This window comes from Bradyrhizobium sp. 26S5 (assembly GCF_036923295.1).
Classification (GTDB): domain Bacteria; phylum Pseudomonadota; class Alphaproteobacteria; order Rhizobiales; family Xanthobacteraceae; genus Bradyrhizobium; species Bradyrhizobium septentrionale.
Genome location: NZ_CP145948.1, coordinates 341,941 through 398,349 on the forward strand (window position 1 = coordinate 341,941; position 56,409 = coordinate 398,349).

Sequence of the window (56,409 nt, forward strand, 5' to 3'; positions counted from 1 at the left end):
TGGCCGGGACGAGCCCGGCCATCGCGAAAGCATGTGAAGCAACCGCTTAGCGCGGTGCGCGCTTGGCGAGGATCCGCTGCAGCGTCCGGCGGTGCATGTTGAGGCGGCGTGCGGTCTCCGAGACGTTGCGGTTGCACATCTCGTAGATGCGCTGGATGTGTTCCCAGCGCACCCGGTCCGCCGACATCGGATTGGCCGGCAGCTCGGATTTCTCGGTGCCGGTGGCGAGCAGGGCTGCGACGACGTCATCGGCGTCGGCGGGCTTCGACAGATAATCGACGGCGCCCATCTTCACCGCGGTGACGGCGGTGGCGATGTTGCCGTAGCCGGTCAGCACGATCGCGCGCGCGTCCGGCCGCTTGCGCTTCAACGCCGAGACGACGTCGAGGCCGTTGCCGTCGCCAAGCCTGAGGTCGACGACCGCGAAAGCGGGCGCGGCGCGGCCGATCTCGGCGAGACCATCAGACACCGTGTCGCATGACTTCACCGCAAAGCCGCGCGTCTCCATCGCGCGCGACAGGCGCTCCAGGAACGGCTTGTCGTCCTCGACGATGAGGAGCGAGCGGTCAGCATGGTCATTCAGTTCAGTGATGGCGTTCACGGTCCATTTTTCCCTGTGGCAGACCCCCAATATATGGGCTCCTACTGCGGCGCTGCCAAGGCAGCCGAAAGTCGCGTCGGCTGCATCCGGTATGCCAGAGTTGCGGTTAAGAATCGTTCTTAAGCTGCGTCTTCGTCACCAGGCGCGGCTTCCTCGAAGCGCTCGCGGGGCCAGACGATCTGCACCACGGCGCCGTGATCGGGGAAGGTGCGATTGGTAAACGACACCTTGGCGCCGGTCCGTTCCAGCAGCGTCCTTGCGATGAAAACGCCCAGACCCAAGCCTCCACGGGCGTTTTGGGCCTCATCTGCGCCCCGGCGGCGTGACAAATACGGCTCGCCGATCCGCTTCAGCATATCAGGCGCGATGCCGGGGCCGTCGTCGGAAACGACGATCTCGATGGTTTCAGCGTTCCACCACGCGTTCACCTCGACGGTCTGGTGCGCGAAATCGACCGCATTTTCGAGAATGTTTCCGACGCCATAGAGGATCGCGGGATTGCGTGCCGCGACCGGTTCACTCGTTGCTGCGACAGCAAGCCGCACCTTGATGTTGATGCCAAAATCGCGATGCGGTGCCACCGCCTCCTCGATCAGGGTCGACAGCTTCATGGTGTCGAACGGCGCGCCGCTCGAGGAGAGTTGCGCGATCTTGCTCAGGATGTCGCGGCAGCGCTGCGCCTGTTCCCGCACCGTCTTCAGGTCGCCGGTGATGGCCGGGTCATGCACCGTCTTCTCGAGCTCGCGCGAGATCAGGAAGATCGTCGACAGCGGCGTACCGAGCTCGTGGGCTGCTGCTGCGGCGAGGCCGTCGAGCTGGGTCAGATGCTGCTCGCGCGTCAGCACCAGTTCGGTCGCGGCGAGCGCATCGGAGAGCTGGCGCGCTTCCTCGGTCACCTGGAACGCGTAAAGGCTGGTGACGCCGATCGCGAGCAGGATCGAGAGCCAGACGCCGATCAGATAGATCGGCGGCAGCACCAGCGGATCGTCGCCATCCCAGGGCAATGGCAGATGGTAGAAGAACAGCGCCGAGGCACAGGCGACCGCAAGGCAGCCGAGCGCGATCGTCAGCCGGATCGGCAGCACCGTGGCCGAGATCAGGACCGGGGCCAGGAACAGGAACGAGAACGGGTTCTGCAGCCCGCCGGTGAAGTACAGGAGCCCACCGAGCTCGACGATGTTGAAGGCGAGCAGGGCCGCGGCATAGGCCGGCTCCAGCCGCTGCATCGGGTTGAACGCGATCTGCAGCGCCAGATTGAGCAGCGCCGAGAATGTCACGATGGTGACGCAGGGGACGATCGGAACGTCGAATTCCAGTCCCTGCGCCACGATGAAGATCGCAACCAGCTGGCCGAGCGCGGCGAGCCAGCGCAGCCGCAGGATCGTATCGAGGCGGACATAGCGGCGGGGCTGGCGGAAATCGGAAGCGACGTCGGTCATCTCGGGACCTTAGCTGTGCCGTGGGCGGCGCACAAATTCGCGACTTAGCGCAACGGTGCGGAGCAAGCCTTGCGCTTATTGTCGCAATGGCTCAATGAACGGCCAGATGCAACAGAGCGAGACAAGTCAGGGGCAACAGCCCACGGCTCATGAAGCGCCCGCGGCTGAACAGGGCAGATCGGCCGCGATCGAGGTCGCGCATCTGGTCAAGGTCTACAAGACCACCCGCGCGGTCGACGGCATTTCCTTCCGCATCGCGCGTGGCAGCATCACCGGACTGCTCGGCGGCAACGGCGCCGGCAAGACCACGACGATCGCGATGATCATGGGCCTGGTGCTGCCAACCTCAGGCAGCGTCGAAGTGCTCGGCGCGAAAATTCCCGAGCAGCGCTATGACGTGCTGGGCCGGATGAATTTCGAGAGCCCCTATGTCGACATGCCGATGCGGCTCACGGTGCGGCAGAACCTGACCATCTTCGGGCGCCTCTATGCCGTGAAGCATTTGCGCGAGCGGATCGACCAGCTCGCCGCCGATCTCGATCTCACCGAATTCCTCGACCGTTCCAACGGCAAGCTCTCCGCCGGGCAGAAGACCCGCGTCGCGCTGGCCAAGGCGCTGATCAACGAGCCGGACCTCTTGCTGCTCGACGAGCCGACCGCGTCGCTCGACCCGGATACCGCCGACTGGGTGCGGCAGCATCTCGAGACTTACCGCAAGACCCATAACGCGACCATCCTGCTGGCGTCGCACAACATGCTGGAGGTCGAGCGGCTCTGCGACCGCGTCATCATCATGAAACGCGGCAAGGTCCAGGACGACGACAGCCCCGACAGGATCATGGCGCGCTACAACCGCGACACGCTGGAAGAGGTGTTTCTCGACGTCGCGCGCGGCCGCATCCGGGAGGGCGCGCCATGAGCGAACTCGTCAGCCATCACCAGCGCGGGATTTCATTGCAACGCATCAATGCGATGGTGCTGCGCTACTGGTATCTGTTGATGTCGTCATGGCCGCGGCTGCTGGAGCTGGTCTACTGGCCGGCATTGCAGATCATCACCTGGGGCTTCCTGCAGAATTACATCTCGCAGTCATCCGGCTTCTTCGCCAAAGCCGGCGGCACGCTGATCGGCGCCGTGATCCTGTGGGACATTCTGTTCCGCGGCCAGCTCGGTTTCTCCATCTCGTTCCTGGAGGAGATGTGGGCGCGCAATCTCGGCAACCTGATGATGAGCCCGCTGAAGCCGATCGAATTCCTGCTCTCGCTGATGATCATGAGCCTGATCCGGCTCGCCATCGGCGTGATCCCGATGACGCTGCTGGCGCTGTTCTTCTTCGGCTTCAACTTCTACGCCATCGGGCTGCCGCTGATCGCGTTCTTCTGCAACCTGATCTTCACCAGCTGGTCGGTCGGCGTGTTCGCCTCCGGCCTCGTGCTGCGCAATGGGCTCGGCGCGGAAAGCATCGTCTGGACGCTGATGTTCGCGGTGATGCCGCTGGCCTGCATCTACTATCCGGTCGAGGTGCTGCCGGGCTGGCTGCAAGTCGTCGCCTGGACGTTGCCGCCGACCTATGTGTTCGAAGGCATGCGCTCGCTCTTGATCGATCACGTCTTCCGCGCCGACCTGATGGCGTGGGCGCTGGTCATCAACGCGATGCTGTTCGCTGCCTCTTTTGCGACCTTCCTTGCCCTTTTGCAGAGCGCCAAGCACAACGGATCGCTGCTGTCAGGTGGTGAATAAATGTCACTTTCCCGAGGAATCTCGGTGTATTAGCCGGATAGTGCCCCTAAATTCAGTGAGCGGCGGATTGACGCATTGTTACGCATTCGTCAGGATGCTGCGGCGCAAAACAGGGGTCTGGAAATATTATGCCCATCGGTGAATTTGGCGGTGCCCCGCCACTAGTGGCGGAAGGCGGTCCGGCTCTCACGACGCCGCTGTACTGGATGTACGAAATGGCACAGGCGTCGCTCAATCCGGCGCGCGCGGTGACCGACGCCACCAAAATCCTGTTTCAGAACCCGCTCAATCCGTGGACCCACACCCAGCTCGGCAAATCGATCGCGGCCAGCTGTGAGTTGTTCGAGCGCACCACGCGCCGCTACGGCAAGCCCGACTGGAACCTGCCGACGACCGAGGTCAACGGCATCCGCACGCCGGTCGAGGTCCGTTCGATCTGGGAGAAGCCGTTCTGCCGCCTGCTGCATTTCGATCGCAAGCTGACGCGTCCGCTGCGCTCGCCGCAGCCGCGCGTGCTGATCGTGGCGCCGATGTCGGGCCATTATGCGACGTTGCTGCGTGGCACGGTCGAGGCATTCCTGCCGACGCATGAAGTCTACATCACCGACTGGGCCGATGCGCGCATGGTGCCGCTTGCGGCTGGCCGGTTCGATCTCGACGACTACGTCGATTACCTGATCGAGATGCTGCACGCGCTGGGCGGCAACATGCACGTGATTGCGGTGTGCCAGCCCTCGGTGCCGGTCGTTGCGGCCGTCTCCGTCATGGAAGCCAACCACGATCCGTTCGTGCCGTTGTCGATGACACTGATGGGCGGCCCGATCGACACCAGGCGCAATCCGACCGCGGTCAACAACCTCGCCGAAGAGCGCGGCATCGAATGGTTCCGCAACAATGTCATCACCAAGGTGCCGTTCCCGCATCCCGGCGTGATGCGCGACGTCTATCCGGGCTTCCTGCAGCTCAACGGCTTCATCAGCATGAATCTGGATCGGCACATGGACGCGCACAAGGCGCTGTTCGCCAATCTGGTGAAGGGTGACGGCGATCTCGTCGACAAGCACCGCGAATTTTATGACGAATATCTCGCCGTGATGGACCTCACCGCGGAGTATTACCTGCAGACCGTCGACCTCGTGTTCGTCAAGCACGCGCTGCCGAAGGGCGAGATGACCCATCGTGGCAAGCCGGTCGATCCCTCGAAGATCCGCCGCGTCGCGCTGATGACGGTGGAAGGCGAGAAGGACGACATCTCCGGCCTCGGCCAGACCGAAGCGACGCACGCGCTCTGCACCGCGATCCCGAACCATCGCCGCGTGCACTATGTGCAGAAGGGCGTCGGGCACTACGGCGTGTTCAACGGCTCGCGTTTCCGCTCCGAAATCGTGCCGCGGATCTCCGATTTCATGGTTTCGGCGGCCAATACGCGGCTTTCTTTGGTCGCCGCGGCCGAATAGGTATCGCCCCGGCCGCGATTTTCGCAGTCGCGCAAGTCACTGATTTAACTAAAAGAATCTCAAATCAGGCGCGGCTCAAGGGATGAATATGGTTTCATCCTATGGGCCTTGCTTGCGAGCCTGATTCATCAGAAAAATTCCGGTTCCGACCCCTGCCGGTAGAGGTCAATTAACGGCCAGCCCCTGTATATTGGGCAAATGATTTGTTTTTGCGCCGAGCGCTTTCCCTGGCGGCGGATATGGCAAAGTTCGGGCGAACTCCTGCTCCCCGGACTTTCAGAAATGGCTACTCGCGCGCTCCTTTATCGGCGGCCTGCCGAACCCGCGACCGTATTGGTCAGACACGGCTCCCAGTTCTTCACCGTCAGGCTGCGACGGCACAGGCGCGCGCGCCGCTATACGCTCAGGATACATCCGACCGATCGTGAAGCGATCCTGACGATGCCGCCGCGCGGCACGATTGTCGAAGCCAAGGAGTTCGCCAATCTCCATGGCGGCTGGATCGCCGCCCGTCTCGGCCGCTTGCCGAAGGCCGCACCGTTCCAGCCCGGCACGGTGGTGCCGCTGCGCGGCGTGCCGCATCGGCTGGTGCATCGCTCGGGCGAGCGCGGCACGGTGTGGACCGAGACGCGCGACAGCGGAGAGAAGATCCTGTGCGTCGCCGGCGGCGTCGAGCACATGGATCGCCGGGTGCATGACTTCCTCAAGCGCGAGGCGCGCAAGGATCTGCAGAAGTCAGCGCAGCTGCACGCCGCGGAACTCGGCGTGCGGGTCCGCCGGATCTCGATCCGCGATCAGTCCAGCCGCTGGGGCTCGTGCACCTCGGCCGGTTCGCTGTCGTTCTCGTGGCGGCTGATTCTGGCACCGCCCTTCGTGCTCGATTACCTCGCCGCGCACGAGGTCGCCCATCTCGTCGAGATGAACCACTCGGCGCGGTTCTGGCGGGTGGTCGACAAAGTCTGCGCCTCGGTCACGCGCGCCAAGAACTGGCTCGACACCCACGGCAACGACCTGCACCGCTACGGGATTCAGGAGTAGGCGACGCTGTCTCCGCCACCTTTGCTGTCATCGCCCGCGAGCGGGCGATCCAGTATTCCAGAGGCATTTGTCATTGAGCCGATAGGCCGCGGCGTACTGGATCCCCGCATTCGCGGGGATGACAGTTGAAGTTGGGGGCGGCCGGCCCGTTACCCCATCTACGCGGCAATGACGTGGTTGCACCTATCGAAACAACCGATCGGCCAGCCAGCCATCCAGTCCCGCCGCAGCCTCCGGCCGCGCGTTCGGGTTGGGTGGCACTGACGCGCGTGCCGGCGTCGGCGGGGGCGGGCGATAATAGCCGCCGCCGGATGGGACCGGCGCGGGCGGCGGTGCCTGCGTCTGCGGTTGGATCTGCATCGGTCCCGACGGCGCGGTGATCTGCGACGAAATCTGCATCAGGTTCGCCGGCGCCCAACTGCCTTGCGAGTTCGGGATTGCCGCGACCGGCACGCCCTGAAGCGCTGATTTCATGAAGCGGGTCCACACTTCGACCGGCAGGCCGCCGCCGGTTGCCTTCTTGGTCGGCGAATTGTCGTCATTGCCGAGCCAGACGCCGGTGACGAGCTTGGCGGTGTAGCCGATGAACCAGGCGTCGCGGTAATCTTGGCTGGTGCCGGTCTTGCCGGCGGCGGTCCAGCCGGGGATCTCCGCCTTGCGCGCAGTGCCTGAGATCAGCGTCTCACGCATCATGCTGTTCATCATTGCATCATAGCGCGGCTCGATCACCTGGTTGGGCGGATCGGCCGGGCGGTCATAGAGCAGCTTGCCCGTGCTGGTGCGGATCTTGGTCACCACATGCGGCGAGACGCTGTAGCCGCCATTGGCGAACGGCGCATAGGCGCCGACCAGTTCGATCACGGACACTTCCGAGGTGCCGAGCGCGATCGAGACGTTGGGCTCGAGCTTCGAGGAGATGCCGAGCCGGTGCGCGGTGCGCACCACGTTCTTGGCGCCGACCTCGACGCCGAGCCGCACTGCGACCGTGTTCAGCGACATCGCCAGCGCCTGGGTCAAGGTCACCGAGCCGAAATATTCGTGGGTGTAATTCTCTGGCTTCCAGCCCTTGATGTCGAGCGGCGCGTCGGTGCGGATCGTGTCCGGCGTCAGCCCCGCCTCGACCGCGGTGAGATAGACGAACGGCTTGAACGCCGAGCCGGGCTGCCGCTTCGCGGTGACGGCGCGATTGTACTGGCTTTCGGCATAGTTCCGGCCGCCGACCATGGCGCGCACCGCGCCGTCGGGCGTCATCGCCACCAGCGCACCCTGGCTGACATTGAACTTCACGCTCTTGGCGGCGAGTTCGTCGATGACGGCGGCTTCCGCGACGTTCTGCAGCTTCGGATCGATCGTGGTCTGCACCACGATGTCCTGGTCGATCTGGCCGACCAGATCGTCGAGCACTTCGCCGATCCAGTCGGCGACGTAGTTCACGGTGCCGGCGCCGGCCGGCTTCACCGCGATCGAGGGCTGCCCAATCGAGGCCTTGGCTTGCGCCTCGGTGATGAACTTGGCGTCGGCCATCGCCGCGAGCACGATTTGCGCGCGCTGCTCCGCGCCCTCAGGGTTGCGGTTCGGCGCCAGCCGCGACGGCGACTTGACGAGGCCCGCGAGCATCGCGGCTTCCGGCAGCGTCACGTTCTTCGCCGACTTGCCGAAATAGCGCTGCGCGGCGGCCTCGACACCATAGGCGCCGGAACCGAAATAGACGCGGTTGAGGTAGAGCTCGAGGATCTCGTTCTTGGAATGCTTGCGTTCCAGCCACAGCGCGAGCTCGGCCTCCTGCAGCTTGCGCTGCATGGTGCGCTCCTGGGTCAGGAACAGGTTCTTGGCGAGCTGCTGCGTCAAGGTCGAGCCGCCCTGCGAGACGCCGCGATGCAGGATGTTGGTCACCGCGGCGCGCAGGATGCCGACCGGGTCCACGCCGTAATGCGAATAGAAGCGGCGATCTTCAATGGCGATGAACGCCTTCGGCAGATAGGGCGGCAGATCCTTCAACGCGATATTGGCGCCGGCCATTTCGCCGCGCTGCGCCAGCACGCTGCCGTCGATGCCGACGATCTGGATGGTCGGCGGGCGCTTGGGAATTTCCAGGGACTGGATCGGCGGCAGATGCGCGCCGACCCACACCACGACACCGATCACCGCAATGCCGGCCCACAAGCCGAGCACCGCGGTCCAATAGAACAGCCTGCCGATGCCGAAGCCGCGCGACTTGCTCCGCCGCTTGCTGCCGCTGCGCGACGGGCGCGGCTTCTCGCTACCGGAATCGCCGCTCTTGTCACCGCTCTTGGACTTGGATTTGGCGGGTTTGTCGTCGTCGCCGCCAGGAATGCGATCGGACGGCGACAGTCTGAGGTCGGCAAGCGCGGCCGGAAGCCCGAACAGCGGCTCCTTGCGCGCACCGCCTTTTTTACGTCCCCACGCCATCCGCAACGCTCACACCCTGACCGCGGGCACGCTAGCGTTCCCGGTTTAAGGGGCGGTTACGCAAAGCTTAACGGGGGATTAGGAGGTGAGGCGGCGCGTTGCTAAATAAGGACGGAACAAAGAAACGAAGGAGCACCGCATGGGCCATATCGATCCGACCAAAGAAGTGTTTGCGCAATTCCGGGACAACAACCGGCCGGGCCCGATCCACATGCTCAATCTGGTGCGCCTGCGTGAATGGGCCGCCTATCCCGACGGCCGCAAGGCGACCGGCGCCGAAGCCTATGCCGCCTATGGTCGCGAGAGCGGCCCGGTGTTCGAACGGCTCGGCGGCCGCATCGTCTGGCAGGGCCGCTTCGAGCTGATGCTGATCGGTCCGCAGGAGGAGCGCTGGGATCATTGCTTCATCGCCGAATACCCAAGCGTCGAAGCCTTCGTCGAAATGATCCGTGACCCCGTCTATCGCGAGGCGGTGAAGCACCGCCAGGCCGGCGTCGAGGATTCGCGGCTGATCCGCCACGCGGTGCTGCCGGTGGGGAAGACGTTTGGCGAGATTCCGAAGTAGCGCAGCGAAGCGCAATGGAAGCCCCGTCATCCTGAGGTGCGAGCCTTGCGGTGCGCTTGCACCGCGGGGCGAGCCTCGAAGGATGCACGGCCTCACTGGTGGCCGTCGACCCTTCGAGACGCGCGCAAGAGCGCGCTCCTCAGGGTGACGGGGAGAGATGGTGCGGAACCAAAAACAAAATCGGCGGCCAGGAGGCCGCCGATTGCATCTCAAACCTGCGCGAAGCGCTATCCCGTTGGACCGGCGTCCTCGAGGATCGGGCCGAACAGCTCCCAGCGCTCGCCGTTGAACTTCATCATCTGCAGCTGCTTGTTGACGCGGTAGTCGTCTGGCGTGGTGTTGCCCTTGATACCGGGCAGCGCGAGGTCGAGCTCGACATTCTTCAGGTTGGTCGCCTGCTTCAGCACGTTCTCGCGGGTCAGGTCGTCGCCGCACTGCTTGAGCACGTGAACCAACAGCTGCGCAGTGGAATAGCCGTAGCCGTTGAAGCTCGAATCCTTATCGCCGTCCGGATAGTATTTCGCCATCATGTCGAAGTAGCGCTTCATGCCCGGATCGTCCTTCCAGGTCGGATCGAGCGGGTCCTTGCCGTAGCTGACGCTGATCACGCCCTTGGAGGCCTCGAGTCCGGCCGGCTTCATCACCGCGCCGACCGATGTGGCGTTGATGTCGAGAATGTGCACCGGCTTCCAGCCGAGTTCGGCGATCTTCTTGATCGCCTGCGCCGCCTGCTTCGGCGTCGAGGCCGAGAAGAACAGGTCCGCGCCGGCATCCTTGATCTTGAGGATCTGCGAATCGATGGTCGGGTCGGAGACCTCATAGGAGGCTTCGGCCACGATCATCTTCGCCGCCTTGTCGCCGAGGCCGGCCTTGATGCCGTTCAGATAGTCCTTGCCGAGGTCGTCGTTCTGATAGAGCACGCCGATCTTGGCGTTCGGATACTCCTTCAGGATGTACTGGCCGTAGATGCGGCCTTCGCTGAAATAGTTCGGGTTGAAGCCGAGCGTCCAGGGGAAGTTCTTCGGGTCGGTGAACTTCGAGGCGCCGGTGGCGGCGAACAGCTGCGGCACCTTCTTGCCGTTGAGATATTTCTGTACGGCGGCGTTCGACGGCGTGCCGATGATCTGGAAGGTCAGCAGCACCTCGTCGCTCTCGACGAGCTTGCGCACCTGCTCGACCGCTTTCGGCGGCGAATAGGCGTCGTCATACTGGATCAGGTTGATCTTGCGGCCGTTCACGCCGCCCTGATCGTTGATCATCTTGATGTAGGCGGCCTGGGCCTTGCCGATGGTGGCGTAGGCAGAGGCCGGGCCACTGAAGGGTACGGTCTGGCCGACCTTGATCTCGGCATCGCTCGCGCCGGTGTCGTATTTCTTCTGCGCGGAGGCCGACGTTACAGACAGCGCGACTGCGAGCGCCGTTCCCGTGACCAGACGTAAAATCCCGTTCCTCATCATGCTGTTTCCCTCACGTGACTGATGGTTGGCCGATGATCTTGTCCGCAGGTTCAAGTCCCGCGGTCGCCATCGCTTGGACCGGATACTGGCGGAACGCTTGCTGCAACGCAAGACGAGCGGCGCCGAAAAGGTGAGCGATTTCAGTCAACGAAAGTAGGGGGCGATGCGGAAAGGCGGGTGGGCCGCGGAGAAGCGCTGCGCCGGCTTTTGTCCGGTCTCTTGCTTACCTCTCCCGCTTGCGGGGGAGGTCGGATTGCATCGAAGATGCAATCCGGGTGGGGGCTCTCTCCGCCACGTGACTCGTGTGTTCAACCGGCATGATTCCCGACATTTTGGACCGGCATGATCCCCGACAGTTTGGGTTAAGCGGTCTGTTCGCCCGGTTCGCGCAGCCCCTCACGAGGCGGAGCGAACCGGGTGAACAGGCCGCGGCGGTCGATGAGACCGACGTCGAGGTCGCAGAAGCGGACGACGTGGTCACCGGTATCGAGTTCGGCGATGCCGACAAGTTCGTTCACCAGCGCCTGACCGATAAAGACGAACTTGCCTTTCCATTTAATCTCCCCATTGCCGCGAACACGGCGGGCCTGGTGATCGGCGTCATACCAGGGGTCTTGCTCGCGATCCGGCATGGTGCGTTGAGATGCTCGATAGGCGTCCTCCGGCGGCCGTTGGCCCAGCGCTTCGTGAGGACGTTCCTTATTGTAATGCTCTCGGAAGGCGTCAAAGCGGGCCTGTTGCTCGGACGCATTATCTGCCGGTGGGCTCGATGTTTGCGCCTTCAAGGTGCGATGCATGCGCTCATGGCGACCGTTCTCCTGCGGCGAGGCCGGACGGATGAAGTGCGGCGTAATGCCGAGCTTCAGCCACCAGACCGACAATGTGGTGAGACCGCCGGCGCCGCGCGAGCCGAACGGCGAACCATTGTCGCAGCGGATTGCCCGCGGCAGGCCATGCTCGCGGAAAGCCCTCTCGAAGCGGGGGCGGACGCCCTCGGTCGTCGGTGCGACGATCTGCAGTTCGATCAGGAAGCGACTGTGGCTGTCAGCCACCGTCAACGGATCAATCCGGCACTGGTCGCGGGTGCGGAACCAACCCTTGAAGTCCACGCTCCACTCGTCGTTCGGCTCCTGCACCGGCGTGCAGGGACGCCGCTGGTCGAGCGGACGGCGGCGGCGCTTCACCGGCGAGATCAGCCCCGCGCGCTTGAGAATGCTCCCAATCGTCGACGCCGCCGGCCAATCGATCTCCGGCGCCTGGCGGTCAAGCAGGGCGAGCAGCTTGCGCGGTCCCAGATAGGGAAAGCGCTGCCGAGCCGCGATCACCTTCTCTGCAATCGCCGCATCGGTCGTTTGTCGGCATTGCTGCGGCGCGTGCGAACGGTCCCTGAACCACTCCGGATCGCCGCTCTGCTTCCGCTGGCGCCATGCGTAAAACGTGTCGCGGCAGATACCGTGACGGCGGCACAACTCCGACACGCTCCAGTTCCCGCTCTCGTACTCCATAAGCATCCGGATACGCTCTTCCATCCGACTGGTCTCTCTGAACGGCATCGTCGGGCCCTCCCGCCGATGCTTCTAGAAACCTGTCGGCAATCATGCCGGTCTAAACTGTCGGGTATCTATCCGGTCTGTACCGTGGAGAGACCCCCACCCCAACCCTCCCCCGCAAGCGGGAGAGGGAGTGGAGCCTCGATGCGGCGCGACCTAACCCGCCGGTCCGGTGTCCTCGATGATCGGGCCGAACAGCTCCCAGCGCTCGCCGTTGAACTTCATCATCTGCATCTGCTTGTTGATGCGATAGTCGTTCGGCCCCGTCGTGATCGACATGCCCGGCAGCGCGAGGCTCGGCACGAACTTCTTCAGGCTGGTCACCTGCTTCATCAGGTTGTCGCGGGTGAGGTCGTCGCCGCACTGTTTCAGCACCTGGATCAACAGCTCGGCCGTCGAGTAGCCGTAGGTGTTGACGGTGTTGAGCTTGTCGCCTTCCGGATAATACTTGTCCATGAAGCCGAAATAGGCCTTCACGCCGGGATCGTCCTTCCACTGCGGATCGGCGGGGTCCTTGCCGTAGTTGGTCGAGATGATGCCCTTGGAGATGTCGAGACCGGCCGGCTTCAGCGTCGCCGACACCGGGCTCGCATTGATGTCGAGGATGTGCACCGGGGTCCAGTTGAGGTCGGCGATCTTGCGGATCGCTTGCGCGGCGAATTTCGGCGTCGAGGCGTCATAGATCAGGTCGGCGCCGGAGGCCCTCAGCTTGACGATCTGGGAATCCACCGTCGGGTCGGTCAGCTCATAGGAGACCTCCGCGACGATCATGCTGGCGGCCTTGTCGCCGAGCCCGCTCTTCAGGCCGGTGATGTAGTCGCGGCCGAGATCGTCGTTCTGGTAGAAGATGCCGATCTTGGCGTTGGGGTGATTGGCCAGGATGTATTTGGCGTAGATGCGTCCCTCGGACTGGTAGTTCGGGTTGAACGCGATGGTCCACGGCGCGTTCTGCGGATCGGAGAAGCGCGAGGCGCCGGTGGAGGCGAGCAGCTGCGGCACCTTCTTGGTATTCAGATATTTCTGCACGGCGGCATTTGAGGGCGTGCCGATGATCTGGAAGGTGAACAGCACCTCGTCGCCCTCGACCAGCTTGCGCACCTGCTCGACCGCCTTCGGCGGCGAATAGGCATCGTCATACTGGATCAGGTTGAGCTTGCGGCCGTTGATGCCGCCCTGATCGTTGATCATCTTGAGGTAGGCCGCCTGGGTCTTGCCGATGCCGGCATAGGCGGATGCGGGGCCCGAGAACGGCACGGTCTGGCCGATCTTGATCTCGGTGTCGGTCGCGCCGATGTCGTATTTCTTCTGCGCGGCGGCCGATGTAACCGACAACGCGATGGCAAGCGCTGTCGCAGCGAGCAATTGCACGCTCCTCATGTCCGTGACCTCCCATGTTGCCGGTGATCTTGTCCGCAAGCCTCGAGCCGGCGGATGTCACCGTTATCAGGGATGATGGAGGAAGCGTGGTTGCATTGCAAGGCGATGCGCCCTGCGCGCAGTGTCGCGTTTGAGCATGATCCGGAAAAGCGTGAAGCGGTTTTCCGAGGGGATCATGCTCAAGAAAACAAAAGCGCGCCCGCGCCTTAAGCGAGCCAGAGCTGGATCAGCGCCAGCGCCGCAGGTGTCGCCTGCACATAAAGGATACGCCGGCTCACGGTGGCGGCGCCGTAGACGCCGGCGACGATCACGCAGAGCAGGAAGAATGTCTTGATCTGGAACGCGAAGGCCGGATTGCCGTGCACCAGGCCCCAGATCAGTCCGGCGGCGAGGAAGCCGTTATAGAGCCCCTGATTGGCGGCGAGCACGGCCGAGTCGGTCGCCTTCTCGATCGAGTTGCGAAAGGTCTTCAAGCCCACCGGCTTGGTCCACAGGAACATCTCGAGCACAAGGAAATAGATGTGCAGCATGGCCACCACCGCGACCAGAACATTGCCAAGCCAAAGCATGATGCGGTCCCCCTTAACCGGAATTCGGGTGGACGCTAGCACGCGGGCGGTGAATTGTATGCCGAGCGACCTGTTTCCGAGCGATGACCATGGCCGACCGCAAGACTGCACAGAGCTTCAACCTCGACCGCCTCAAGACCCCGATCGGCACCGCGCTGCTGGTGACCGATGACGACGGCGTGCTGCGCGCGCTCGACTGGGACGACTATGAAGGACGCATGCTCGACCTGCTGCGGCTGCATTATGGCGCGGTGACGCTGCGGGACGGCCGCGCGCCGGCCGCGATGCGCGAGGCGCTAGCCGACTACTTCAAGGGCGATCTCGATCGGCTCGCGGATGTCGAATGGCGCGTCGCCGGCACGCCGTTCCAGCAGAAGGTCTGGCACGCGCTGCCGAAGATCGCGCCCGGCACCACCATGAGCTACGGTGCGCTGGCGGCGAAACTGAAAGTGCCGAACGCGATGCGTGCGGTCGGCCATGCCAACGGCTCCAACCCGATCAGCGTCGTCGTGCCCTGCCACCGCCTGATCGGCGCCAACGGCTCACTGGTCAAATACGGCGGCGGGCTGGAGCGCAAGCGCTGGCTGCTGCGGCACGAGGGCGTGGAGATATAGCGGCGTGCGTTCGCGGATAGTTCGTCGTCCAGCGGACCCTGTCCCGTCATCCCCGCGCAAAGGCTTCGCCTTTGTCGCTGGAGGAGCGCGAAGCGCGTCTCGAAGGATGCACGGCCCGCATATCTCGGCGCGCTCCGATTCTCTCGCGGCGGGAGCGTGGCCGTTGATCCTTCGAGACGGCCGCTCCGCGGCCTCCTCAGGATGACGGGGAGGGGTTACTCTGCGTCGATGAGCCAGTCGGCTGATCGTGCGCCAATCCGACTAAATCAGTGCTTCCTTCTTCGCCTGGGACGGTCCGTGTAGCTGCGGACTAAGCACGGAGCAAACTTCGCCGTGGTCAATGGACGAATTTCATCAGCCGCCTGAGGCGATCAATCGAGATCTTCGCTCGGCATGTTTCGCAGATCGCGCACGATGTAGAGGAAGACAATGAGCGAGGGCACCCATGCGAGTATCGCTCCTACCAGCATCGCATCGACTGTCGTCATGGGGCCTCCTTTGAGCGTCGTTAATTCTCGCCGTCAGACCAGTTTCCTCGCCGGGCCGCGGCTGCCGGGGAAGGGATAGAGCCACTTCCAATAGGCCTTGTTGCGCTCCAATTGCTGTTTGTAGATCTCGCGGCACTTCACGGAGCAGAACTGCTCGAAATGCCAGCTGTGCCGGATCAGCCCGAACGGGCGCCTGCACCCCGGATTCCCGCAACGGCCGGTCATGACGCGGCCTCCGCATTCGCACGCCAAAGCCAGCGAGTGAATTCCTCCTGAGCTTTGTGCAGGCAGAGGCGTCCGCAGTAGCGCTCGCCCGCCGGGTTTCGCAAACTGATGATCTTGGGCTCTTCGCTGTCACACTGGGCGCAGCGTGGTTCCGCTCGCATGGCGACCTCCCTCCGAGGAATTGCCATTTGCCAATCAGAATGTCTGATGCTGTCTCTGATGTTGTCCTGGCCGTCGATCTTCGCGAAGGACGACGGTGCGCAATCTCGCGCCACCATCGTCCAGGCGCAACTTGTCCTGATGTTTGGCGGCATCATCCTTGCGTATGTCTGATGTGAACTCATTCGCCGGGCGCGCTTCCGTTCTGCGCCAGGGCCGTATCGAGGCATTTGATCAGGACGTCGCCGTCGAAGGGCTTGCTCAGAAAGCAGATCGCTCCCGCCCTCAGGGCCCGGGCGCGATCGCTTTCGACGGAGAAGGCGGTGACGAAAATGAACGGAAAGCGCCGTCCGCTGGCGATCAAATGGCTCTGCAGGTCGAGCCCGCTCATGGCCGGCATCCGGACGTCCGCTATCACACAGGATGTCTCATTCAGGTGGGGCGAGTGCAGGAATTCCTCAGCCGACGCGTAGGTCTCGACTGCGTAGCCGAGCGACCTGACGAGATTGTGGGTCGCGGTGCGAACCGACATGTCGTCGTCGATGATGGATATCATTGGCGGGTGGGACAAGGAGGTCCTTCCTGGGACGGCCAGAACGGGCTTTGGTCTGTGCGCGGACGCTTGGGCACAGTGCGTCGCCAGTCGGGATCGGAGAATCATACTTAGGTTTGCGGCCCGCCGGATGCCGGTCCGATCCGGAGGATCTGCGCCATTTTGACCAGATCCGGCAGCGATTTCGCCGCCATTTTCCGCATGATGTGGCCGCGGTGTATCTTCACCGTGATCTCGGCCACCCCGATTTCGGCGGCGACCTGCTTGTTCATGAGCCCCGCCGTCACGAGTGTCATGATCTGGCGCTCGCGGGCGGTCAGGGTCGCGAAGGCTGCGCGCAGGTGTGCAAGGGCCTTGGCCTCATCGCGACGATTTCGGTCGCGCTCGATCGCTGTCGTGACGGCATCCAGCATGTCCTGGTCGCGGAACGGCTTGGTCAGGAAGTCGACCGCTCCGGCCTTCATGGCCCTGACCGTCATCGGGATATCGCCATGGCCGGTCATGAAGATGATCGGGATATGAATGTCGGCCTTGGCCAGTTCGGCCTGAAAGTCGAGGCCGCTCAGCCGGGGCAGCCTGATGTCCAGGATCAGGCAGCTCGGGACATCCGGCGGCTTGTGCTGGAGAAATTCATGGGCCGATCCGAATACTTCGGTCCGCAGCCCGACCGACCGGAAAAGATTGCTCAGCGAGTCCCGCACCGACGGGTCGTCGTCGACGACGAAGACGGCCGGATCGCCGGCGCTTGCGTGCGTGGGAGGCGATGCCGCGGGTCCGGTCACCATGCATGATCCTCTTCACGCAATGGCAAGGTGAACTGGAATGTCGCGCCGGGGCCGGTATTTCCGGCCACGGACAGGCGACCCCGGTGAGCTTCGACGATCGAGCGGCAGATCGACAAGCCCATTCCCATGCCGCTGGCCTTGGTGGTGTAGAAGGCGTCGAACAGCCGGTCGGCATTCTCGGTTGTTATCCCGACGCCACAGTCGGTGACCGTGACCAGGATTTGCCCGGCATCGTCATGCTTGGCGGGATCGATGCGTGTGCGGATCACGAGTTCGCGCGGCCGGTCCGTGACCGGCTGCATCGCCTCGATGCCGTTGAGGACCAGGTTGAGGATGACTTGCTGGAGTTGGATACGGTCGGCGATAACAGGCGGGAGCGCGGGAGCGAGGTCCAGCTGCAGGGAAATCAGGTGGCTCTGCAGTTCATGCTGCACCAGGCCGATCACCTCGTTGATGGCTGCATTGATGTCGAGCGGCGCCTTCTGATCGGTCGTCTTGTTCACCAGGGCGCGGACGCGCTGGATGACCTCGCCCGCCCGGTTGCCGTCGCTGATGATCGACCTGACCGCCCCGCGGGCTTCGTTCAGATCGGGAGCCGCCCGGTTGAGCCACCGCAGGCATGCCGCGGCATTGGTGACCACGGCGGCAAGCGGCTGGTTCACTTCATGGGCGATCGATGCCGCGAGCTCGCCGAGCGCCGTCACGCGCGTGACGTGCGCGAGGTTCATCTGCGCTTCATGCAGTTCCGACTCGGCCCGCTTGCGGGCCGTCACGTCGGTGACCGCTCCGATGAATTCGGTGTCGCCCGAGATGTTGGTCACCGCATGCGCCCGGGCGTGGACATATTTGATCGCCCCATTGGGCATCAGCAATCGGTAGCCGTGCTCGAAGTCCTTGCCGTCGACCGAGGCACGGTCGATGGTCCGTTGCACGCGGGTGCGATCGTTCGGATGGACGCGTTGCAGGACCGTGCCATGCTTGATGCAAGGAGCTTTGTCGAATTCGAAGATCCTGAACGTTTCTTCCGACCAGATCATCTCGCCGTTGGCGACGTGCCAGCCAAAGCTGCCGGTGTGACTCAATCGCTGGGCTTCGGTCAGGTACATTTCACTCTGCTGCAGCGCATTCTCAGCCTGCTTGCGCTCGGTAATATCCTCGCATGCGATCAGGACGATCAACTGATCGCCCAGCCGCCGTACGGCCTTGGCATTCTCACGAACCCAAAGCCTTGAACCGTCCTTGCGGACCTTCCGGATTTCCCAGCCTTGGGTTTGGCCGATGTTGTCGAGGCATGCCGCGACGTTGCGCTGAACCATATCTCGGTCTTCGGCCGCAAAGACCTGCAGCACGGATTGTCCGAGCAATTCGTCGACGGTGTAGCCGAGTTGCGCCGCGCCGAACGTGTTGACCGACAGGACGAGGCCCGTTGCGTCAACCATGAAGTACATGACCGGGTTGTGCTCGAACACCTCCTTCCATTGCGCCTCGCTGTTGCGCAGCGCCTCGATCGCCCGCTCTTCGCCGCTGGCCCGGCCGCGCAACGCGGCTTCCATCTGCCTTTGGGTGCGGCCCACCACACGCATCATCAGCAATGCAGCGGCGAGCGCGGCGATGAGCGCCGCCAGGGCAGCCAGATGAGCGGTCGCCGCAGGCTCCGGACCAAGCAACAGCCCAGCGCAGGTTCCCGCCCAAGCCAGCACCATGCCGCCGAGCAGCCGTTGCTCGGTCGACCAGGGCTTCGTGGTCGGATTGCGCATCATCGGCAGCACCAGCAGTTGGCCGTCCAGCACTTGGCCATCATGGGCCGCGCTGCGTCGCTAGGTGACCGCTATCATCAGCGGCGACAACGTCGCCCTCCCAACAGGCCGGACCTTAGCAGCTTTCTCGACGTCCGGACGAGATCATGCGGGCCTGTGGCAATCCGCCCGCGCGCGTGGAGTCGCGCGGAAAGCGAAACCACCCGATACGCTCAGGTTCAGGTTGCGACTAAACCTAAGTATGTTGTCCCCATCCCAATGTAACGGCCGGATCAACCTCCGTTCAATGGCGCGTTTCCTCCCGGCGACTACGCTCATTGGGTAACTCGATAACAGTAGGCATCCCGGATTCAGCAGTCGCCGATCAGAGATCTGGAGGTTGAAATTGCCGAACGCTCGCCTGCATTTGATCCTTTGCTCCGATGACATCGCGCACGAGACGCGGGGTCAGAGACGCGACCGCAGCTTCCAGCCTGCCGTGATCGACGGTGGCAAGCAAGCAGCGAGCGTGCCGGCCGACAACCCTTGGGCCAACGATTGGATCGATCTGCTCGACGTCTTCGATTTTGGCGTTGTGGTCTGTCATGCCAGCTACCTGGCCTTGCTGGGGGCGAGCCTGGCGGCCCTGCAGCCGCAATCAGACATGTGAGATCCAGGGCGGTAGCCCGCCCTAGACTCTAAGTCCGGCAGGCTGCCGGGACCGACGCGCTGGCTGCTCACGCCTGGGTCGCGCAAAACGGGTCCGATAACAGCCTCCGTGAGAGCCCGGAATCCATTCCCCGACTAGCCCCGGCCCTGATGGATTCCGGGCTCAGTTCCATACGTCGTCATTCCGGGGCTCGCGAAGCGAGAACCCGGAATCCATTTCAAAGCAACAACGCGGCCCGATGGATTCCGGGTTCAGCCCTGCGGGCTGCCCCGGAATGAAGGATACGTGCTCTCACGCCGCCGGCTTCGCCGCCTGGTCCTCGCTCGCGAGCAGATGCAGCAGCGCGCTCTTGATCGCGGCCTGCCGGGTCGGCGCCGTGATCTGGGCGCCGAGCAGGTCGGTGACATAGAACACGTCGCGCGCGCGTTCGCCGAAAGTCGCGACATGGGCGGAGGCGATGTTGAGGTTGAGCTTCGAGATCGCGGTGGTGAGCTGATAGAGCAGGCCGGGGCGGTCGAGGCCGGAGACCTCGATCACGGTATAGCGGTCGGACCACTGGTTGTTGATGGTGACTTCAGGCTCGACGATGAACGGACGCGCCTTGCTGCGCACCGCGCGCTTCGCCACTGCCTCGGGCAGCCGCAGCTTGCCTTCCAGCACGTGCTCGATCATCTCGCCGATCCGCGTCGCGCGGCGGCCTTCATCCTCGTCGCGGTCGTATTCGCGTGAGATCGAGATGGTGTCGAGCGCGCGGCCGTCGGTCGTGGTGTAGATCTGCGCGTCGACGATGTTGGCGCCGGCAGACGCACAGGCGCCGGCGATGATCGACAGCAGCCAGGGATGGTCGGTCGCGAGAATCGTGAGCTCGGTGACGGCGCGGATCTCGTCGAAGCCGACATTGATCGCGAGCTTGTGGCCGGCCTGCTCGCTGGCGCGGATGAAGCGTGCCTGGCGGATCTTGCGTGGCAGCTCAACCTTGAGCCAGTAGGCCGGGTAGTGCCGGCCGATATAGGCGTTGAGCTCGGCCTCCGGCCATTCGGTGAAGGCGCGGCGGAATTCGGCTTGCGCCACCGCGATGCGCTGGGCGCGGTTGACCTCCGAGAAGCCGCCGGTCAGCACCGGCTCGGTCTCGTAATACAGCGTGCGCAACAGCTGCGCCTTCCAGCCGTTCCAGACACCGGGGCCGACGCCGCGGATGTCGGCGGTGGTCAGGATCGTCAGCAGCTTCATCTGCTCGACCGACTGCACCACGGCGGCGAAATTCTCGATGGTCTTGCGGTCCGACAGATCGCGCGATTGCGCCACCGTCGACATCGTCAAATGCTCCTCGATCAGCCATGCCACCAGCTCGGTGTCGGCCGCCGAGAAGCCGAGCCGCGGGCACAGCCGCCGCGCCACCTTGGCGCCGGCGATCGAGTGATCCTCGGGGCGGCCCTTGGCGATATCGTGCAACAGCGTCGCGATATAGATCACCGGGCGGTGCTCGGGCTGGATCTTGCGGAACAGGTCGCTGGCGACAGTGAACTCCTCGTTGCCGCCGCGCTCGATGTCCTGCAGGAAGCCGATGCAGCGGATCAGATGCTCGTCGACCGTGTAGTGGTGGTACATGTTGAACTGCATCATCGACACGATCTTGCCGAAGGCGCGGATGAAATGGCCGAGCACGCCGGTCTCGTTCATCCGCCGCAGCACGGTCTCCGCATTGTCGGAGGTCAGGATCTCCATGAACAGGCGGTTGGCTTCGTCGTTCTCGCGCAGCTGGGTGTTGATCAGCTTCAGCGAGCGCGTCACCGTTCGCATCGCATCGGGATGGAAGGCGAGGCTGTTCTGCTGCGCGAGGCGGAAGATCCGGATGAGATTGACCGGATCGTGCTTGAAGACGTCGGGCGCGGAGAGGTTGATGCGGTTGTTGTCGACGATGAAATCGTCGCTGCCCGCCACCCGCCGCCGCTTGGTGCCGGGCCGGAAGCGCGCCACCATGCGGCTCAGCACCGGCGCCGGCTTGTTGTGCTCCTCCTCGAGCTTGGCGCACAGGATCGCGGTGAGGTCGCCGACGTCCTTGGCGATCAGGAAGTAGTGCTTCATGAAGCGCTCGACGTCCTGCATGCCGGGATGCGAGGTGTAGCCGAGGCGGACCGCGATCTCGCGCTGCATGTCGAATGACAGCCGCTCCTCGGCGCGTCCGGCGAAGAAGTGCAGGTTGCAGCGCACCGACCACAGGAAGTCGGCGCAGCGGCGGAAGGTGCGGTACTCCTGCGCGTCGAACACGCCGCGTTCCAGCAGCTCATCGGTCTCGCGCACCCGGTAGACGTATTTGGCGATCCAGAACAGCGTGTGCAGGTCGCGCAGGCCGCCCTTGCCGTCCTTGACGTTGGGCTCGACCAGATAGCGCGACTGGCCGCCGCGGCGATGCCGCTCCTCGCGCTCGGCGAGTTTGGCGGTGACGAATTCCGATGCGGTGCCCTGCACCACTTCCTTGTCGAAGCGCTCGACCAGCTCGTCATAGAGCGGCTGGTCGCCGGTCAGGAACCGCGTCTCCAGGATCGCGGTGCGGATCGTCATGTCGCCGCGTGCCTGGCGGATCGATTCATCGACCGAGCGGGTGGCGTGGCCGACCTTCAGCCCCATGTCCCAGAGGCAATAGAGGATCGCTTCGGCGACCTGCTCGCCCCAGGCGGTCTGCTTGTAGGGCAGGATGAACAACAGATCGATGTCGGATTCCGGCGCCATCAGCCCGCGGCCATAGCCGCCGGTCGCGACCACGGCCATGCGCTCGGCGCCTGAGGGGATCGGCGAGTGATAGAGATGCCGGGTCGCCGCAGCGTAGAGGATGCGGATGATCTCGTCCTGCACGAAACAGAGTCGTTCGGCGCAGCGGCGGCCGTGGCGATCCTTCAAGAGCAGCGCCTGCGCCGTGGCGCGCGCCGCGATCAATTCGGCCTTGAGCAGTTGCGCCATCGCGGCGCGGAACTGGTCCTCGCGGCCGGCATGTTGCTCCGCGAGCGCGTTGACCGCCGCGGTGATCCGCACGGTCTCGAAACGATCATCCGCTTCAGCGCGGTCGTCGGCTACGATGCTGTCCATACGTCCATCCGATATCGGACGAAGCTGTTGCTGTCACTGACCAAAGTATAACGACAGCAGCTCCATGCTCTCTCAACGGCGCTGCGGGCAAGATCGTTCTCGCGCCATCGCGTAAAGGGTAGAGATTTTCTCGTTGACCGCAAGGCTAACTCATTGAAATAAAAGATTGTTTCTTAATCGTATCGAGGAGATCGACGAATGCAGAAATTTTCCCGGCGCGCCTTCGCTGCGCTGCTCGCGGTCTCGACATTGTTGCCCGGCGCGGCGCTTGCCGCCGACGCGCCGAAGGAGATCCGGATCGACTGGGCGACCTACAATCCGGTGTCGATGGTGCTGAAGCAGAAGGGCCTCCTGGAGAAGGAGTTCGCCAAGGACGGCATCAGCATCGTCTGGGTGCAGTCGGCCGGCTCCAACAAGGCGCTCGAATTCCTCAACGCCGGTTCGATCGATCTCGGCTCGACCGCGGGCTCGGCCGCCTTGGTCGCCAGGATCAACGGCAACCCGATCAAGTCGATCTATGTCTATTCGCGTCCCGAATGGACCGCGCTGGTCACCGGCAAGGATTCCAAGATCGCCTCCGTCGCCGACCTGAAGGGCAAGCGCGTCGCGGTGACCCGCGGGACCGATCCGCACATCTTCCTGGTCCGCGCGCTGCTCGGCGCCGGCCTTACCGAGAAGGACATCACGCCGGTGCTGCTGCAGCACGCCGACGGCAAGACCGCGCTGATCCGCGGCGACGTCGACGCCTGGGCCGGCCTCGACCCGATGATGGCGCAGGCCGAGGTCGAGGACGGCGCAAAACTGTTCTACCGCAAGGCCGACGCCAACACTTGGGGCATCCTCAATGTGCGCGAGCAGTTTTTGAAGGATCATCCGGATATCGTCCGCCGCGTGCTCGCGGCTTACGAGGAGGCGCGGAAATATTCGCTGGCCAACTATGACGAGCTGAAGAAGACCTTCATCGCGGTGACCAAGCTGCCGGACGCCGTGGTCGACAAGCAGCTCAAGGAGCGCACCGAGCTGACCCACAGCCGGATCGGCGCGCCCCAGCGCGAATCAATCCTCGCGGCCGGCCTCGCCTTGCAGCAGGCGGGCGTGATCGACGCCAAGACCGACGTCAAGGCCGCGCTCGACAGCCTGATCGACGATCAGGTCCCGCTGCCCACCAACTAACCACCGTCGTCCCGGACAAGCGAAGCGCGGTCCGGGACCCATAACCACAGGGCTTTGTCGTTAGATGACGCTGTGGCCCCAGCTCACTCCATCCCGCGCTCGGTGGTTATGGGTCCCGGCTCCCGTGCGCAATTGCGCACTAGGCCGGGACGACGGGGATGGAGTTGCGCGATCACCCACCTTGCAATCCCGCCCGAAGAATAGTTCTTGCTATGGCCATGACCGTTGACCTGCCCGCGCTGGAACAGACGGCCGCGCCGCGTGTGGCGCCGGCGCGGTGGTCGCGTTATGCGCGGCCGGTGCTCGGGCTCGCACTGCCGGTCGCGCTCGCGCTGGGCTGGGAACTGGTCGTCGCCCTCGGCTACTCCAACGGCCGCCTGGTGCCGCCGCCGTCGAAGGTGTTCGAGACCATCGTGGCGCTCGCCCAGAGCGGCGAGCTGTCGCGGCATATCCTCGCGACGCTGTGGCGGGTCGGCGCGGGCTTTGCGCTCGGCGTCATGGGCGGCACCATCCTCGGTGCGATCTCCGGCTATTGGGGCCTGGCGCGCCGACTGCTTGACCCGACCGTGCAGGCGTTGCGCGCGATTCCCTCGATCGCCTGGGTGCCGCTGTTCATTCTGTGGCTCGGCATCTTCGAGACCTCGAAGATCGCGCTGATCGCGGTCGGCGTGTTCTTTCCGGTCTATCTCGGGGTGATGGGCGCCATCCTGTCGGTCGATCGCAAGGTCGTCGAGGTCGGCCGCGTGTTCCGCCTGTCCGGCTTTGCGATGATCCGCCGCATCCTGTTGCCCGCGGTGCTGCCGGCCTATGTGGTGTCGCTGCGGGTCGGGCTCGGGCTGGGCTGGATGTTCGTGGTCGCCGCGGAATTCATGGGCGCGTCCGAAGGGCTCGGCTATCTCCTGATCGACGGCCAGCAGCTCGGCAAGCCGGCGCAGATCCTCGCCGCGATCGTGATTTTCGCGATCCTCGGCAAGACCACCGACTGGCTGATCGAGATCGCCACCGCGCCGCTGCTGCGCTGGCAGGATGCGTTCGGCGCGCGGGGAGGGCAGTGATGCTCGCGCTGAAGGACGTCGGCAAGACCTATCCGAACGGCGTTCACGCGCTGGAGCGCTTCTCGGCCGAGATCCAGCCCGGCGAGATCGTCGCCATCATCGGCGGTTCCGGTTGCGGCAAGTCGACGCTGCTGCGCGCCATTGCCGGCCTCGATCGCGCCAGCACCGGCAGCGTGATACTCGACAATGCCGTCATCACCTCGCCGCATGCCAAGATCGGCATCATCTTCCAGGAGCCGCGGCTGTTGCCGTGGCTCAGCGTCGCCGACAATATCGGCTTCGGCCTCGCCGATCTCCCGGTTGAGGCGAGGCGTAAACGGGTCGCCGTGGCGCTGGCCCGCGTCGGTCTCGCCGACAAGGCCGCAGCGTGGCCGCGCGAATTGTCCGGCGGACAGGCGCAGCGGGTCGCGATCGCCCGCGCCCTGGTGCCGCAGCCCGAAGTGCTGCTGCTCGACGAGCCGTTCTCGGCGCTCGATGCCTTCACCCGCCGCGACCTGCAGGACCATCTGCTCGATCTCTGGGCCGACACAAGGCCGACCCTGATCCTGGTCACCCATGATGTCGACGAGGCCGTGGTGCTCGCCGACCGCGTGCTGGTGATGCGGCCTCGGCCGGGCCGCCTGTTCGAGCAGATCACCATCAACCTGGCGCGGCCGCGCGACCGCAAATCGGAGCTGTTCGACACCTTCAAGCGCCGCGTGCTGACCGCGCTCGACCGCTCGCTGGACCGGCAGGTGCGCGACGTCACGGACAAATCGAGCGCCGGCGAGGCGATGTGGTGGTGACATCGGCGCGATAAGGCCTTACATCGGCATAAAGAAAAACCGCCGGGAGCAGAACCATGGACTCCGCCGAACTTCGCGCAATGCAGGCTCCGATCAAGGAGCGCTACAAGACCGACCCCCAAGCCGCCGTGATCACGCTGAAGGCCAAGGGCTCGATCGACAATGAGAGCATCTCCTGCAAGGTCGAGACCGGCCGCGCGCTCGCGGTCGCGGGCCTGCATCCCGCCACCGGCGGCTCCGGGCTCGAGCTCTGCTCCGGCGACATGCTCTTGGAGGCGTTGGTCGCCTGCGCCGGCGTCACCTTGAAATCGGTGGCGACCGCCGTCGAGGTGCCGCTGAAAGTCGGCAATGTGCTCGCCGAAGGCGATCTCGATTTCCGCGGCACGCTCGGCGTTGACAAGGAGACCCCGGTTGGCTTCCGCGAGATCCGCCTCCGCTTCGAGATCGGCACCGACGCGCCGCAGGACAAGCTCGATCTGCTGCTGAAACTCACCGAGCGTTATTGCGTGGTCTATCAGACCATCAAGAACGGCCCGAAGGTTTCGGTGTCGATGCAGCGGGTGTAGCTCGGTGTCGTCCCGGCCTAGTGCGCAATTGCGCACGGGAGCCGGGACCCATACGCCGTGTCTTCTCGATTCAAGCCGCGCCGTGCGACGGCTTTCGTTCCCCACGTATAGTTGTGGTTATGGGTCCCGGCCTGCGCCGGGACGACACAGGATGTCCCCCGAACTCCACTTCGTTCTGATCCTCGTGTTGCGCATGGCGGTGGCGGCCGCATTCGTGGTCAGCGCGTCCATCATCACGGAGCGCTCGGGGCCGGTGATCGGCGCGCTGATCGCAACGCTACCGATCTCGGCCGGGCCGTCCTACACCTTCCTCGCGCTCGACCATGACGCCGCCTTCATCGCCGAGGGCGCGCTGGCGAGCCTGCCGGTCAATGCGGCCACCATCTATATGGGCCTGACCTACGCCGTGCTGGCGCAGCGCCGCAGCATGTGGATCAGCGCGGGATCTGCGATCGCGGTGTGGCTGGTGCTCGCCACCATCATCCGGCAGTTCGGCTGGTCGCTCACCGGCGGGCTGCTCGTCAACGCCATCACCTTTGCGATCTGCATTCCGCTGCTCAGGCCCTACCGCCACGTCGCCAAAATGCCGCTGATCGCGCGGCGCTGGTACGACATTCCGCTGCGCGCCGCGCTGGTTGCAAGCCTGGTCGGCACGGTTGTCACGGCATCAGGCTGGGTCGGCCCGCGCATCACCGGCGTGATGGCGCTGTTCCCGATCGTGTTCTCCTCGATGATGCTGATCCTGCATCCGCGCATCGGCGGACCTGCGACCGCAGCCGTGCTCGCCAACAGCGCCTGGGGCCTGATGGGCTTCGGCCTCGGCGTCGCCGTGCTGCATGTCGCGGTGGCGCAGTTCGGCTCGCCGATTGGGCTGAGCTGCGCGCTCGCCACCTGCATCGTGTGGAATCTGGTGCTGTGGTGGCTCGGGCGGAGGAAGAGCGCGAAGACGTCGAAAGCGTAGGGTGCGTCTTAACCTCCCCTTGAAGAGGGGAGGTCGCTTTGCTCGCCAGAGTAAAGCGGGTGGGGATCCGCTCTCTCCGCAAACAGCGTCGTCTGCGGCTGACCCCCATCCCGACCTTCCCCCTTTCAGGGGGAAGGAGAAGGGTAATCAGAAAGCGTAGGATGGGTGGAGCGTAGCGATACCCATCATCTCACCGCGCAGATGAAAAACTGATGGGTATCGCTACGCTCCACCCATCCTTGTATTAGCGCGCTGGGTTAGACTGGCCTCGTTCCGTGAGGAATGGCCCAGCTCGGGTGGCCGCCCGGGCTGGGCCGCTGATCGATCGGATCGTTACCCATCGAGCCTTGAGGGCTGTTATTCGTAGCAAGATCGCGATCGGCACTTCATCGGGACCCGCATGGTTGAACGAACTTTAGGTTCGCATCACAAGGGAGGGTCGAGGAAGATGGCCAAGCGTACCACAATCTGTGCCGGGATCGATACCGGCAAACGGAAGCTCGACGTGGCGCTCGATGACGGCTCGGAGCAGCTGCAGGTGGAGAACACGGCGGAAGGTTACAAGACGCTGTTGGAGTGGCTTGGGCGCCATAAGGTCAGGCGAATTGGGATCGAGGCGAGCGGTGGCTATGAGCAGCCGGTCGTCGTCGAGCTGCGGCGCAAGCGGTTTGTCGTCGTGGTGTTCCAGCCGGCGCAGGTGCGTGCCTATGCCAAATACCGCGGGCAGCGTGCCAAGAACGATCGGATCGATGCCGCGCTGATCGCCGCATGCACCGCTGCGGTCAAGAAGATCCACCCGGCACCCGATGCAAGATTGCCGCCCTTGGCCGGGCATCTGACGCTGATCGATCAGATCGGAGAAGATATCGCGCGGTTCAAGAACCGGCTCGAGAGCTGCCGCGACGCGCGTATCCAAAAGCTCTGGAAGGACGACATCGCCCGTCTGGCCAAGCGCGAACGCGTCGAGTTCAAGGCTCTGGTGGCAGCGATCCGCAAGCAGCACGATCTCGCCGCTCGGCTCGACCTGATCTACAGCGTCGGTGGGGCCGGGCTGCCGACTGCGGTCTCCGTCCTGGTCCGGATGCCCGAGATCGGCCAGGTCAGCCGCGAGCAGGCCGCAGCACTTGCGGGCCTTGCGCCTTATGACGACGACAGCGGCGAACACATCGGCGCTCGTCACATCGACGGTGGACGCAAACGTCTGCGCCATGCGCTCTATGCTGCGGCGCTGGCGGCGTCTTTCCGCTGGAATCCGCAGCTCATGGCCCTGTACAAACGATTGATCGCCGCCGGCAAAGGCCACAAGCGTGCCCTGATCGCCTGCGCCAGGAAGTTGCTCATCTTCATCAACACCGTGGTGGCCCGAGCGACCCCTTGGCAAGCTCACTTGCCAGTCGTCGCCCCGGCGACCTGAAGCGTTTCTTTGTTCGATCGGGGCACCGTTTCTTCGTCCCGACCTGCCGTCACAAGGACGCCGCGCACAGCGGCCGTCAAGGATGGCCGTCGCTCAAATGCTGCCACATCCCACCCTCGACAGGCCACGCCTTGATGGCCGCGAGCACGGCGTCAGTCTCAACGGCGATCGGGCAATTCAATCGCACACAACCGAAAGAGCTAATGGTTGCTACGGCATCGGCTACTGCTTCGGCAGCTTCGCCCTCAGCGCATAGAGCGCATCCAGTGCCTCGCGCGGCGACATCTCGTCGGGGTGCAGCGCCTTCAGTGCTTCGACCAGCAAGTCCGTCTCGCTCGGCGGCTTGTCCTCGGCGGCGGCGCGGGAGGGGACGGCGAACAGCGGCAAATCGTCGACCAAAGCGCGCGCGGTCTGGCCGCGGTCTTGTGCCTCGAGTTTTGCCAGCACCGATTTGGCGCGGGTGATCACGGCGGGCGGCAGGCCGGCGAGTTTTGCGACCTGGATGCCGTAGGAGCGGTCGGCCGAGCCGGGCAGCACCTCGTGCAGGAACACGACGTCGCCCTGCCATTCCTTGACCCGCACCGTGGCGTTGAACATCCGCGGCAGCTTGGCCGAGAGCGCGGTCAGCTCGTGGTAGTGGGTGGCAAAGAGGGTGCGGCAGCGGTTGCTCTCATGCAGATGCTCGATCGCGGCCCAGGCGATCGACAGCCCGTCGAAGGTCGCGGTGCCGCGGCCGATCTCGTCGAGGATGACGAGCGACCGTTCGCTGGCCTGGTTGAGGATCACGGCGGTCTCGACCATCTCGACCATGAAGGTCGAGCGTCCGCGCGCGAGATCGTCGGCCGCGCCGACGCGCGAGAACAGCCGGTCGACGATGCCGAGCCGCGCCCGCGACGCCGGCACGTAAGAGCCGATCTGCGCCAGCAGCGCGATCAGCGCATTCTGCCGCAGGAAGGTCGATTTGCCGGCCATGTTCGGACCGGTGATCAGCCAGAGCTGGCCGGACTTCTGCCCAGGCGCCGGCGACAGATCGCAGGCATTGGCGATGAACGGCTGGCCGTCGCGCTTCAGCGCCTGCTCGACCACGGGGTGGCGGCCGCCTTCGATCGCAAAGCCGAGCGAGCCGTCGACATCAGGCCGCACGTAATGGTCGTCGATCGCAAGCTTTGCCAGTGCGGTCGCGACATCGAGCATTGCAAAGGCATGCGCGGCGTTGCGCAGATCGTCGCTGGCGGCGAGCGCCATCGCGCTCAGGCGTTCGAAGATTTCGAGCTCGAGATTGAGTGCACGCTCGCCGGCGTTGGCGATCTTGGCCTCGGTCTCGCCGAGTTCGGCCGTCGTGAAACGAACCTGCCCGGCCAGCGTCTGGCGATGGATGAAGGTCGCATTCAGCGGCGGCGCGAACAGCTTGTCGCCGTGCTGCGCGGTGACCTCGACGAAATAGCCGAGCACATTGTTGTGCCGGATCTTCAGCGTCTTGATGCCGGTGTCCTCGGCATAGCGCGCCTGCATCGCGGCGACGACGAGGCGCGAGGCGTCGCGCAGATTGCGGCTCTCGTCGAGCGCGGCCTCGTAGCCCTCGCGGACGAAGCCGCCGTCGCGCTTGATCAGCGGAAGCTGTTCGGAGAGCGCGCGGGAAAATTCCCGCGCCAGATCGCGCGACGGGCGCTGCAACGCCGCCATCACGGCCGACACTTCGGCCGGCGGATTGGCAAGCTGCGCCAGCAGCTCCAGCGCCTGGTCGGCGGCAAGGATGCCGTCGCGCAGGCTCGCGAGATCGCGCGGACCGCCGCGGCCGACCGAGAGCCGCGCCAGCGCGCGCGACATGTCGGGCGCCGCGCGCAGCACGGTTCTGACGTCCTCGCGCGCCGCCGAATCCGCGACGAAGGCCGTGACGGCGTCGAGCCGACGCGCGATCACAGCAACATCGGTCAGCGGCGCGGCAAGGCGCTGCGCCAGCAGCCGCGAGCCCGCCGCGGTGACGGTGCAGTCGATCGCATCGAGCAGCGAACCGCGGCGCTCGCCGGCCAGCGTGCGCGTCAGTTCGAGGTTGGCGCGGGTCGCCGGATCGATCGCCATCGTGGTGCCGGCGGCCTCGCGCGCCGGCGGCGACAGCGGTGGACGTTTGCCGACCTGGGTGCGGTCGATATAGGTGACGGCGGCGGCCGCGGCGGTCGCCTCCAGCCGCGACATCGCGGACAGGCCGTCCATGGTCGCAACCGCGAAATAGTCGCACAGCCGCCGTTCGGCGGTGGCGCCGTCGAACACGTCGCGGGTCAGCGGCGTCACCGACGGCAATTCGCGCAAGGTCGGCGCTAGCTCGTTGTCGCTGTAGAGCGCGTCGGTGACGATCGCCTCGTTCGGATTGATGCGCGCCAGCGTCGCCGCGAGCTCCGCCGTCGAACACTCCGTCACCATGAATTCCGAGGTCGAGATGTCGATCCAGGCAAGCCCGAGCCGGTCGGCGCCGGCCGAGCCGCGGGCGCGCGCGATCGCGATCAGATAATTGTTGGTGCGGGCGTCGAGCAGCGTGTCTTCGGTCAGCGTGCCCGGCGTCACCAGCCGCACCACGCCGCGGCGGACCACGCTCTTGTTGCCGCGGGCTTTTGCCTCGGCGGGATTTTCGGTCTGCTCGCACACCGCGACGCGATGCCCGGCGCCGATCAGGCGATGCAGATAATCCTCGGAGCGTTCGACCGGCACGCCGCACATCGGGATGTCCATGCCCTGATGCTTGCCGCGCTTGGTCAGCACGATGCCAAGCGTCTTGGAGGCGATCTCGGCGTCCTCGAAGAACAGCTCGTAGAAATCGCCCATCCGGTAGAACAGCAAGAGGCCGGGATGGGCCGCCTTGATCTCCAGATACTGTTCCATCATCGGCGTGACGCGCGACGGCGCCTCGGCGGGAGTGGGTTCAGGCGGAGCGGGAATGGGTTGCTGGATGGTCATGAGGAAGCGGAAACTACAAAATTTCGTCGTGCGCTCCTATCCAAGAAGAAGGGGTTTTCCACCCTGTCCACGACCCGAGATATGACAAGGCATCACGGCAACGCGCTAATGCCACGCAGCGGCGTCAATTGACCTGCCGCGGGCACGCTCCTAAAACCCACCTCAAGTTCCAGCCGATCCAGCGCCTAAGTCGCGGCATTCAGGGAGAGATTCAATGCGTGATGTGTTCATTTGCGATGCCGTCCGGACCCCGATCGGCCGTTTCGGCGGCTCGCTCGCCAAGGTGCGCGCCGACGATCTCGCGGCGGCCCCGATCAAGGCGCTGATGGCCAAGCATCCGACGCTCGACTGGAATCAGGTCGACGAGGTCTATTTCGGCTGCGCCAACCAGGCCGGCGAAGACAACCGCAACGTCGCGCGCATGGCGCTGCTGCTCGCCGGCATGCCCGAGTCGGTTCCCGGCCAGACCCTGAACCGGCTCTGCGCCTCTGGCCTCGATGCGGTCGGCGCCGCGGGTCGCGCCATCCGTGCCGGCGAGATCGATTTCGCGATCGCGGGCGGCGTCGAATCGATGACGCGCGCGCCGTTCGTGATGGGCAAGGCGCCGGAAGCCTTCGCGCGTTCGGCCGAAATCTACGACACCACGATCGGCTGGCGCTTCATCAATCCGCTGATGAAGGCGCAGTACGGCGTCGACGCGATGCCGGAGACCGGCGAGAACGTCGCCGAGGAATTCCAGGTGTCGCGCGCCGATCAGGACGCGATGGCGATCCGTTCGCAGCAGCGCGCGGGTGCGGCAATCGCGTCGGGCTATTTCGCCGAAGAGATCGTCCCGATCCAGGTGCCCGGCGGCAAGGCCGGCCCCATCACCGTCGACAAGGACGAGCATCCGCGGCCCGAGACCACGCTCGAAGGTCTCGCCAAGTTGAAGCCGATCGTGCGCAATCCGGGCACTGTGACCGCGGGCAACGCATCCGGCGTCAATGACGGCGCCGCCGCGATGATCCTCGCTTCCGAAGCCGCGGTGAAGAAGCACGGCCTGACCCCGCGCGCAAAAATCCTCGGCCTCGCCTCGGCCGCGGTGCCGCCGCGCATCATGGGCATCGGCCCGGTGCCGGCGACGAGGAAGCTGGTCGAGCGTCTCGGCATCAAGGTGTCGGATTTTGATTTGATCGAACTCAACGAGGCCTTCGCCTCGCAAGGCATCGCCGTCCTGCGTCAGCTCGGCGTCCAGGAAGATGCTGATTTCGTCAATCCGCATGGCGGCGCGATCGCGCTCGGCCATCCGCTCGGCATGAGCGGCGCGCGGCTGGTCTTGACCGCCGTGCACGGCATGGAGAGGCGGGGCGGGAAGCTTGCCTTGGCAACTATGTGCGTCGGGGTCGGCCAAGGCGTCGCGGTTGCGATCGAAAAGCTGAACTAGTCCAATAGCTTGGAAGGGCTGAAAACAGTCCTTCCCCAATTTGGTTATGCATTATAATGATCTGAGGTGAGCTCACGGGGCGCGTGGGCCGCGGAGGAATTCGCCATGACCTTACTGTATCCGCTGCAATCGCTTGCGGCCCATCCGGCGCGGCTGTCGCCGGACTATCGCTCCACCGTGAAGCGTTCGCCGCAAAAGCCGCTGATCCCGATGCGGCACACGCTCTCCGAACTGACCGGGCCGGTCTATGGTCACGAGACCGTGCGCGAGCACGACAACGACCTCACCATCCAGGCGAAGGGCGAGCCGCTCGGCGAACGCATCATCGTGCACGGCCATGTGCTGGACGAAGACGGCCGCGGCGTGCCCAACACGCTGGTCGAGCTGTGGCAGGCCAATGCCTGCGGCCGCTACATCCATGTCGTCGACCAGCATCCGGCGCCGCTCGATCCGAATTTCACCGGCGCCGGCCGCACGCAATCCGATGCAGCCGGCTATTACAAGTTCATCACCATCAAGCCCGGTGCCTATCCCTGGGGCAATCACCACAACGCCTGGCGGCCCGCCCACATCCACTTCTCGGTGTTCGGCCACGCCTTCGTCTCGCGTCTGGTGACGCAGATGTATTTCCCCGGCGATCCCCTGTTTCCGTACGATCCGATCTTCAACTCGGTGACCGACGAGAAGGCGCGGGCGCGGATGATCTCGTCGTTCGATCTCGACAACACCAAGCCGGAATGGGCGCTTTGCTACCGCTTCGATATCGTGCTGCGCGGCCGCAACGCCACGCCGATGGAGACCAGGTAAGTGTCGAACCCGCGTCCTGATGGAATCACGCCCTCGCAGACCGTCGGTCCCTATTTCAAATACGGCCTGACGCCGAACGGCGAATACGAATGGAACGACGCCTTCACCAGCAACCTCTTGACGGGCGATGTCTCGGGCGAGCGCATCCGCGTCGAGGGCAAGGTCTATGACGGCGACGGCGCTTTGATCCCGGATTGCATGCTGGAGATCTGGCAGGCCGATAGCCAGGGCCGCTTCTCCGATCCGCAGGATGCGCGCGCGCTGCCGAACTCCTCGTTCAAGGGTTTTGGCCGCTGCGGCACCGACAAGACCGGCGGCTATGCGTTCGACACCATCAAGCCGGGCGTGGTGCCGGATGCCGACGGCAAGCCGCAGGCGCCGCATGTCGCGCTCGCGGTGTTCGCGCGCGGCATGCTGTTGCATCTCTACACGCGGATCTATTTCGACGACGAGGCCGGCAACGCCGCCGATTCCGTGCTGGCGCTGGTGCCCGCCGCCCGCCGCGCCACCTTGATCGCCAAGCGCAAGGCCGGTGCGGGCAGCGTCTACACGTTCGACGTCCATCTGCAGGGCGACAACGAGACGGTGTTCTTCGACGTCTAGAGGCTGCGGCGCGCCGTCGGCGGCGCGCAAATCCAGCATTGAAAAGACTGACAAATCCGCTGCGCGCGCCTTCGCCGCAGCGGATTTCGTTGACTATGCATGATTAGTTATATAACAATCAATTTATATAACCGGGACGAGATCAAGCATGGCCAACCTCGATGCCGCCTTCTCCGCGCTCGCCGATCCGACCCGCCGGGCGATCCTGGCGCGGCTCGCTCTCGGCGAGGCGACCGTGATGGAGCTGGTCGAGCCGTTCGAGATGACCCAGCCCGCGATTTCCCGCCATCTCAAGGTGCTCGAGGGCGCGGGCCTGATCGTGAAGCGGATCGAGGGCACCAAGCGCCCGTGCCGGCTGGCACCGACGGCGGTCGCCGAGATCGATCAATGGCTCGGCATGCTGCGGCGAGCGCTGGAGACCAATTACGACCGGCTGGACGGCGTGCTGGCCGCGATGAAGCCCGAGACGTGAAAGGTGCCCCATGAGCGAGTTGACGAGCAAGCTGACGCTGAAGACCGAAGGCGACCGCCATGTCGTCGTCACCAGGCGCTTCGTTGCGCCGCCCGAGGCGGTGTACCGCGCGCACACCGAGCCGGAGCTGCTGCAAAAATGGCTGCTCGGTCCGGACGGCTGGACCATGCCGGTCTGCATCAGCGAGCTCCGGCCTGGCGGCAAGATCCGATTCGAATGGACCGACGGCAAGGGCCGCGGCTTCCATCAGACCGGCGAATATCTCGCGCTCGAACCGTTCAGCCGCATCGTGCATGTCGGGCGCATGCATCTGCCGGATCCGACGCCGGACAATCATGTCGAGACCACGTTCGCGCCGGACGGCACTGGCACCCTCATGACCTTGCGGATGACGCTGCCGGATGCGGAGACGCGTGCGGCGATGCTCGCGACCGGCATGGAGCGCGGCATGGAAGACAGCTATGCTCGGCTCGACCGCATGAGCTGAGCGCGACTGACGTGAGGGACAATGCGCGACCGTTTCCTGACCGGCCTGATCGGATATCCGATCGCGCATTCGGCGGCGCCTGCGATGCACGAGCAGGCGGCCGCAGCGCTCGGCGCTCGTTGTCACTACCAGCTGATCGAGGTCAAGGGCGCCGGGCGCGACGATCTGCGCGCGATGTTGGGGGGTATCAGGCGGCTCGGCTTTGCCGGCGTCAACGTCACCTTTCCCTACAAGGAAGCGGTCGTCGAACTGCTCGATGACCTCGCGCCGGATGCACGCGCGATCGGCGCGGTCAACACCATCGTCGTCGATGGCGCGCGGCTCGTCGGGCATAACACGGACGCAACAGGCTTTGCGCGCGCGATCGAACCGCTGCTCGCTCTCGCGCCGCGCGGCCCGATCGCGCTGATTGGCGCCGGTGGCGTCGGCAAGGCGATCGCGTTTGCGCTCGCCGGCCTCGGCGTTACCGAGCTTCGTATTTTCGATGCCGATGCCGCCAAGGCCGCGCAGCTTGCGGCCCAGTTGGCGGATCATGCGGTTCGCGCCGCCAGTGTCGCGGCCGTGGTGGACGGCGCCGCAGGTCTCGTCAACGCAACGCCGGTCGGCATGCTGCCGAGCCGCGACACGCCGGTGCCGGATGCGCTGCTGCGTCCCTCGATGTGGGTCGCCGACGTGGTCTACACGCCGCTATGGACGTCGCTGCTGACGGCGGCAAAGGCCAAAGGCGCAAACGTGCTGACCGGACGCGATCTCGCGATCAACGCATCGGCGGATGCGTTCAAGCTATTCACGGGATTGACGCCGCCGCATGGCGCGATGGCAAATGCATTCGACGCCGTGATGGCTGCGCGCTACTCTGCATCCGCCTGAAGGGCGGAGACATTGAATGACAAAAATCAGGATCGGTCTGGCCGGCTGCGGCTTTGTGTCGGAGCTGCATATGTATGCGTATCGGCGCGTCTACGGCGTCGATATCGAGGTGAGGGCGGTCGCGGCGCGCGGCGATCATGTCAATGAGTTCGCCCGCAAGCACGGAATCCCGAACGCCTATCGCAGCTTTGCCGAGCTGGTTGCCGACCGCGAGCTTGACGTCATCGACATCTGCACGCCGCCGAACCTGCACGCCGCGATGATCGTGGATGCGATGCAGCGAGGCAAGCACGTGATCTGCGAGAAACCGTTCAGCGGCTATTTCGGGCAGCCCGGCGACAAGGCGCCGATCGGCAGGCACGTGCCGAAAGCGCTGATGTATCAGCGCGTGATGGAGGAGATGGAAAAGACCCGCGCCGCGATCGAGCGCAGCGGAAGACTTTTCATGTATGCCGAGGACTGGATCTACGCGCCGGCGGTGACCAAGACCGCGGAGATCATCCGCGCCACAGGCGACAAGATACTGTTCATGAAGGGCGAGGAAAGCCACTCCGGCTCGCATGCCGCGCACGCCGCAGAATGGGCGATGACCGGCGGCGGCTCGCTGATCCGGATGGGCTGCCATCCGCTCTCGGCCGTGCTCTATCTCAAGCAGGTCGAGGCGCGCGCGCGCGGCGAGACGATTTCAGTTGCCAGCGTCACCTGCGACGTCGGCAATGTCACCGCCGGTCTCAAGCCCGAGGAGCGCGCCTTCATCAAGGCCAATCCGGTCGACGTCGAGGATTGGGGCACGCTCACCGCGACCTTCTCCGACGGCACCAAGGCCACGGTGTTTTCCGGCGACATGATCATGGGCGGCGTGCGCAATCTGATCGAGACCTACACGAGTGGTGGCTCGCTGTTCGCCAACATCACGCCGAACACCCATCTGACGAGCTACCAGACATCAGAGGAGAAGCTCGCCTCGGTCTACATCACCGAGAAGGTCGATCGCAAAACCGGCTGGCAATATGTTTGCCTCGAGGAGGAATGGACCCGCGGCTATCTGCAGGAGATCCAGGATTTCATGGAATGCGTCTCAACCGGCCGGCAACCGCTCGCCGACCTGGCGCTGGCGTATGAGACGACGAAGGTGAACTACGCCGGCTACTGGGCGGCGGACGAGGGCAGGCGGGTGGTGTTGTAGATACGTGCATTGCGACTGGTCGGGCGCGGGGGCGGCAGCGTGATTGCCTTCGTTTCACTGATCCCTGTGCCAGCCCCGTCATCCTGAGGTGCGAGCCTTGCGGCGCACTTGCGCCGCTGGGCGAGCCTCGAAGGATGAATCGGCCAGAGTGGGGCCGTGCATCCTTCGAGGCTCGCCGAAGAGGCTCGCACCTCAGGATGACGGGGATGGTTCCCAACAAGCCGCGGTAAACAATCGACCCCTTACGCCCCGTACACCGATCCCTTCGGCAGTGGAAACACCGGGTCCTGCGTGCGGATGTTGGTCGGCCACACCACGGTGATGCGCTCACCGGCGTTCTGCATCACGACCGGGGTCGAGCGCTCGTTCTGGCCGGACATCGGCGTGCCCGGCGGATAAAACTTCACGCCGTAGCCCTGGATGGTGCCGCCCGGCGGGATGTCGACATCGAGCGCCGCCTTGCGGATCGCCTCGGGATCGAACCCGCCATATTTCTCCTTGGCGACCGGCAGCACATTGTTGAGCAGCACCCAGGTCTGGTTAAAACCCATCGAGCAGTGCGGCGGCACTTCGGTGGCGCTGGTCTTCTCGCGATAGCGCGCAACCATGGTCTTGGTGAGGTCGCCGACCCCCGGCGCCAGCTTGGCGGGATCGAGCAGCTGCGCCGGAACGGGGTCGATGTTGCAGAAATTGTCGATGTCGGCGCCGAACGCCGTCCGCAGCTTGTCGAGCTGGCTGTAGCCGGCGCCGGCGCCGAACAGCATCTTGAACTTCAGCCCGCTCTCGCGCGCCTGGCGCAGGAACAGCGTGATGTCGGGGTTGTAGCCGGCATGCGAGATAATGTCGGCCTTGGCGCGCTTCAGCTTGGTCACCAGCACCGAGAGGTCGGGCGCGGAGGCCGAGTAGCCTTCCTTGAGCACGACCTGCAGCCCGGCTTCTTTCGCGAAGGTTTCGTCGGCGGCGGCGACGCCGACGCCGTAAGGGCCGTCCTCATGGATCAGCGCCACCTTGACGTCCTTCGGGTCCATGCCGAGCTTGGCCTTGGCGTGCTCGGCGAGGAAGCCGCCAAAGGCCTGGCCGTATTGGTCGGAATGGATCTGCGCGCGGAACACATATTGCAGGTTCTTGTCCTTGAACACGGCGGTGGAGACCGCGGTGGTGATCCAGAGGATGCGCTTCTGCTGCTCGACCTTGGCGGCGAGCGGCACCGCGTGCGAGCTCGCGAACACGCCGTTGAGGATGTCGACCTTCTCCTGGTCGATCAGGCGATTGGCCTCGTTGATCGCCACATCGGGCTTGCTCTGGGAATCGACGTTGACAGGCGCGATCTTGTATTTGCCGCCGACGCCGCCCTTCTCGTTGACGAGATCAATCGCGATCTGCGTGCCGATCGAGGAGGCGACCGAGCCGCCGGCGGCGAACGGGCCGGTCAGGTCGTAGATCACACCGATCCGCACCGCTTCGGCCTGCGCCTGCGCCCGTGTCCAATCGAAGCTGAAAGCAGCGGCGGCAGCCGCTGAAGTCTTCAGCAGCGTCCTGCGTGAAGTCGGCATCGCGTCCTCCCCTGAAGCCGTCATTGCTGTGACGGGTATTGCTTGTTTTCCAGGGAGTATTGGGAGGCGAGGTCGGAAAGTCAACGCGATTGCGGCTGCAGGGTCTCACTCGTTGGTAGGGGCCGCGCGATCAAATCCATCACCGTCATCCTGAGGTGCGAGCTCTTGCGAGCCTCGAAGGATGCACGGCCCGGCTGGTGGCCGTCGATCCTTCGAGGCTCGCTACGCGAGCACCTCAGGATGACGGGTCGTATAGTCGGGCGCTTGGCGAAAACCTACTCCATCACCGCGGCATGGTCCGGCGGTGCCGACTGCTTGCGCAGCGCGGCCTTGGTTGAGCCGATCATCATCGCGAGCGGGATCGAGACCAGGATGAACAGCATCACCAGCTGGTAGTCGTGCGAGAAGGCGATGATCTGCGACTGCGCGGCCACCATCCTGTCGGCCATCGCGCGGCCGGTATCGGTGTTGAGGTTCATCATGCCGGATATGTCGGGCATCTGCAGCGCATGGTTGAACGGATTGATCTGCTCCGAGAGTTTTGCGTAGATCCGCCGCCCGCCCTCGGTCAGCTGGGCGATCACGATCGAGATGCCGACCGAGCTCGCGACGTTGCGGAACAGCGTCAGCATCGAGGTGCCGTCGGTGCGCAGATGGTTCGGCAAGGTCAGGAACGCCACCGTCGAGAGCGGCACGAAGACGAGGCCGAAGCCAAAGCCCTGGACCACGCTGACGATGATGATCTCGTTCGCCTGGGTCATGTCGGTCCAGCCGGTCATCTGGAACAGCGAGGCCGCGGTCAGCGCCAGGCCGGAGATGATCAGCGTGCGCGCCTCGATGTAGCGCATCATGCGGCCGACCAGCATCATCGCGACGAAGGTGCCGGCGCCGCGGGTCGCCAGCAGCAGGCCGGCGGTAATGATCGGATAGCCGACCACGTTCTGCAGATAGGGTGAGGACAGCGCCATGGTCGAATACAGCACGAGGCCCATGACCGTCATGAACACGACGCCGCCGAGAAAATTCCGGTCCTTGAAGATCGCGAACTGGATGAACGGCCTGTCGGTCGTCAACGAATGGGCGAAGAAGAAGTAGCAGCCGACCGCCGCGACGATGAACTCGATCATGATCTCGTTGGACTCGAGCCAGCCGAGCTGCTCGCCGCGGTCGAGCGCGAGCTGCAGCGCGCCGATCGCGACCGCGAGCGCGCCAAAGCCGAACCAGTCGAAGCGCAGATTGTGGTCTTGCCTGGTCTCGTCCATGAAGATTGCAAGGCCAAGCACCGTGAAGGCGCCGAACGGCAGATTGACGAAGAACACCCAGTGCCAGGAATAGGTCTCGGTCAGCCAGGCGCCCAATGACGGCCCCATGATCGGGCCCATCATCACGCCCATGCCCCAGATCGACATCGCCTTGGCGCGCTCATGCAGCGCGTAGGAATCGAGCATCACGGCCTGCGACAGCGGCACCAGCGCTGCGCCGAACACACCCTGCAGCAGGCGGAACAGCACCATCTGGTTGATGTCCTGCGCCACGCCGCACAGCACAGACGCGAAGGTGAAGCCGGCCGAGCAAATGATGAAGATGCGCTTGCGGCCAAAGCGGTTGGCGATCCAGCCCACCGGCGCGGTCATGATCGCCGCCGCGACGATGTAGGAGGTGAGCACCCAGTTGATCTGGTCCTGCGAGGCCGACAGCGAACCCTGCATATAGGGCAGCGCGACGTTGGCGATGGTGGTGTCGAGCGCCTGCATGATCGTCGCGGTCATCGCGCAGATCGTCACCATGTTCCGGCGCATGCCGGGTACGGCGGATGGTGACGGTGCATTCATTCAGGTCAGTCCTGTTCGAGCGATCGAAATCACCTCTCCCGCTTGCGGGGGAGGTCGGCGCGTAGCGCCGGGTGGGGGCTTTCTCCACGGTGGGACTCGTGGAGAGAGCCCCCACCCCGACCCTCCCCCGCAAGCGGGAGAGGGGGCGCACTTTCTCTGCGGTCGACAACTCGACCAAAACCCAATTCGATTGTTAGTCCTGGTGGTCCGGGTGCGCCGAGGCCGGCGACAGCCCGAGCAGGCCGGCCAGCGTGCGGCGGTGGTTGGTGTCGATCGTGGCATAGACGCTCATACCGGCCTTCAGCTTCTTCACGAACGGATCGTTCTCGTCGAAATAGATCCGCACCGGCACGCGCTGCACCACCTTGACGAAATTGCCGGTGGCGTTTTGCGGCGGCAGGATTGCGAACTGCGCGCCGGTGCCGGGCGACAGCGAGCCGATCTTGCCCTTGAACCGATGGTTCGGGAACGCGTCGACGTCGAGTTCGACCGGCTGGCCGACCGCCACGTAAGTAAAGTCGCTTTCCTTCGGGTTGGCGTCGACCCAGGGATGGTCGACGTCGATCACGGAAAACACCGGCGCACCGGCGGCGACGAAGCGGCCGAGCTGGATCTGGTCGACCTGGGTTGCGACGCCGTCCATCGGCGCGCGCAGCACGGTGTGATCGAGATTGCGCTGCGCGTCGTCGAGCTTGGCCTTGGCCTGGGCATAGGGCGGGAACCGCTCGATCGGCAAATCGACATCGCCGAGCAGTTGAGTCTTGTCCTTGGATATCTGCTGCTTGATGTATTGCCCCAGGCTCTCGGCCGTCACCTGCGCATTCGCCGCGTTGTCGAGGTCGAGCTGCGAGCCGAAATTCTGCTTGGCGAGCGTCGACTTGCGGTCGACGTCCTTCTTCTTCAACTCGATGCTCTGCTGGGCGAATTCGAGCATCCTGCTGTTGATCTTGATGTTGTCGACCAGATTGTCATAGGTCGTCCTGGTCTGGTCGAGCGCGGCCTTGGCCTGAGCGACCGCGAGGCGGAACGGCACCGGATCGATCTCGAACAGCTCGTCGCCCTTCCTGACGTGCTGGCCTTCCTTGACGACGATCTTGTCGATCTTGCCGGAGATCTCCGGCGTGATCAGCACCTTCTGGGCGCCGACATAGGCGTCGTCGGTGCCGACATAGCGGCCGCCATTGAGATAGAACACGATGCCGCCGATCGCGGCCACGGTCGGCAGCACGACCAGCAGCAGCGTGCGGCGATAGCGCCGCAGGCCCGCCATCAGGCGACGGCGCGGCGCGCGGCTGGCCTTGCCCGACGGCGCGGGCGTTTCCGGATTGCTCTTCTGCTCGGGTGCCAGCTTGAGCACGGGTTCAGCCATAGCGCTGTTCCTTTCGGGAGGGTTCGCCGGCTGGGCTTTGGATGGCATTGCGAACGTTTTCCTTGATCGATTCCAGTTGCGTGAGTAGGCGGTGCGCGTCGGCCGGGCTGATGCCCTCGAGTGCGGTCGCGGTGAGTTCGGAGCGCAGGCCGGCCAGCTTGCCGAGCAGCGGGCGCGCGGCCTTCTTCAGATAGAGGCGGTTGACGCGGCGGTCGCTGTCGTCGCTGCGGCGCTCGATCCAGCCATTGTCACAGAGCTTGTCGATCAGCCGCGTCAGCGTGATCGGCTGCATCTCGAGCAGCTCAGCGAGCTCGGTCTGCTTCAGCCCTTCCTGGCGTTCCACCTTGGACAGCACGGCCCATTGCGCGCGGGTGATGCCGTAGCGGGCGGCCTCCTTGTCGGCATAGACGCGGATCAGGCGGAACACCTCGCCCAGCGTAAACAAGAAGTCCGTATCCACGGAACCGCGCATGAATCTGCCTCCATAAGCTTTGGATATAATAAGCTTGCTTATGAATTCTGCATGCCAGGTTAACGGGGGGCTGCCCCGCATTGCGCACATGGCTGCGGGCCGGCAAAGCGGCGGGCTTTGGGAACGCGGGTTGGAATGCTATCTTCAGGCGGTATGAGCCTCGCCAAGCCGACCTTTCCTGCCCCCGACCACGACCACGGCCGCTGCGCCGCGGACGCGATGGCGCATGCCGAGCAGGTGTGTGCGCGCCGCGGCCAGAAATTCACCCCGATCCGGCGCCAGGTGCTGCAGGCGCTGCTGTCGAGCCATCGCCCGCTCGGCGCCTATGAGGCGATCGACGAGCTGGCCAAGACGATGCCGCGGCCGGCACCAATTACCGTCTACCGCGCGCTCGACTTCCTGATGGAGAACGGCCTCGTGCACCGCATCGAGAGCCGCAATGCCTTCCTCGCCTGCGCGCACGACCATGACGAAGCCTCGATGGTGGCGTTCTTGATCTGCGACCATTGCGGCTCGGTCGGCGAGATCCCGGCCGCACCGGTCGCGCAAAGCCTGACGGCTGCGGCGCGGGCCTCGGGCTTCATCCCGAAACTGTCCGTCGTCGAGATCGCCGGCACCTGCGCGCATTGCCAGAAGACGTGATGCGCGGATGCGATTGAGGCAAACGATTGCCGCGAAGATGCTCCGCTCCCTCTCCCGCTTGCGGGGGAGGGCCGGGGTGGGGGTGTTACCGCGAGTCGTTTTGCTGAGAGAGCCCCCACCCGCATCGCATCTACGATGCGATGCGACCTCCCCCGCAAGCGGGAGAGGTGAGGCAACAATGAGCGCCTGAGCCACTCATCTCAATAGAATAACAACAGGCCCGATAGGCCGGCCCGCGAGGAAACATGTCGACCCAAGCGATCACAGCCCACGTCACGAGGCCCGTCAGCGTCGGCCATGGGCTGCCGCCAGGCGCCATCGCCGTGATGCTGATGCTGTGCGTCAGCTGGGGCTTCAACCAACTCGCGGTCAAGCTCGCGCTGCCCGATGTGCCGCCAATGCTGCAGGCGATGATCCGCTCCTCAGGCGCGCTGCCGGTGATGCTGATCGTAGGCTGGCTGCGCGGCGTCAAATTCTTCGAGCGCGACGGCTCGCTCGTCCCAGGCGTGATCGCCGGGCTGATGTTCGGCTGCGAATTCGTGCTGATCTTCACCGGACTGGTCTTCACCTCGGCCTCGCGCGCCTCGGTGTTCCTCTACACCGCGCCGTTCTTCGTCGCGCTCGGCTCGCACCAGTTCCTCGGCGAGCGTCTCTCCACCGTGCAGTGGAGCGGCCTTGCGCTGAGCTTTGCCGGCGTCGCGCTCGCGATCGGCGTGCCGCAACCGAATGTCGACGCCAAGGTGCTGCTCGGCGATCTCATGGTGGTCGGCGGCGGCGCGCTGTGGGCGGCGACCACGCTGGTCGCCAAGGGCACGCGCCTGCGCCAGGCTGCGCCGGAAAAGGCGCTCGGCTACCAGGTCGCGATCTCGATTCCGATCCTCGGGTTTGCCGCCTGGATCGCGGGCGAGCGCATCGACCATATGCCAAGCGCGCTGTCGCTCTCGCTGCTCGCCTATCAGGCGGTCTGGGTGGTGGGCTGCACCTTCGTGATCTGGTTTGCGATGGTGAAGACCTATTCCGCGAGCAAGCTCTCGGCCTTCACCTTCATCACGCCTTTGTTCGGCGTGGTCGCGGCCTATTTCATCATGCACGACACGCTGACGCCGGTGTTCGGCGTTGCCGCGCTGCTGGTGATCGCCGGCCTCTATCTCGTCAACAAACCCGACCCGAAGGTGACGCCGGACCCGAATGTGCCGGCGTGAAGTCGAGATACCGTAGGGCGCAGACGGGGTGCTGAATCGAAAAGGACCGTCACATGGACGGTCCTTTTCTGCCGGTTGAAATAGGCCCTGTAAAAACCCAAACGTGAAAAATGCTCTGCAAATTACCGTCGTGCCGGCAGAGATTGTATTACGACCGTCCTGGCTCATCAGAAATCCGGATCAGTACGGTGTTCCGGCATGGAACTGGCGCGGATGGTTAATGCCGCAGCTCGCTACATCATCCGCTCATGCATCTCGAAGTCGACATAGACCACCGGGTGATGCAGGCCGCGGTCGAACAGCATCTTCGCGCTGCCGGCGCCGAGATCGGTGACGTCAAGTGAAGTGCCGAGCCCATCCCGGTACAGGATCGGCTGATAGCCCTTGATGATCCTCTGGCCGAACGCCGGGTAGGTCGGCGCGCTATCGGAGAACGCGTGGCGGAACGCCTGGTAGAGCGTCGACGAGCGCAATGCCTCCATCGCCGCCCGCTCATGCCGTTCGGCAAGGCCAAGGCGTATCCTGAAATAGGTGTTGTAGCCCTGGCACTGCTTCTCGATCGCGATGAATGCATCCGCATCCGCTCCGTGGAGTGTGTAGTAGGCCGCCGTTCGATCCTGCTCCGGCGTGGCCGTTTCGGTCGCCTGCAACTGCGCTCTCTCCTGCTGCAGGAGGCTGTCGACGTCGATTGGGCCGGCCTGCTTGCGGAGGTCGGCCGCGTGCTTGCTCACGACGCTGACGCTTGCCCGACGGTTCAGGTCGATCGCGGGGCCGCCGTCCGCCATGACGCGCCAGCCGGCGGCTTCAAGTCGCGCTCCGGTCCCTGACAACAGCGCGTCGAAAGGCGGCGAGGAGATGCCGTGTCCGTAACGCGCGCAGAGATCGACGACGATGTCGCAGGCGGCGGTGACGCCAGGGTCGGCCTTGTCCGCCACGGCCTGCGTCCCGCCATCCGGCGGGATGGCGAATACGGCCATGACGGCTTTGGAAAAACCGGAGACCTTGCGTTCCGCCTCTTGCCTCGCGACCACCGCCGCATCAGGCGGAACGGCTCCCGATGGTGCCGTCGAAGCGGTCGGCTGGCTTCGCCTTGCGAGCGCGGCGAGGAAACAGAAGCCAGAGAAGGCAAAGGCGCAGGTCGCCGGGATGGCGGTGATCAGGCCATACGGCACGTGAACGCCGAACCAGGCCTCGACGCGATCCTGGATCGCGGCAAAGAAGTAGAAGATCGCGAACGGCGCGACCGCGAAGAACACCGCGAGCCCAGTGGTCAGGCCGCTGTCGTGGAAGCGCCGGGCCGTCACCGCAAACAGCGGCAGCGCCATCGCAATGGCGACGTAGATCGCGCTGTCGAACTGATGGGCCGCGAGCAGAACCAGCAGGCAAAAGCCGAAGAACCACCAGAACTCGGCGCGCGGCGCCCGGCCGCTGAAATCGGCGAATTTCCTGAAGCAGGTGGCGATCGACGCGGTGGCATGCATGACCATCTCCGGGCAGACGGCGGCAGCCTAGCGGCGAAGATTTACGTTTCTCTATTGTCGACGGGCGCAATTGCAGCCTTCAGGCGCAATGGCACCAGGCCGAGGGGTAGCCAGTCCGGACGGTGTTGATCTACGTCAACGCCGCCACTAACGTGAAGTCTCCCATGCGAGGGATGCCGTGGAGGCGCGCTTATGCCAGTCGATGCCACCGATGCAATCGAAGCCGGAATCCGGTCGGCGTTCACCGCATATTCCAAGGAGGATGATCCGGATTGGCGGAGTGCCTGCTGGATCAAGCCGGATGAGTGCTCCCATCTGGCAAAGAACATCCTGAAGGAATTGGCGGCCCGAGGTTTCGAGATCGTCAAGAAGTCAGCGTAATTGCTGGGCAGTGCCGCTGCGCCCTGTGACAAAACAACCCGACGGGCAACTCAGCAAGTTGTGCGACTCACAAGTGGCGCAACAAATTCAGTGTCGTCCCGGCCTAGTGCGCAATTGCGCACGGGGGCCGGAACCCATAACCACAAATGCCGATTGTTATGCACCGCTGGAACGACGAGTCCCGTTCGCTACAATTGCTGCGGCGTATGGGTCCCGGCCTTCGCCGGGACGACGAGTGGAGAGAGCTGTGGGCGTCCCACTACCCCACCTCGATCGGCAGCGACGCATCCTTCGCCCATTCGCCCATCGAGCCGTCATAGAGCGTGAGATTGTCGTAGCCGAGCCGATGCAGCTGGAACAGGTCGATGGTCGCGGAGATGCCGCCGCCGCAATAGGCGACGACGCGCTTGTCCTTGCTGATGCCCTGCGCGGCGAATGTCGCTTCGGCCTCCGTCAGCGGCACGAACGTCTTGTGCTTGGGATCGATCAAGCTTGCGGCCGGCACGCTGACGCTGCCGGGGATGCGGCCGGGCCTGCCGTAGCGGCTCGGCTCCAGGCCCTTGTAGAATTGCGGGCCGAGCGCGTTGACGATGACGGTGTCGCTCTCCGTGGTCGCGGCGAGCACGTCATGCTTGCCGACGAACATGCCGTCCTTCGGCCGCGCCGAGAACGTGGCCGGCGGATAGCCGCCGGCGAGCCCGGTCTCGATGTCGCGTCCCTCGGCGGTCCATTTGTCGATGCTGCCGTCGAGCACCGCGGCACCCTCGAAGCCGAGCGAGTGCAGCATCCACCAGAACCGCGTCGCCCACATCGCGGTGCCGATCGAATACAGCACCACGCGGCTGTTGGCCGAGATGCCGTGGCGGCCGAACGCGGCCTCGAGCTGGGCTGTCGGCGGCATCATGAAGCGCAGCTCGGTACGGGCATCGGAGAATTCGGCCTGCAAATCGAGGAAATTCGCGCCGGGGATGTGGCCGGCCTCGAACGTCTGGCGGCCCGAGACGACAATATAGGGAACGCCGCTGCCGGCGGGGGCCGGCTCCAGATAGGTCGTGCAGTCGAACAGGCGGAGATCCGGTCGGGTCAGGATGTCGGCGAGTTCCGCCGTGCTGATCAGCTCGCTATGGCCGGCCATGTCGCGCCCTCCCGGTGTGCACTTAACAGGATGCTAAGATGCTCCAAGTCACATGAAAAGCTGTCGTTTGCCCTTTGATTCACCCCAATTCGGCCCAATATAGCTGGGCATGCAGGACGCCGCTGCATGGCTTGCCTTTGGCCTCAATCGGCGCCATAAGCTGTTGAATTCACTCCGAAACATGACCGTTTGGCCTGCCGCGCGCGTGGCCTATCGCCCCCTTGGTGAATGTCACCAAAACCTGATATTCGAGACGCCATGAACAAGCCCGAGATTTTGCCGCAAGACGACGACGTCGCAGGCCCCGCGCCGCGGCACCAAACCACGCAAGTCATGGTCGGCAACGTTGCCGTCGGCGGCGGTGCGCCGATCGTCGTGCAGTCGATGACCAACACCGACACGGCTGATATCGAGGGCACCATCGCCCAGGTCGCGGCCTTGACCCGCGCCGGCTCCGAGATGGTGCGCATCACCGTCGATCGCGAAGAAGCCGCTGCCGCGGTGCCGCACATCCGCGACGGCCTGCGCAAGATGGGCATCACCACGCCTTTGATCGGCGACTTCCACTATATCGGCCACAAGCTGCTCGCCGAGTATCCGGCCTGCGCCGAAGCGCTCGACAAGTACCGCATCAATCCCGGCAATGTCGGCTTCAAGAACAAGCGCGACACCCAGTTCGCCGACATCATCGAGATCGCCAACAAGAACGACAAGCCGGTGCGGATCGGTGCCAATTGGGGCTCGCTCGACCAGGAGCTGCTCACCAAGCTGATGGACGAGAACATCGCCTTGCCGAATCCGCGCGACGCCCGCGCGGTGACCCGCGAGGCGATGGTGCAGTCGGCATTGCTGTCGGCCGCGCGTGCTCAAGAGCTCGGCATGCCGAAGAACAGGATCATCCTGTCGGCAAAAGTGTCCGCCGTGCAGGATCTGATCGCGGTCTATCAGGAAGTCGTGCGCCGCTCGGATTACGCGATCCATCTCGGCCTCACCGAGGCCGGCATGGGCTCGAAGGGTATCGTCGCGTCCTCGGCCGCGCTCGGCATCCTCTTGCAGCAGGGCATCGGCGACACCATCCGCATCTCGCTGACGCCGGAGCCCGGCGGCGACCGCACGCTGGAAGTGCAGGTCGCGCAGGAATTGCTGCAGACCATGGGCTTCCGCACCTTCGTGCCGCTGGTCGCTGCGTGCCCCGGTTGCGGCCGCACCACCTCGACCACGTTCCAGGAGCTGGCGCGCTCGATCCAGGATTTCATCCGCGACGAGATGCCGGCCTGGAAGACCAAGTATCCGGGCGTCGAAGAGCTCAACGTCGCCGTGATGGGCTGCATCGTCAACGGCCCCGGCGAATCCAAGCACGCCAATATCGGCATCTCGCTGCCCGGCACCGGCGAAGCGCCGGCCGCGCCGGTCTTCGTCGACGGCAAGAAGTTCCGCACCCTGCGCGGTCCGGGCATCGCCGCCGACTTCAAGGCGCTGGTGATCGACTACATCGATCAGAAGTACGGCGCGGGCGCCAAGGTGCCGGAGCAGGCCGGCGCCGCGGAGTAGCTTCACTCCGCTCGTGACCCATTCAATCGTCGTCCCGGCCTAGTGCGCAATTGCGCACGGGAGCCGGGACCCATAACCACAGGCGGCGGTTGTGGCGCGAGATGTGGGTTACCAGCCTTCGCAAAACCCGATCCTGTGGTTATGGGTCCCGGATCTGCGCTCCGCTTCGCTGCGCTTGTCCGGGACGACAGATATGTTTGCGGTGCAGATTGCGCTTCCACCGACGCGCGTTACCATGTCTCCCAATCAAGAACGATCGGGAGAAGGCCCATGAGCTCACTGTCCGGCAAGCAGGGTCCACGCTATCGCCACCTCGCCGACCAATCCGAGCCCTATGAGACCATCGGCGTCGAGAAGCTGACGCCGATCATCGGCGCCGAAATCTCCGGCGTCGATATTGGCAAGCTGGTCTCCGACGATGCACGCTCCAACCGCCAGATGGACGAGATCCATCGCGCGCTCGCCGAAAACCTCGTCATCTTCTTCCGCGACCAGCACATCAGCCCCGACCAGCATCTCGCCTTCGGCCGCAAGTTCGGTGAGCTGCATGTGCATCCCGCCGCGCCCAACGAGGGCGATCCGGCGCTGATGAAGATCCATGCCGACAAGGATTCACCGCGCGCCAACGGCGAAGGCTGGCACACCGACGTGTCCTGCGATCTCGAGCCGCCGATGGGTTCGATCCTCTACATCAAGCAGTGCCCGCCGCGCGGCGGCGACACGCTGTTCGCCAATATGTATGCCGCCTATGAGGCGCTGTCGGAACGCATGAAGGCCTATCTCGACGGGCTGACCGCGCTGCATGACGGCGAGCAGACTTATCGGGGGCTGTACGCGAATTACGGCGTCGCCGACAAACGGGAATATCCGCGCGCCGAGCATCCTGTCGTCCGCACCCATCCGGTGACCGGCAAGAAGTCGCTCTACGTCAACCGCGGCTTCACCCGCTTCATTGTCGGCATCCCGCGCGACGAGAGCGACGCCATGCTGGCCTATCTCTACCAGCACGCCGAGAACCCACTGTTCCAGTGCCGCTTCCGCTGGACCGAGAACGCGATCGCGTTCTGGGACAATCGCTGCGCCCAGCACCGCGCGATGTGGGACTACTGGCCGCATACCCGCTCCGGCACCCGCGTGACCGTGAAGGGAGAACGGCCGGTGTGAGGATGAGCGTGGCGCGTAGGATGGTAGAGCGCAGCGAAACCCATCGTCTCACCGCGTGGATGCAAGTGATGGGTTTCGCTTCGCTCTACCCATCCTACGAATAGAAACAAAAAACATATCGGGAGGTCGTCCATGCTTCGCGCCGAAGACAACAAATTCCTCACCGAATCAGGTGCGGGGACGGGAATGGGCGAGCTCCTGCGCCGGTTCTGGATTCCGGTGCTGCTGTCGGAAGAGCTGCCGGAGCCGGGCAGCGATCCGAAGAAGATCGTGGTGATGGGCGAGGAGCTGCTGGCCTTCCGCGATAGCAGAGGCGTGGTCGGCGTCATCGATCAATACTGCCCGCATCGCGGCGCCAATCTCTGGCTCGGCCGCAACGAGGAATGCGGCATCCGCTGCGTCTATCACGGCTGGAAGTTCGACACCGACGGCCGCTGCGTCGACATGCCGACATCCTATCCGGACCTCAATGCCAAGGACCTGATCCGCATCAAGTCCTATCCGGTGCGCGAATGGGGCGAGATGATCTGGGCCTATATGGGCCCGGTCGAGGCGATGCCCGAATTGCCGGCGCTGGAGATGGCGCTGCTGCCGGCCTCGCACCGCTTCGTCACCAAGAAGTGGCAGGACTGCAACTGGGTGCAGGCGGTGGAAGGCTCGATCGACACCGCGCATTTCACCTTCGCGCACCTCTCCTTCGAGAAGGAGGAGAACGAGATACTCGACATCAAGAAGCATTTCGTGAACCCGTTGACGCGGGTCGCGACCGACCACATGCGCTGGATCGCCGAGGATCCGCGCCCCGTCATCAAGATCAATCCGCATCAGGCCGGGCTGACGGTCGCGGGCGGACGGCTGACCGGGAGCGACAACATCTACTGGCGCATCGCCCAGTTCCTGATGCCGTTCCACAGTTACGCACCGAGCTCCATGCCGGGCGAGAACATGTTCGGCCAGACCTTCGTGCCGGTCAGCGACACCAGTTGCTGGATCTACACCTATGCGTGGAATCCCGACCGCCCGCTGACAGACGCCGAGCGTGAGGGCTACGCCAATGGCAACGGCGTGATGGCGGCGGTCGACGAGAACTACGTGCCGCTGCGCAACAAGGCGAACGACTATCTGATCGACCGCAAGCTGCAGCGGACCAAGAGCTATACCGGCATCAAGGGCGTCTCCGAGCAGGACGCCGCGGTGCAGGACAGCCAGGGCCCGATCGCCGACCGCACCCGCGAGCATCTTGGCCCGACCGATCTCGGTATCATGCATTTCCGCAAGCTGGTGATGGAGGCGGCCCGCGCGCTGCAGAAGGGCGAGGCGCCGCCGCATGCGGCGCACCAGGATCGCTACACCGTGCGCTCCGGCGCCTGCGTCACCAGCAAGACCAAGGACCTCACCGCCGTGATGGTCGAACGGTTCGGCGATCCCACAGGCTACGTCGGCGGCCCCAGGCAGAACGCCGCGGCGGAGTAGGCGCGGCTGTCGTCCCTGCGAAAGCAGGGACCCAAAACCACGACTATTTGTTGTTGCGCCACGCTGTAGCCCCAACCTTCGCAGAACCGGCAGCGGTGGTTATGGGTCCCGGGTCGCGCTGAGCCTGTCATCGGGCGGCGCTTCGCGCCGACCCGTTGGCTTGCCCGGGACGACGCAAACCTACAACGGAATCCTGCGATACTCCCGGTTGGAGAGGCTCGCCTCCTCGAGATCAAGGTCGCGCTCGATGCGCCGCCTGGTTTCGTCGGTGATCTTGCCGTCGCGCAGCAGCATATGAATGAACTTGCGCTCGGAGGAGATCAGCTCCCGCGTAAGCGCGGTGCCGGCGGCGGAGACGTCGTGCTTCTCGGGGTCGAGCGTATCGGGCAGCTGGTTGAAGCGGATCTCGTGCCGCGAGCGCAACAGCTTCACCACTTCGTCGGAGAGCTCACGGTCGTCGGTGATGGCATCGAGCGACTTCAGCGCGGCGTTCAGCGCCTCGCGCCGCGCCGCGATCTCCTGCTCGTGCTCGGCGATATGCTCGCTGCGTCCGTCCCTGGCGAGGCCGAGCCAGCGCACCACCGGCGGCAATCCGAGGCCGAGCCCGACCAGCGTCACGAAGATCACGCCGAAGGCAACGAACAGGATCAGGTCGCGATACGGGAAGGCGTCACCGCCAGGCAATGTCAAAGGCAGCGCCAGCGCCGCAGCAAGCGAGACCGCGCCGCGTACGCCGGTGAAGGCCACCACGAACACCGCCCGCCACGACGGCAGCGGATCGCGGTCGCGCATGCTTCGGCTGATCCAGCGCGGCAGATAGGTGCCGGGAAACACCCAGAGGAAGCGCGCGACGATGACGATGACGGCGACCAGCACGGTGGCGGTGAGGATGTCGTGCAGCGGGAACGACTTCGACTTCTCGTACAGCGAGCGCATCTGGAAGCCGGTCATCAGGAACAGCAGGCCCTCGATCAAAAAGATGACCAGGTCCCAGAAGAAGATGCCCTGCAGGCGCGTCGCGGCCGAAATCAACAGCGGTCCGTTCCAACTCATGTAGAGACCGCAGGCAACCGTTGCGATCACGCCGCTGCCGCCGAAATGCTCCGGGATCCAGTAGGCGAGATAGGGCGTGATCAGCGACAGCGTGATCTCGACCTGCGGATCGCGGGCTCTGCGGCGGGCGCGCAGGCTGAGCCAGCCGATCGCGGTGCCGAACGCGATCTCGCCGGCGACGATGACGAGGAAGGTGCCGGTCGCCTTCGGCAGCGAGAACAGCCCGGTGGTGATGGCGGCCAGTGCGAAGCGGTAGAGGATCAGCGCGGTCGCGTCGTTGGCGAGCCCTTCGCCCTCGAGCACCACCAGGACGCGGCGGGGCAGGCCGAGCTTGCGCGCGATCGCAAGCGGCGCCACCACGTCCGGCGGCGCGACGATCGCCCCGAGCAGGAAGCCGACGCTCCAGGGCAGGCCGATCAGATAGTGGGTCGCGGCGGCGACCATGAAGGCGGTGAAGATCACGCAGCCGACCGACAGCAGGATGATCGGCCGCAGATTGGCCTTGAACTCGCGCCAGCTCATCGCGACGCTCGCCGAATAGATCAGCGGCGGCAGCACCACCAGAAGCACGAGCTCCGGCGGCAGTTCCAGCGACGGCATGCCCGGCACGAAGGCCAGCACGACGCCGGTCAGCAGCAGCAGGATCGCCGGCGCGATATCGGTTCGCCGCGCCACCAGCGCGGTTCCCGCCAGTACGCCGAGCAGGGTGAGAAAAATCTGAAACTTGGCTTCCATAATGGGCTCAATTCGCCCGGAAACCACCGGCAGTCAATGCGGTCCGGCCGGAGCCGGACCGCTGGGGCATGTCACAAAGCCGTCGTGGGGATGCGGCGGGCCCGCCGGTCAGTCCCGCAGGTCGTAGCGGTACGACTTCGAGACGATCTGCCAGCCATCGGCGAGCTTCATCGCCACCAGGTAGTCGGTGAAGTAGCGCGGCGGCAGCTGGCACCGCACCTTGATGAAGGCGGTGTTGTCGTCGGAGCGGTCGATAGTAACGATGAAATCTTCGCGGGCCTTGCCCTCGGCCTTTCCCGACGGCCGCTTGCGCACCCAGGCAAGCCAGTCCGGCACGGTCAGGACCTTCAGCTCGCCCTTCTCCACCCAGCGCAGGTCGGCGCTTGGATGAAAGGCCGCGGCAAGCTTGTCGGCGTCGCCCTCGTAGAGACCGTCGAAATAGGTTTGCACGACATTTTCGACGCTGGATCGATCTTGGCTCATTGGTTGGTCCTCCCGGCAGGGTTTTCGTCTGCTAGGATTTAGCCATGAACCACCGGATTGCGCCATGGCCGTCGGCAAAATTCCGCGTGAGGAGAAAGCCGTGACCGCATCTGCAAATTCGAACGATCGTATCCTGACGGGCGAATGCTTCTGCCGCGACGTGCGCTACGAGGTGGCCGACGCGTTCGGCTATGCGCTGAATTGTCACTGCTCGAACTGCCGCCGCACCACGGGTTCGGCGTTCAAGCCGTTCGCGGGAATCGCGCGCGAAAAATTCGCCGTCGTCAGCGGCGCCGATCGTCTGCTGATCTACGGCGATGAGCTCACCCATGACGCGCATTGCGGCCGCTGCGGCTCGCTGCTCTATTCGCAGGTCCGCGACGGCGCTTATGTCCATGTCACGATGGGAACGCTGCGCGATGCGCCGGCGATCCGGCCGACTGCGCATATCTTCGTCGGCTCCAAGGCGCCGTGGTACGCGATATTGGACGACCTGCCGCAATATCAGGGGCACGTCACCAAAGGCGCGGAATAAATCCGCGCCACCTCAGTTCGTGCCCTGAGGCTGGTCCGCTTGTGCCGAGGTAGTCTTGGACGGCCCCAACGCGAAGGCGAGCACGACATTGTCGGCGCGCTGCTTGAACTCCTTGCCGACCGCGTTGCGCGCCGCGTCTGAGAGTTCCTGCAGCGGCTTGTCCTGCAGCAGGCTGGGGAAGGTGACGGTCACCGATGTGAGCCGGCCATTGCGCCAGTTGAAGCCGACCTGTGGTTTGACCCCGACCGCCGCAAGGAGGTCTTCCTCCACGGCCTTGGCGTGCTTGAAGCCGTCGAACACGGCGTCGACCATGCCGCAGCCCGCGGTGCAGCCGGCAAGCAGCGCGAGGGCGACAAGGTTTCTGGCCATGCGGCCGATCGTGCCGGATCGGGCGGATAGAACCGGTGCGGTTGCGCCCTGCATGACGTCCTCCGTGGTATTGTTCTCGTTCCCCCGATCGTGCCCGAAATATCGCGACCAGCCAATCCGTACCCCGGTCCCTTCCGCAGTGTCGCTATGAACGGATCTGGGTTTTTGGAATTGAACGGGGGCTGCCCGGTCTCGGCGTCGGCAATGACGAGTCTGCAACTCGTGATGCAGCTAGATCGCGCTCGCTGCGATGTTCACCATCAGCGCCAGCAGCGCGGTGTTGAACACGAACGAGATGACGCCGTGCACGGTCGCGGTGCGGCGGATGATCTTGTCGGTGATGCCGACGTCGGAGACCTGCGCGGTCATGCCGATCACGAACGAGAAGTAGATGAAGTCCCAGTAATCGGCGTCGACGTGCTCGTCGCCGCTCGGAAACTGCAATCCGCCGGGCGTCTTGCCGCGGTAGAATTCATGGGCGTAGTGCAGCGCGAACGCGGTGTGAACCATGGTCCATGACAGGGTGATGGTGACAATCGCCGCCGCCAGTCCGGCCGGGCTGCCCTTGGCTGCGCCGAGTTCAAATACGATGGCTGCGAGGCTCGCCAGCGCGCCGAACGCGGTCACCAGCAGGATCAGGAACCGGCCATCGTCCTGCAATATGGCGCTGCGCTTGATATAAGCGACGCCACAGCGCAGCATCATCGCATAGGCAAGCACCAGATACAGCGCGGCGAAGGCGTCCCATCCGGCGAGCAGGCGCGTGACGAGGCGCGGCGCTCCCGGCACCAGCAGGGCAGCCAGGATGCCGACCCCAAGCGAGACGAAGGTGCGCGGCCGGCCCACGACGACGCGGACCGGCATCGGCAGCTTGCGGAAACGAACAAGGCGGTCGTCGGGCTCCTTGCTCATTTCGCGCTTTGCTTTCGGTTAGTTCTTGCGCTCGGCGACGAAGCGGGCTGCGGCGCGCAGCACGTCGCCCCTATCGCCGAACACCGACAGCGCGGCATCGGCGCGCGCCAGGAGGTCGCGCACGCGCTGCTTGGCGCCATCGATGCCGAGCTGGGTGACGAAGGTGGTCTTGCCGAGCGCAGCGTCGGCACCGGCCGGCTTGCCGAGTGCAGCGGCGTCGCCCTCGACATCGAGCAGATCGTCGGCGATCTGGAAGGCTTCACCGAGCGCTTTGCCGTAATCGTCGAGCGCCCGATACTCGCTCTCGGAGGACTGGCCGAGGATCGCGCCGGCGATGCAACCGAAGCGGAGCAGCGCGCCGGTCTTCATCTGCTGCAGGCGCGCGACATCGACCGGCTCGCGGTCGCCGAAGCGGCCTTCGCCGGCGAGGTCGAGGATCTGGCCGCCGGCCATACCGCCGATCCCGGAGGCGCGCGCCAGCGCGCGGGTCAACAGCAGGCGCACTTGGGCGTCCTTGTGGATCGCATCACGGGTGATGATGTCGAAGGCGATCGTCAGTAGCGCGTCGCCGGCCAGGATCGCGGTCGCCTCGTCATAGGCCTTGTGCAGGGTCGGGCGGCCGCGGCGCAGATCGGAATTGTCCATCGACGGCAGATCGTCGTGGATCAGCGAATAGCAGTGGATGCTTTCGAGCGCAGCGCCCACCAGCAGGGCGGCTTCGCGCGGGATGCCGAACACCGCCGCGCTCTCGACCACGAGGAACGGCCGCAGCCGCTTGC

General features: G+C 64.6%; 52 protein-coding genes (1 of these 52 only partly in view). 28 read left to right on the top strand and 24 right to left on the bottom strand.

Annotated elements, in window-relative coordinates; all coding sequences use genetic code 11:
* Positions 1–46: 46 nt before the first annotated feature.
* Both V5279_RS01580 and V5279_RS01585 read right to left on the bottom strand, forming a co-directional pair.
* A complete protein-coding gene (locus tag V5279_RS01580; protein WP_029079490.1) occupies positions 47–601 on the bottom strand; it encodes an ActR/PrrA/RegA family redox response regulator transcription factor in 555 nt (184 codons plus the stop codon).
* 119 nt (positions 602–720) lie between these two features.
* A complete protein-coding gene (locus tag V5279_RS01585) occupies positions 721–2,040 on the bottom strand; it encodes an ActS/PrrB/RegB family redox-sensitive histidine kinase (RefSeq protein WP_338694496.1) in 1,320 nt (439 codons plus the stop codon).
* Between the two features lie 106 nt (positions 2,041–2,146).
* On the opposite strand from V5279_RS01585, the gene V5279_RS01590 reads away from it, so the two are divergent.
* The 4 genes from V5279_RS01590 (at position 2,147) to V5279_RS01605 (ending at position 6,275) form a co-directional block, all read left to right on the top strand.
* Positions 2,147–2,959 carry an ABC transporter ATP-binding protein gene (locus V5279_RS01590; RefSeq protein WP_338694498.1) on the top strand — a complete coding sequence of 271 codons (813 nt, stop codon included), beginning with the start codon at positions 2,147–2,149 and terminating at the stop codon, positions 2,957–2,959.
* Positions 2,956–3,780, top strand: a complete 825-nt coding sequence (locus V5279_RS01595; RefSeq protein ID WP_338694500.1) for an ABC transporter permease — start codon at positions 2,956–2,958, stop codon at positions 3,778–3,780. Before V5279_RS01590 ends, V5279_RS01595 begins: the two co-directional genes overlap by 4 nt.
* Positions 3,781–3,908: 128 nt before the next feature.
* Positions 3,909–5,237 (top strand): polyhydroxyalkanoate depolymerase, encoded by a 1,329-nt coding sequence (locus V5279_RS01600; RefSeq protein WP_338694502.1) that lies wholly within the window; start codon positions 3,909–3,911, stop codon positions 5,235–5,237.
* A gap of 198 nt (positions 5,238–5,435) precedes the next feature.
* Positions 5,436–6,275: a M48 family metallopeptidase gene (locus V5279_RS01605; protein ID WP_166301208.1), complete on the top strand. Its 840-nt coding sequence runs from the start codon at positions 5,436–5,438 to the stop codon at positions 6,273–6,275.
* Between the two features lie 183 nt (positions 6,276–6,458).
* Here the strand turns inward: V5279_RS01605 and V5279_RS01610 are convergent, their stop codons facing one another.
* A complete protein-coding gene (locus V5279_RS01610; RefSeq protein WP_338694504.1) occupies positions 6,459–8,705 on the bottom strand; it encodes a penicillin-binding protein 1A in 2,247 nt (748 codons plus the stop codon).
* A 139-nt stretch (positions 8,706–8,844) separates the two neighbouring features.
* On the opposite strand from V5279_RS01610, the gene V5279_RS01615 reads away from it, so the two are divergent.
* Entirely contained in the window at positions 8,845–9,270 is a 426-nt protein-coding gene (locus V5279_RS01615; RefSeq protein ID WP_338694506.1) for a DUF1330 domain-containing protein, read from the top strand.
* 227 nt (positions 9,271–9,497) lie between these two features.
* Here the strand turns inward: V5279_RS01615 and V5279_RS01620 are convergent, their stop codons facing one another.
* From V5279_RS01620 to V5279_RS01635, 4 genes are all read right to left on the bottom strand, one after another.
* Positions 9,498–10,724: an ABC transporter substrate-binding protein gene (locus V5279_RS01620; RefSeq protein WP_338701782.1), complete on the bottom strand. Its 1,227-nt coding sequence runs from the start codon at positions 10,722–10,724 to the stop codon at positions 9,498–9,500.
* A 365-nt stretch (positions 10,725–11,089) separates the two neighbouring features.
* Entirely contained in the window at positions 11,090–12,280 is a 1,191-nt protein-coding gene (locus V5279_RS01625) for an integrase core domain-containing protein (protein WP_166203831.1), read from the bottom strand.
* 153 nt (positions 12,281–12,433) lie between these two features.
* Positions 12,434–13,654 (bottom strand): ABC transporter substrate-binding protein, encoded by a 1,221-nt coding sequence (locus V5279_RS01630; RefSeq protein ID WP_338694508.1) that lies wholly within the window; start codon positions 13,652–13,654, stop codon positions 12,434–12,436.
* 206 nt (positions 13,655–13,860) lie between these two features.
* Entirely contained in the window at positions 13,861–14,223 is a 363-nt protein-coding gene (locus V5279_RS01635) for a DUF1304 domain-containing protein (RefSeq protein WP_338694510.1), read from the bottom strand.
* Positions 14,224–14,312: 89 nt separating this feature from the next.
* On the opposite strand from V5279_RS01635, the gene V5279_RS01640 reads away from it, so the two are divergent.
* Positions 14,313–14,837, top strand: coding sequence for a methylated-DNA--[protein]-cysteine S-methyltransferase (locus V5279_RS01640; RefSeq protein ID WP_338694512.1), 525 nt, complete (start codon positions 14,313–14,315; stop codon positions 14,835–14,837).
* A 521-nt stretch (positions 14,838–15,358) separates the two neighbouring features.
* Here the strand turns inward: V5279_RS01640 and V5279_RS01645 are convergent.
* Positions 15,359–15,550: a hypothetical protein gene (locus V5279_RS01645; RefSeq protein ID WP_166301229.1), complete on the bottom strand. Its 192-nt coding sequence runs from the start codon at positions 15,548–15,550 to the stop codon at positions 15,359–15,361.
* A gap of 207 nt (positions 15,551–15,757) precedes the next feature.
* Between V5279_RS01645 and V5279_RS01650 the strand changes: the two genes are divergently transcribed.
* Entirely contained in the window at positions 15,758–15,883 is a 126-nt protein-coding gene (locus V5279_RS01650) for a hypothetical protein (RefSeq protein WP_275949047.1), read from the top strand.
* A 7-nt stretch (positions 15,884–15,890) separates the two neighbouring features.
* Here the strand turns inward: V5279_RS01650 and V5279_RS01655 are convergent, their stop codons facing one another.
* The 3 genes from V5279_RS01655 to V5279_RS01665 are packed head-to-tail and all read right to left on the bottom strand — an operon-like array spanning position 15,891 to position 18,837.
* Complete coding sequence (locus V5279_RS01655; protein WP_414645888.1) at positions 15,891–16,370, bottom strand: response regulator transcription factor; 480 nt, start codon at positions 16,368–16,370, stop codon at positions 15,891–15,893.
* 2 nt (positions 16,371–16,372) lie between these two features.
* On the bottom strand, positions 16,373–17,047 hold the full coding sequence (locus tag V5279_RS01660; RefSeq protein WP_166301235.1) for a response regulator transcription factor: 675 nt from the start codon (positions 17,045–17,047) through the stop codon (positions 16,373–16,375).
* Complete coding sequence (locus tag V5279_RS01665) at positions 17,041–18,837, bottom strand: PAS domain S-box protein (protein WP_338694519.1); 1,797 nt, start codon at positions 18,835–18,837, stop codon at positions 17,041–17,043. The genes V5279_RS01660 and V5279_RS01665 overlap by 7 nt, the downstream gene beginning before the upstream one ends.
* A 352-nt stretch (positions 18,838–19,189) precedes the next feature.
* Between V5279_RS01665 and V5279_RS01670 the strand changes: the two genes are divergently transcribed.
* Entirely contained in the window at positions 19,190–19,453 is a 264-nt protein-coding gene (locus tag V5279_RS01670) for a hypothetical protein (RefSeq protein ID WP_338694521.1), read from the top strand.
* Positions 19,454–19,744: 291 nt separating this feature from the next.
* Here the strand turns inward: V5279_RS01670 and V5279_RS01675 are convergent, their stop codons facing one another.
* Positions 19,745–22,537 (bottom strand): [protein-PII] uridylyltransferase, encoded by a 2,793-nt coding sequence (locus V5279_RS01675; protein ID WP_338694523.1) that lies wholly within the window; start codon positions 22,535–22,537, stop codon positions 19,745–19,747.
* A 198-nt stretch (positions 22,538–22,735) separates the two neighbouring features.
* Between V5279_RS01675 and V5279_RS01680 the strand changes: the two genes are divergently transcribed.
* The 6 genes from V5279_RS01680 (at position 22,736) to V5279_RS01705 (ending at position 28,491) form a co-directional block, all read left to right on the top strand.
* Positions 22,736–23,710 carry an aliphatic sulfonate ABC transporter substrate-binding protein gene (locus V5279_RS01680; protein ID WP_338694525.1) on the top strand — a complete coding sequence of 325 codons (975 nt, stop codon included), beginning with the start codon at positions 22,736–22,738 and terminating at the stop codon, positions 23,708–23,710.
* A 218-nt stretch (positions 23,711–23,928) separates the two neighbouring features.
* Complete coding sequence (locus V5279_RS01685; protein ID WP_338701785.1) at positions 23,929–24,765, top strand: ABC transporter permease; 837 nt, start codon at positions 23,929–23,931, stop codon at positions 24,763–24,765.
* Positions 24,765–25,550 (top strand): ABC transporter ATP-binding protein, encoded by a 786-nt coding sequence (locus V5279_RS01690; RefSeq protein ID WP_338694527.1) that lies wholly within the window; start codon positions 24,765–24,767, stop codon positions 25,548–25,550. Before V5279_RS01685 ends, V5279_RS01690 begins: the two co-directional genes overlap by 1 nt.
* A 56-nt stretch (positions 25,551–25,606) precedes the next feature.
* Positions 25,607–26,116, top strand: coding sequence for an OsmC family protein (locus V5279_RS01695; RefSeq protein ID WP_338694529.1), 510 nt, complete (start codon positions 25,607–25,609; stop codon positions 26,114–26,116).
* A 151-nt stretch (positions 26,117–26,267) separates the two neighbouring features.
* Complete coding sequence (locus tag V5279_RS01700) at positions 26,268–27,077, top strand: hypothetical protein (protein WP_166301252.1); 810 nt, start codon at positions 26,268–26,270, stop codon at positions 27,075–27,077.
* 448 nt (positions 27,078–27,525) lie between these two features.
* Positions 27,526–28,491 carry an IS110 family transposase gene (locus V5279_RS01705; RefSeq protein ID WP_338692355.1) on the top strand — a complete coding sequence of 322 codons (966 nt, stop codon included), beginning with the start codon at positions 27,526–27,528 and terminating at the stop codon, positions 28,489–28,491.
* A gap of 222 nt (positions 28,492–28,713) precedes the next feature.
* Here V5279_RS01705 and mutS read toward each other — a convergent pair whose 3' ends face one another.
* Positions 28,714–31,440, bottom strand: coding sequence for a DNA mismatch repair protein MutS (gene mutS, locus V5279_RS01710; protein ID WP_338694532.1), 2,727 nt, complete (start codon positions 31,438–31,440; stop codon positions 28,714–28,716).
* Positions 31,441–31,654: 214 nt separating this feature from the next.
* Between mutS and pcaF the strand changes: the two genes are divergently transcribed.
* The 7 genes from pcaF (at position 31,655) to V5279_RS01745 (ending at position 37,288) form a co-directional block, all read left to right on the top strand.
* Positions 31,655–32,863 carry a 3-oxoadipyl-CoA thiolase gene (pcaF, locus tag V5279_RS01715; RefSeq protein ID WP_338694534.1) on the top strand — a complete coding sequence of 403 codons (1,209 nt, stop codon included), beginning with the start codon at positions 31,655–31,657 and terminating at the stop codon, positions 32,861–32,863.
* A 105-nt stretch (positions 32,864–32,968) separates the two neighbouring features.
* On the top strand, positions 32,969–33,670 hold the full coding sequence (pcaH, locus tag V5279_RS01720; protein WP_338694536.1) for a protocatechuate 3,4-dioxygenase subunit beta: 702 nt from the start codon (positions 32,969–32,971) through the stop codon (positions 33,668–33,670).
* On the top strand, positions 33,671–34,273 hold the full coding sequence (gene pcaG / locus V5279_RS01725; protein WP_338694538.1) for a protocatechuate 3,4-dioxygenase subunit alpha: 603 nt from the start codon (positions 33,671–33,673) through the stop codon (positions 34,271–34,273).
* Between the two features lie 148 nt (positions 34,274–34,421).
* A complete protein-coding gene (locus V5279_RS01730) occupies positions 34,422–34,745 on the top strand; it encodes an ArsR/SmtB family transcription factor (RefSeq protein ID WP_029079517.1) in 324 nt (107 codons plus the stop codon).
* Positions 34,746–34,755: 10 nt separating this feature from the next.
* On the top strand, positions 34,756–35,232 hold the full coding sequence (locus V5279_RS01735; protein WP_338694540.1) for an SRPBCC domain-containing protein: 477 nt from the start codon (positions 34,756–34,758) through the stop codon (positions 35,230–35,232).
* A 21-nt stretch (positions 35,233–35,253) separates the two neighbouring features.
* Positions 35,254–36,102, top strand: a complete 849-nt coding sequence (locus tag V5279_RS01740) for a shikimate dehydrogenase (protein ID WP_338694542.1) — start codon at positions 35,254–35,256, stop codon at positions 36,100–36,102.
* 16 nt (positions 36,103–36,118) lie between these two features.
* Entirely contained in the window at positions 36,119–37,288 is a 1,170-nt protein-coding gene (locus tag V5279_RS01745) for a Gfo/Idh/MocA family oxidoreductase (RefSeq protein WP_338694545.1), read from the top strand.
* A gap of 242 nt (positions 37,289–37,530) precedes the next feature.
* Here the strand turns inward: V5279_RS01745 and V5279_RS01750 are convergent, their stop codons facing one another.
* From V5279_RS01750 to V5279_RS01765, 4 genes are all read right to left on the bottom strand, one after another.
* On the bottom strand, positions 37,531–38,841 hold the full coding sequence (locus V5279_RS01750; protein ID WP_338694547.1) for an ABC transporter substrate-binding protein: 1,311 nt from the start codon (positions 38,839–38,841) through the stop codon (positions 37,531–37,533).
* A 275-nt stretch (positions 38,842–39,116) separates the two neighbouring features.
* Complete coding sequence (locus V5279_RS01755; protein ID WP_338694549.1) at positions 39,117–40,673, bottom strand: MDR family MFS transporter; 1,557 nt, start codon at positions 40,671–40,673, stop codon at positions 39,117–39,119.
* 193 nt (positions 40,674–40,866) lie between these two features.
* A complete protein-coding gene (locus tag V5279_RS01760) occupies positions 40,867–42,042 on the bottom strand; it encodes an HlyD family secretion protein (protein ID WP_338694551.1) in 1,176 nt (391 codons plus the stop codon).
* A complete protein-coding gene (locus V5279_RS01765; protein WP_166301278.1) occupies positions 42,035–42,514 on the bottom strand; it encodes a MarR family winged helix-turn-helix transcriptional regulator in 480 nt (159 codons plus the stop codon). Before V5279_RS01765 ends, V5279_RS01760 begins: the two co-directional genes overlap by 8 nt.
* Before the next feature lie 153 nt (positions 42,515–42,667).
* On the opposite strand from V5279_RS01765, the gene V5279_RS01770 reads away from it, so the two are divergent.
* Both V5279_RS01770 and V5279_RS01775 read left to right on the top strand, forming a co-directional pair.
* Positions 42,668–43,156 carry a Fur family transcriptional regulator gene (locus V5279_RS01770; protein ID WP_166307899.1) on the top strand — a complete coding sequence of 163 codons (489 nt, stop codon included), beginning with the start codon at positions 42,668–42,670 and terminating at the stop codon, positions 43,154–43,156.
* 326 nt (positions 43,157–43,482) lie between these two features.
* A complete protein-coding gene (locus V5279_RS01775; RefSeq protein WP_414645990.1) occupies positions 43,483–44,358 on the top strand; it encodes a DMT family transporter in 876 nt (291 codons plus the stop codon).
* Positions 44,359–44,591: 233 nt separating this feature from the next.
* Here the strand turns inward: V5279_RS01775 and V5279_RS01780 are convergent, their stop codons facing one another.
* Positions 44,592–45,839, bottom strand: a complete 1,248-nt coding sequence (locus V5279_RS01780; protein WP_338694556.1) for a DUF805 domain-containing protein — start codon at positions 45,837–45,839, stop codon at positions 44,592–44,594.
* Positions 45,840–46,031: 192 nt separating this feature from the next.
* Between V5279_RS01780 and V5279_RS01785 the strand changes: the two genes are divergently transcribed.
* Entirely contained in the window at positions 46,032–46,220 is a 189-nt protein-coding gene (locus V5279_RS01785; protein WP_029079527.1) for a hypothetical protein, read from the top strand.
* Between the two features lie 259 nt (positions 46,221–46,479).
* On the opposite strand, the gene V5279_RS01790 is transcribed toward V5279_RS01785, so the two are convergent.
* Entirely contained in the window at positions 46,480–47,355 is an 876-nt protein-coding gene (locus V5279_RS01790; protein WP_338694559.1) for a sulfurtransferase, read from the bottom strand.
* A 258-nt stretch (positions 47,356–47,613) separates the two neighbouring features.
* Between V5279_RS01790 and ispG the strand changes: the two genes are divergently transcribed.
* The 3 genes from ispG to V5279_RS01805 all read left to right on the top strand — a co-directional run bounded on the left by ispG (position 47,614) and on the right by V5279_RS01805 (position 51,543).
* Positions 47,614–48,906 (top strand): flavodoxin-dependent (E)-4-hydroxy-3-methylbut-2-enyl-diphosphate synthase, encoded by a 1,293-nt coding sequence (gene ispG, locus V5279_RS01795; protein ID WP_338694561.1) that lies wholly within the window; start codon positions 47,614–47,616, stop codon positions 48,904–48,906.
* Between the two features lie 270 nt (positions 48,907–49,176).
* The gene (locus V5279_RS01800) at positions 49,177–50,070 is read left to right on the top strand and encodes a TauD/TfdA dioxygenase family protein (RefSeq protein WP_338694563.1); all 894 of its coding nucleotides are present in this window, start codon (positions 49,177–49,179) and stop codon (positions 50,068–50,070) included.
* Positions 50,071–50,202: 132 nt separating this feature from the next.
* Positions 50,203–51,543 carry a Rieske 2Fe-2S domain-containing protein gene (locus V5279_RS01805; RefSeq protein ID WP_338694566.1) on the top strand — a complete coding sequence of 447 codons (1,341 nt, stop codon included), beginning with the start codon at positions 50,203–50,205 and terminating at the stop codon, positions 51,541–51,543.
* 180 nt (positions 51,544–51,723) lie between these two features.
* Here the strand turns inward: V5279_RS01805 and V5279_RS01810 are convergent, their stop codons facing one another.
* Positions 51,724–53,331, bottom strand: coding sequence for a Na+/H+ antiporter (locus V5279_RS01810; RefSeq protein WP_338694568.1), 1,608 nt, complete (start codon positions 53,329–53,331; stop codon positions 51,724–51,726).
* Between the two features lie 108 nt (positions 53,332–53,439).
* Positions 53,440–53,814: a nuclear transport factor 2 family protein gene (locus V5279_RS01815; protein ID WP_029079533.1), complete on the bottom strand. Its 375-nt coding sequence runs from the start codon at positions 53,812–53,814 to the stop codon at positions 53,440–53,442.
* A 100-nt stretch (positions 53,815–53,914) separates the two neighbouring features.
* Between V5279_RS01815 and V5279_RS01820 the strand changes: the two genes are divergently transcribed.
* On the top strand, positions 53,915–54,349 hold the full coding sequence (locus V5279_RS01820; protein WP_338694572.1) for a GFA family protein: 435 nt from the start codon (positions 53,915–53,917) through the stop codon (positions 54,347–54,349).
* Positions 54,350–54,361: 12 nt separating this feature from the next.
* Here the strand turns inward: V5279_RS01820 and V5279_RS01825 are convergent, their stop codons facing one another.
* The 3 genes from V5279_RS01825 to V5279_RS01835 form a co-directional block, all read right to left on the bottom strand.
* On the bottom strand, positions 54,362–54,772 hold the full coding sequence (locus tag V5279_RS01825) for a hypothetical protein (RefSeq protein WP_338694574.1): 411 nt from the start codon (positions 54,770–54,772) through the stop codon (positions 54,362–54,364).
* Between the two features lie 177 nt (positions 54,773–54,949).
* On the bottom strand, positions 54,950–55,630 hold the full coding sequence (locus V5279_RS01830) for a DUF1345 domain-containing protein (protein ID WP_338694576.1): 681 nt from the start codon (positions 55,628–55,630) through the stop codon (positions 54,950–54,952).
* An 18-nt stretch (positions 55,631–55,648) separates the two neighbouring features.
* Positions 55,649–56,409, bottom strand: the 3' portion of a protein-coding gene (locus tag V5279_RS01835; protein WP_338694578.1) for a polyprenyl synthetase family protein. It continues 160 nt past the right edge of the window; the window shows 761 of its 921 coding nt (coding positions 161–921); its start codon lies beyond the right edge, outside the window; its stop codon occupies positions 55,649–55,651.

Bases quoted from the DNA above. Each gene is read 5' to 3' on its own strand.
- V5279_RS01770 (WP_166307899.1), top strand. From the start codon at position 42,668: ATGAGCCTCGCCAAGCCGACCTTTCCTGCCCCCGACCACGACCACGGC.
- V5279_RS01760 (WP_338694551.1), bottom strand. From the start codon at position 42,042: ATGGCTGAACCCGTGCTCAAGCTGGCACCCGAGCAGAAGAGCAATCCG.
- V5279_RS01750 (WP_338694547.1), bottom strand. From the start codon at position 38,841: ATGCCGACTTCACGCAGGACGCTGCTGAAGACTTCAGCGGCTGCCGCC.
- V5279_RS01700 (WP_166301252.1), top strand. From the start codon at position 26,268: ATGTCCCCCGAACTCCACTTCGTTCTGATCCTCGTGTTGCGCATGGCG.
- V5279_RS01640 (WP_338694512.1), top strand. From the start codon at position 14,313: ATGGCCGACCGCAAGACTGCACAGAGCTTCAACCTCGACCGCCTCAAG.
- V5279_RS01690 (WP_338694527.1), top strand. From the start codon at position 24,765: ATGCTCGCGCTGAAGGACGTCGGCAAGACCTATCCGAACGGCGTTCAC.
- V5279_RS01595 (WP_338694500.1), top strand. From the start codon at position 2,956: ATGAGCGAACTCGTCAGCCATCACCAGCGCGGGATTTCATTGCAACGC.
- V5279_RS01585 (WP_338694496.1), bottom strand. From the start codon at position 2,040: ATGACCGACGTCGCTTCCGATTTCCGCCAGCCCCGCCGCTATGTCCGC.
- V5279_RS01815 (WP_029079533.1), bottom strand. From the start codon at position 53,814: ATGAGCCAAGATCGATCCAGCGTCGAAAATGTCGTGCAAACCTATTTC.
- V5279_RS01625 (WP_166203831.1), bottom strand. From the start codon at position 12,280: ATGCCGTTCAGAGAGACCAGTCGGATGGAAGAGCGTATCCGGATGCTT.
- mutS (WP_338694532.1), bottom strand. From the start codon at position 31,440: ATGACCATCCAGCAACCCATTCCCGCTCCGCCTGAACCCACTCCCGCC.
- V5279_RS01790 (WP_338694559.1), bottom strand. From the start codon at position 47,355: ATGGCCGGCCATAGCGAGCTGATCAGCACGGCGGAACTCGCCGACATC.
- V5279_RS01655 (WP_414645888.1), bottom strand. From the start codon at position 16,370: ATGATTCTCCGATCCCGACTGGCGACGCACTGTGCCCAAGCGTCCGCG.
- V5279_RS01680 (WP_338694525.1), top strand. From the start codon at position 22,736: ATGCAGAAATTTTCCCGGCGCGCCTTCGCTGCGCTGCTCGCGGTCTCG.
- V5279_RS01630 (WP_338694508.1), bottom strand. From the start codon at position 13,654: ATGAGGAGCGTGCAATTGCTCGCTGCGACAGCGCTTGCCATCGCGTTG.
- pcaF (WP_338694534.1), top strand. From the start codon at position 31,655: ATGCGTGATGTGTTCATTTGCGATGCCGTCCGGACCCCGATCGGCCGT.
- V5279_RS01825 (WP_338694574.1), bottom strand. From the start codon at position 54,772: ATGCAGGGCGCAACCGCACCGGTTCTATCCGCCCGATCCGGCACGATC.
- V5279_RS01800 (WP_338694563.1), top strand. From the start codon at position 49,177: ATGAGCTCACTGTCCGGCAAGCAGGGTCCACGCTATCGCCACCTCGCC.
- V5279_RS01730 (WP_029079517.1), top strand. From the start codon at position 34,422: ATGGCCAACCTCGATGCCGCCTTCTCCGCGCTCGCCGATCCGACCCGC.
- V5279_RS01645 (WP_166301229.1), bottom strand. From the start codon at position 15,550: ATGACCGGCCGTTGCGGGAATCCGGGGTGCAGGCGCCCGTTCGGGCTG.
- V5279_RS01765 (WP_166301278.1), bottom strand. From the start codon at position 42,514: ATGCGCGGTTCCGTGGATACGGACTTCTTGTTTACGCTGGGCGAGGTG.
- V5279_RS01805 (WP_338694566.1), top strand. From the start codon at position 50,203: ATGCTTCGCGCCGAAGACAACAAATTCCTCACCGAATCAGGTGCGGGG.
- V5279_RS01780 (WP_338694556.1), bottom strand. From the start codon at position 45,839: ATGCATGCCACCGCGTCGATCGCCACCTGCTTCAGGAAATTCGCCGAT.
- V5279_RS01675 (WP_338694523.1), bottom strand. From the start codon at position 22,537: ATGGACAGCATCGTAGCCGACGACCGCGCTGAAGCGGATGATCGTTTC.
- V5279_RS01810 (WP_338694568.1), bottom strand. From the start codon at position 53,331: ATGGAAGCCAAGTTTCAGATTTTTCTCACCCTGCTCGGCGTACTGGCG.
- V5279_RS01745 (WP_338694545.1), top strand. From the start codon at position 36,119: ATGACAAAAATCAGGATCGGTCTGGCCGGCTGCGGCTTTGTGTCGGAG.
- V5279_RS01740 (WP_338694542.1), top strand. From the start codon at position 35,254: ATGCGCGACCGTTTCCTGACCGGCCTGATCGGATATCCGATCGCGCAT.
- V5279_RS01615 (WP_338694506.1), top strand. From the start codon at position 8,845: ATGGGCCATATCGATCCGACCAAAGAAGTGTTTGCGCAATTCCGGGAC.
- V5279_RS01735 (WP_338694540.1), top strand. From the start codon at position 34,756: ATGAGCGAGTTGACGAGCAAGCTGACGCTGAAGACCGAAGGCGACCGC.
- pcaH (WP_338694536.1), top strand. From the start codon at position 32,969: ATGACCTTACTGTATCCGCTGCAATCGCTTGCGGCCCATCCGGCGCGG.
- V5279_RS01660 (WP_166301235.1), bottom strand. From the start codon at position 17,047: ATGGTGACCGGACCCGCGGCATCGCCTCCCACGCACGCAAGCGCCGGC.
- V5279_RS01635 (WP_338694510.1), bottom strand. From the start codon at position 14,223: ATGCTTTGGCTTGGCAATGTTCTGGTCGCGGTGGTGGCCATGCTGCAC.
- V5279_RS01685 (WP_338701785.1), top strand. From the start codon at position 23,929: ATGACCGTTGACCTGCCCGCGCTGGAACAGACGGCCGCGCCGCGTGTG.
- V5279_RS01705 (WP_338692355.1), top strand. From the start codon at position 27,526: ATGGCCAAGCGTACCACAATCTGTGCCGGGATCGATACCGGCAAACGG.
- V5279_RS01590 (WP_338694498.1), top strand. From the start codon at position 2,147: ATGCAACAGAGCGAGACAAGTCAGGGGCAACAGCCCACGGCTCATGAA.
- V5279_RS01605 (WP_166301208.1), top strand. From the start codon at position 5,436: ATGATTTGTTTTTGCGCCGAGCGCTTTCCCTGGCGGCGGATATGGCAA.
- V5279_RS01755 (WP_338694549.1), bottom strand. From the start codon at position 40,673: ATGAATGCACCGTCACCATCCGCCGTACCCGGCATGCGCCGGAACATG.
- V5279_RS01650 (WP_275949047.1), top strand. From the start codon at position 15,758: ATGCTGTCTCTGATGTTGTCCTGGCCGTCGATCTTCGCGAAGGACGAC.
- V5279_RS01620 (WP_338701782.1), bottom strand. From the start codon at position 10,724: ATGAGGAACGGGATTTTACGTCTGGTCACGGGAACGGCGCTCGCAGTC.
- ispG (WP_338694561.1), top strand. From the start codon at position 47,614: ATGAACAAGCCCGAGATTTTGCCGCAAGACGACGACGTCGCAGGCCCC.
- V5279_RS01600 (WP_338694502.1), top strand. From the start codon at position 3,909: ATGCCCATCGGTGAATTTGGCGGTGCCCCGCCACTAGTGGCGGAAGGC.
- V5279_RS01610 (WP_338694504.1), bottom strand. From the start codon at position 8,705: ATGGCGTGGGGACGTAAAAAAGGCGGTGCGCGCAAGGAGCCGCTGTTC.
- V5279_RS01695 (WP_338694529.1), top strand. From the start codon at position 25,607: ATGGACTCCGCCGAACTTCGCGCAATGCAGGCTCCGATCAAGGAGCGC.
- V5279_RS01785 (WP_029079527.1), top strand. From the start codon at position 46,032: ATGCCAGTCGATGCCACCGATGCAATCGAAGCCGGAATCCGGTCGGCG.
- V5279_RS01830 (WP_338694576.1), bottom strand. From the start codon at position 55,630: ATGAGCAAGGAGCCCGACGACCGCCTTGTTCGTTTCCGCAAGCTGCCG.
- V5279_RS01775 (WP_414645990.1), top strand. From the start codon at position 43,483: ATGCTGATGCTGTGCGTCAGCTGGGGCTTCAACCAACTCGCGGTCAAG.